A 44,705-nucleotide genomic window follows, 5' to 3' on the forward strand; every position below is an offset into this window, starting at 1 on the left:
AAACCTGTCGCTACCTGCGTTAAAAATTTCTGAGTTAGAACAACTAAATAACGAAATTTTTGCCTTGCTATCAACGAGGTTTCTTTGCCTCAAAATAGACTACTAAATTAAGCGAATTGGTATGATTTTATTATTTCTGATGCTATGCATGAATAAAGGTAAGCAAGAAAGCTTGCTTACCTTTATAGGGCGTGTTTAGATTTAACTAAATTTGTTTTGGCAATTTAGTCGAAGTAAGGGCAGTAATAACTATAAATAATAGTGAGATAGCTAAACAGGCTGCTAAGCCATAAAGCTGAAACACTAAGCCTGACAACACAGTACCAATCAAGCGTCCCATGGCATTGGCCATATAATAAAACCCGACATCAAGTGATACGCCATCGGCATCAGCCATGCTAACAATTAAGTAGCTGTGCAAAGATGAGTTAATCGCGAAGACCACGCCGAACAACATCAGTCCGCCTATCAGCATTGGTTTTACTGCCCAGTCAAAACCAATGGCAAGAGCAATGGCTAAGGTGACTACCGCAAGCAAGGATGCCCACTTAACTGTTTCTGCGCTTGGTGATGTTTGCTTATTAAGCTTAATGATTTTAGGTGCAAAAGATTGCACTATTCCATAACCAATGATCCACGCAGCTATAAAAGCCCCCACGGTCCAATGATCCCAGCCAAAGGCTTGTGATAAAAACACCGGAAGTGCAACTACAAACCAAACATCACGCGCACCAAACAAGAACAATCTTGCTGCTGACAAAATGTTGATTGAACTGCTTTTTGAAAATATCTCGTTAAACTTAGGTTTGTTTTTGGCTTTGCCTAAATCATTTTTAAGTGCATAAAGACTAAAACACCACACCACCAGCAAAGTAGCAGCCATGGTTAGCATTGCGCCTTTAAACGACATTAATGTGAGAAGTAAACCACCTAAAAAGAAGCCCACACCTTTTAAGGCGTTTTTAGAGCCCGTAAGTATCGCCACCCATTTAAACAAGGTGCCTTCTTGGCCACTGGCAACCAGCATTTTAATTGAGCTTTTAGCACTCATTTTATTGAGATCTTTGGCAATGCCCGACAGCGCTTGCGCCAGCATCACATAGGCAACACTTAGCCATTCAGGGGGGACTGCCAACATGAACAAGGCTGCAACCTGTATGGCAAGGCCAATATTCATGGTTTTGTTTAAACCAAGCCTTGCGCCTAAATAGCCGCCCACTAAGTTAGTGACAACACCAAAAATCTCATAAAACAAAAACAGCATGGCAATACTCAAAGGCGAGTAGCCAAGCGCATGAAAATGCAGTACCACCAACATTCTCAATGCGCCATCTGTAAGCGTAAATGCCCAGTAATTCCCAGTGACAATTAAGTACTGCTTTATATCAGCGGGAAGATTAGCCAAACGCGTCATTGCTTTTAACCTTGTAGTGATCGCGCAACTTTACGGGCAAGTTCGGCGGTGCGGTTTGCATAACCCCATTCGTTATCGTACCAAACATACAGCTTAACTTGTGTCTCGTTGACAACCATGGTTGATAGCGCATCAACAATGCTTGAGCGTGGATCAGTTTTGTAATCGATAGAAACAAGTGGCTTTTCTTCATAGCCCAAAATACCTTTTAGCTGGCCCTCTGCGGCTTCTTGCATCCACTGGTTAATTTGCTCAGCAGTAGTGGGCTTTTCAACTTCAAACACACAGTCTGTGATTGATGCATTGGCTAACGGCACACGAACCGCGTGGCCATTTAATTTACCTTTAAGTTCAGGGAAAATATGTGTAATCGCTGTTGCAGAGCCGGTTGTAGTTGGAATTAAGCTCATGCCACATGCGCGAGCACGTCGTAAGTCTTTATGCGGCGCATCTAAGATAGTTTGCGTATTAGTAATATCGTGAATAGTGGTCATTGAACCATGTTTGATACCAATTTTTTCTTGCAATACTTTAACCACAGGCGCTAAACAGTTGGTAGTGCACGATGCGGCAGTCACAATATCGTGTTGGTTTACGTCGTATAAATCGTCGTTTACACCCATCACTATATTCAGCACACCGTCTTCTTTTACAGGGGCAGTGACAACGACTTTCTTCACACCTTGGTCAAGATATGCCTGAAGTAGTGACTTTTCTTTCATCACACCAGAGGCTTCAATAACGATATCGCAACCAGACCAATCAGTGTCTGCAATCGCTTTATTTTGTGTAACGTTAATCATCTGACCATCGATGATCACAGCGTTGTCGTTACTTTCAACCTCATGAGGCCAAATACCGTGCACCGAATCATACTTTAGTAAGTGAGCCAATGTAGCTGCGTCACCCGCTGGGTCATTAATTTGCACAAACTCAGCGTCGTCCCATGTAAACGCTGCTCTTAGCGATAAACGACCCATACGGCCAAAACCATTAATGCCTACTTTAATTGCCATTGTTAAGCTCCTACTTTTTAAAATTGTCTAACTTGTTTTACCGGGTTTGCCGACAGTTAACAGCAAACCGTTTTGTTTAATTGCAACAGCGCGTCACACGAGTTGGGCGATCATCGCCCATCGCATTTAGCCTTGCTAACTCGTTTTCTATAAAATTAGGTTCGTTTACCACGGTCGAGGTAATTGTTTGTTTCATCCACATTGGTAAGGTCGGGTTTAAAGAGTAAAACACCCACTGCTGGTGCTTTCTATCCGACAAAATGCCCTGTTTTTTAAGTTGCGCTAAATGCCTTGAAACCTTTGGCTGGCTCTGCTCATTAAGTGCCGTCATTAGTTCGCATACGCAAACCTCTTGCTCAACGGCGATTAGTAATAAGCTTTTTAAACGAATATCATCTGCAAGCGCTTTATAAAATGTGGTTGGCGAAATCGATGCTGGTTTTTCTTTGTTATGGGATTGCACAAACTGTTTGATTCGCTCATTGAGCTCTTGCAAGGTTTTTTCAAAGGCGTGGGGTTCAGGACGCGTTTTAGGATCGATAAAATCCCATGCAAGGCAATGGCTGCCATCGACGCGATTGGCGCATTCTTTGGCAGCGTCATCACATAAAGTTATGACGTAATCCAAATGGAGGTTAGTTACATCGTTTAAGTGCTTTGAGTGTAAGTCATCGGTTTTTAAACCAAAATGCTCAATCGCCGCAAGCGTACGAGGGTCTACCGCATTAGGTTCAGTACCCGCACTAAACACCTCAAACTCACCTTTACCGTGATGTTTAAGCAACGCCTCAGCCATAATTGAACGGGCTGAATTTTCTGTACATAAAAAGAGAACTTTCACGACTCACTCCATAACAATTTGGTTATATAATATTTTTGTTATATGAAGTGCGCAAGTCATTTCTCTTCTATAATGACTTAGCTTGAATTGAACTAAAGAAAGGATCTGGCGCATATGTGCGCCAGTTTAGATTTTGGCGTGTTTAGAGTGCTGATTTTGCTTGTAAAATTAAATAGCCACTCATTACTTTTTCAAGCTGGGCGTAGTCTTTTTGCTGAGTAACAGCCCCTGCTACCACCACCTGCGTTGTTGGTTCATACATCACCAAAGTGCCCCAAAAGCCACCATGTTGATAAACCAAGGTGCCGTTATAGTCTTTGGCAAATACACCTAAACGATAAGGGCTATCTGCAGGTAAGCCTGTATCCGAGAGCATGAGTGTAAGTGTTTCTGGGTGTTTAAAGACCTTACCTGAAAATAAAGCCTGATAAAATTTAGCCATACCGATTGGGCTGGCAACAAGCCCACCGCCACCATATAAATCGACTGTTGGGCTCCAATTAAACGTGTCGGTGCCATGCAAGTATTGATGTACGCGTCGAGACTCATCCACAGCAACCGTATCACCCCGTTCCCAGATCACATTTTCAATCTGGTTTTTATCGAAACTTAAATATTGGCGAACCGCTTCAGGTAGCGGTAAATCTGTCACTCTTTCAATAATGTGGCCGAGTAACACATACCCGGTATCTGAATATGAAAAACGCTCACCAGGTTTACCTACTGGGTCGCCCCACTCTACACACCCTTTAATTTGCTCACGCATCGTTATATCTTGCTGCGGGTTTGCCATTATGCCAGCTAAATACTGATCGCTTTGGGCGTGATCGTATAACCCTGCCGTGTGACTCAGCACTTGTTTAAGCGTCATTTTATCAAGGGCATAGCCATCGCTTTCAAGAAGCGCAAAAAAGTCGTCAGAAATTAACTTATCAAGCGTTGTATCAAGGTTTAATTTACCTTCTTCATGCAAACGAAGCACCATTGCCGCAGTGAAGGTTTTGGTCACACTGGCAATTCTAAATAAACTATTTGGATTAATAACTTGCGGCGCATTTTCTTTACTTTGCTTTGCCGTTGAAAAAGCATGTCCATCATCAACAATCACATGAAGTGCAAAACCTGTAAGGGGTGTTTGTTGATTTGCACTGAGAATTTGGCCCATTAAAGCATGGTGAGTCTCGAGAGATTTTGTTGGCTCAGCAGTCACTGGCAAAGCCATTAGTGATAGAGCAACAAATAAAGAGCTTAGTATTTTTTTACTTGTTTGAGAGCACCGACGATCCATAGCATGTTCCTTAAAAAAGAGTCCTTAAATAGCGCCTACAGCTTTCGAAAAAGGCAGTTAAGCAGCCTAAAAACTGCTTAACTGACATTAACAAACGACTTTCGTGTTGTCGAATTAATAAGTTAATACTATTTAGCGAGCATATTCACAGCCATAATTAGCAACAGCCCAGCAAATATTTTTTTAATAGTAGAGACGGGTAAATGATGCGTTGCTTTTGCACCTAATGGCGCGGTAAACCACGAAGTACACACAATGCCAAACAAGGCAGGCAAATAAACAAAACCAGCAAAGCCCTCTTTTAATGTAAAGTACTGACTGCCCGAGCTGATGTAACCCACTGAGCCAAATAGCGCAATGACAATACCGCAGGCCGAAGCACAGCCAATGGCTTTTTTCATATCAACCGAGAAAAACGTCAGTAACGGCACAAGGACCGCACCACCGCCAATACCTATCATGGCAGATAGACCACCCGTGATGGTTGTATAAAGTGTCAAAAGGCCTTTATTAGGTAGCGAGCATAATGTTTGGCTGTCATTTTTACTGCTGAAAATCATTTTTAATGCAATAAGCACCACACTCAGAGCGAATACAATTCGCACCACATTTGCAGGCAATAGCGAAGCCAAAAAGCCACTGATAAGAGCGCCTAGTGCAACCCCTGTCATAACCCACGGAGCCAATTGCCAAGGCACATTACCATTTTTATGGTGAGCGATAGCTGATGACGTTGAAGTAAAAAGAATTGAGGCAAGCGATGTAGCAATCGCCACCAGCACAACTTGCTCAGCAGGTAACACCTGAAAGTGCAGCAAGATCATGCTTAAAATAGGCACAATGACTAGGCCTCCACCAATCCCTAAGAGCCCCGCTAAAAAGCCCACCCCGCTACCAAGTATGGCGCAAGCAATAATAAGCACGATTAATTCATTCATTGTATTTGTCTGTGTTGTTGGTTTAGGGAGACGAGTATAACAACAATAAAGTACGGGGTTGCTCTCAAAAGTAGGGTTAAGTAGTGAATATTACTCACGTTTTATATGAAATTACTGCAACTCCAACAAACCAATTTAGAAATCCAGACGTCTGAATTAGCTTTGAAGCATTTTTTCACTATCCCTTCCTAAATGTTTTACTAAAACAGCAAATATTCATGAATCTGCCTCATGTTTTACCTGAAATAAAAACGTTTTTCTTCATGGTGATGACCACGTATAAATTTATTACCGCTGCAGAGCAACCTAAGGTTAATGACCTAGCGATTTAAGGAAGGTGAGCAGCAATCATTTATTTCAGGACTTTTGGATACATTGCCATGAACAACGATTTCAGATTTACAATTAAAAGCATTTGCCTCGACGAGAATTATCATCCGTCAAATAGCACACGACTTACCACAAACTTTGCAAACCTAGCTCGCGGTGAAAGTCGCCAACAGAATTTACGTAACGCATTAAAAATGATTGATAGTCGCTTTAATGCGCTAGCAAACTGGGATAACCCGCAAGGCAATCGCTACTCAGTAGAGCTTGAGATCATCTCTGTTGATTTAGAAATTGCACAAAGCGCAGAGGCATTCCCGTCAATTGAAGTGCTAAAAACTAATATCATTGATCACCAAATTAATGAACGTATCGAAGGTATTGTTGGTAATAACTTTTCATCTTACGTGCGCGATTATGATTTTAGTGTACTGCTGCTTGATCATAACAAAGCGAAAAACGAATTTAGCATTCCCGAAAACTTTGGTGACTTACACGGTAAACTCTTTAAATACTTTATTGACTCAGAGACTTACAAACAGCACTTTAAAAAACCACCGGTTATTTGTTTAAGCGTGTCTGACAACAAAACGTACCATCGCACAGAAAACCAACACCCAATTTTAGGTGCTGAGTACCAACCAAATGAGTCGTCATTAACCGAGCAATACTTTAAAAAAATGGGCTTGCAGGTACGCTATTTTATGCCACCAAACACTGTTGCTCCGCTGGCGTTTTATTTCTTTGGTGACTTGCTGAACGATTACACCAACTTAGAGTTGATCAGCACGATTAGCACCATGGAAACATTCCAGAAAATCTACCGTCCAGAAATTTATAACGCCAATGCCGTGGCGGGTAGTTGCTATCAACCAAATTTAAGAAACGCCGATCACTCGATCACGCAAATTGTCTACGACCGTGAAGAGCGCAGCCAACTTGCGATTGCACAAGGTAAATTTACTGAGCAGCACTTTATTAAGCCTTATCAATCAGTACTTGAGAAATGGTCTGCCAACTACGCGATTTAAAGAGAGTAAAAATGAGAAAGTTATTACCCACATCGACAGCTGGCAGCTTACCAAAACCTGCTTGGCTTGCTGAGCCTGAAACCTTATGGTCGCCTTGGAAATTGCAAGGCGCAGAGCTTATCGACGGCAAACAAGACGCGCTGCGTGTTGCCTTACAAGAGCAACAACAAGCTGGCGTTGATATCGTGAGCGACGGCGAGCAAACTCGCCAACACTTTGTAACGACCTTTATCGAACACTTAAATGGCGTTGATTTTGAAAACCGTAAAACAGTGACCATTCGTAATCGCTACGAAGCCAGTGTACCAAGTGTAATTGGCCCGGTATCACGCAGTAAACCGGTGTTTGTTGAAGATGCTAAGTTTTTACGTTCGCAGACCAAGCAACCTATAAAATGGGCGCTGCCAGGCCCTATGACCATGATTGACACCTTGTATGACGCCCACTATCAAAGCCGTGAACAACTAGCATGGGAATTTGCCAAAATCCTCAATCAAGAAGCGAAAGAGCTCGAAGCTGCGGGTGTTGATATTATTCAATTTGATGAGCCTGCGTTTAATGTGTTCTTCGATGATGTTAATGACTGGGGCATAAAGTGCCTAGAAAGAGCAATCGAAGGCTTAAAGTGCGAAACCGCCGTGCACATTTGCTACGGCTATGGCATTAAAGCCAACACTGATTGGAAACAAACACTGGGCAATGAATGGCGTCAATACGAAGAAGTATTCCCGAAACTTCAAAAGTCGAATATCGATATTATTTCACTTGAGTGCCACAACTCTCGCGTGCCTATTGAACTATTAGCACTCATACGCGGCAAAAAAGTGATGGTTGGTGCCATTGATGTAGCAAGCAATGAAATCGAAACCCCTGATGAAGTGGCACAGACATTACGCGAAGCCCTGAAATATGTTGATGCCGACAAGCTTTACCCATGTACAAACTGCGGTATGGCTCCCCTCCCTCGCCACATAGCAAGCGCCAAGCTTAGTGCGCTAAGTAAAGGCGCAGAGATTGTGAGGGGAGAGGTTTTAGGGGCTAGGATTTAGGCTCTGGGCTCTGGGCTCTAGGCTCTAGGCTCTAGGCTCTAGGCTTTAGGAGTAGTTAGCGAGTTATTAGGGGAAAGGGGAAAGTTGCGAGGATCGAGATTCGAGGTTCGAGTTACGAGGTTCGAGATGCGAGGGTCGAGATGCGAGGATCGAGATGCGAGGATCGAGATGCGAGGATCGAGGTGCGCGTCTACCTCACCCCTAGTCGCCATAAATGACGACCTTGTAGGTCAGGCTTTAGTCCGTCAGATTTTATATTTGGTATGGACCTGATTGTGTAGTAGTGATTTCACATCGCGTTTTTACCTCGCCCATCGTATCTCGTATTTCGTTTCTCGTATTTCGTTTCTCGTATTTCGCCCATCGTATCTCGCCTCTCGTATTTCGTTTCTAGTTTCTCGTATTTCGTTTCTCGTAATATTTATCAATGCCACAGCATAAAGCCGCTGCTACAACGTAGGCGTGAAACTTGTTTCGCGCATTCTATCCTCTAACGACTATTAACTAACTACTTCCCCTCCCCCTAATGCTTTTAAACCAACCCGTTCAGAAAGAGTTAATCCAAAAGCTGCAAAATTGAATTGGCTAGATTAATTATTTTTTGCTAGATTTCAGTTGTACCCAATGGATGGGCAAAAATTGAGGGATTAATATGAACGAATTTGATATTTTCATCAGAAATATTGTCTTGGATTGTATTCGTGAGCAAGGCACCTGTAGCGACATTTGCGAAGAAGACGAGCAATTAACTTTCTATGTCGACATTGAAAACCACGACAATGTGATATCGCATAAACAGTTTAAAGTAACCTACCCAATTAGTTATTCGATTCAGTCAGCACTTAAACATGAAATTGATTTACTGAGATATTTAGACTCTGGTGAAATAAGAACGCCCTTTACAACGGATATTGTCGAAGTACTTAAATCTGAGTTACAAGCCTTTATGTTCAGCAACAAACCCCGTGGCGAATACCATATTTGCTAATTCTTGATTTATAGCCTGATGCAAAACAATCAGGCTATAACTTAACTAACTCACCATTATAAATACGGTAGCGTAAAGTGGTTTTCTTGCTAGGGCAGCAACGAGGATCACTTTCATCATATGTACGTATTTGTATGGCAAGCTCTTCGCCAATCTTTTTCGTACTATCTACTACGCCGTTAAAAGAAATAGACGACAACTCGCTATAACCATCACCCCGAACCTTAATTAGAGTCAACTTCTCTAACCAAACATTGCCTGTTTGATAAATCCAAAATATAGAGACTCTGCCATCACTATGCTCATAAAAACGCTTTAATTGGCCAATTTCATTATCAGAGACTAACTCTAGGACGTGGTCTTTATATTGGCTCTGAATAAACGCATCAACTTGCTGCTGTATTTGCTGTTCGGCAGCATTTCCTGTCAGAGATATAAAAAGTGTTATTAATCCAAAACTTTTCAACACAAAACTATGGGTCTTTGATTTGTTATTTTCAGACAACCCCATTGTTTACTCCATTGATAAATGTTTGTTGAAAAACTTGGTTTAATTAGTTTGATAATAAAAACTTGTCTTGGAGAGCGGTTTGATTATGTCGTACTCTAGGCCAAAAGCATTTCTATCACCGCTTTTAGGTATAGTGTATTTCTCTAAAAGGACTACTCCCCAATGATTATCGCTAAGGCCACCAAAGATCACATTGACGCTGTCATACTCATCTTTTGTAATAGCTGCAACCTTATACTCAACCATTAAATCTCTGAGTTCTTGTGTATCAGCTGATAGCTCCATCAAGTTTGGCTCTGCATCAGGGCTTAAAATTTTATAATCGGCAGAGGGTACAAACCCAGCATATTTTGATGGTGTATAGCTTATTAATTGGGTGGGAGAATAAAAAGTATTGTTAACACGGTACACGTGCGGCGCAGATTGCTGTACAAGTTTTAAAGTTTGGCTATTTTTAAATGCCAAAATCTCTGCCTCCGATACATCTAAAAATGACCGAATTAACTTAAGTCTTTGTTCAGTACACTTTTCTTTTTTACAAATAACTAAATTTGGAAGTTTTGTTCCAACTTGCTCTTTAACATTTAAAAACTGGCTACCAAGCACACCTAAGTTAAAGTTAGTGAACGCTTGCTTATCTTTGTCATTTGTAAATTTAGTTGCATGAATATCAAAGATGCTAAACGGATAAAAAGAGGGTAAGTAGGCAAGCTCTAAATCGGTTTGCGGCATCATTTCATCCATGTGCTTTAATACCGCGCGATACTCTTTATCTATTTCATCATTAAAATAGTCTGGTCTTTCAGCCAGTGCTGTAACAGAAAATAAAAAAGCACTGCAAAGTAATATTTTGTTTAACATGAAAAATACATCCTTTTAATTAAAACTATTTAAAGTAACCATACCATTTTAGGTACGCAATTCCATTACTTTGTGTTGAGCTAATTTCAAACCCCAAAAGCAACCAAGCATAGCTTAAAGCATTAAATTATTTATATTTTTTCAACGTAAAATCTTATAAACAATAATTTCATTATGCTAAGCTAGCTGCAATTATAAGAAAATATCATTGATTGGTATCAGAGTAGCTGTATGGAGTAATGCTCAAATGATAAGGATATTGTGCTTGTTGCTATTTTTTGCAACCAATGTGGCTGCAAAGGATGTTCAGAGTGAAATCAGCCGTGCTCTTCACGGTTATACAACATATTCTGAATCTGTCGAAATTTTAGCTAGATTAGAAAAGCAAATGCCTTATGAAAATGCGCTAGATGATGCGCAAGTGATGGCGTTTAAATGTTGGTTTTCCAATCCTTCAACTCCTAACGGGATTAGTGAATATAAACAGTTTCTAGAAACAGCCAAACCAGTCATTCATCAAGCAAATAATTTAAACTTAATACAGGAACTTGCTGTCTGTGAAGCAAGTCAAGAGTATACGCAAGGTAACTACCAGAAAGCTCTCGAACACTTAAAACCAATAATTAACATACCGTCATTAGACGAAATAACCTCTTCAAAAAAACTCTCAATTATTGCTCTGGCCCACATAGTACTTAACCGTATTCAGTTAGCTAAAGGCAACTATCAAGAGGCATTCGACTCTGCTAAAACTGCTTATCAGTTATTTGAAAAAGCAGGTAATGACTACGAAAAAGCCCTCGCATTAAAAGAAATTGCCGATATTCATATAGCTTTGTACAACTATGAACTTGCAATTGAACAACTGAAGCGAGCCAAATTAGCGTTAACGAAATTCAATGAGCAAGAGCAGTACAAAGTAGCGGATCAACTCGCGTATGCCTATGAAGAAAAAGGCGACTTAATAAAGGCTATTGAGCTATACGAGTCGATTAAAAAAGATGTTCGCCGTTTCGAAAGCGACAACGGATATGCTTACATATTAATTAAACTTACAGAACTCAATATAAAACTTAATAGTTTATCTCAGGCTGAGTCATATCTAACGGAGTTGAACACGCTCTCGGTTACTGACAGCTGGATTTTGACTCTTTACAACTTCACTAAATCAGAATGGTACTTGGCTACAGCTCAGTTGCAAGCTGCCCTTTCATCTCATGAGAAGATAACCGCCGGGCAACAACAATCTTGGCCCGAGAGCTTAAAGGAGCGTTATTTAAATTTAACCTCTCAGCTTGCAGCTGCAACAGGAGATACTTCCTTACAAATAGCATCTCAACAACAATTAATCGCTTTAATTAAAGATAAACAACAAGCTATCGCAAATAACACTCTTATTTCTGCCAGATTAAACTTTAATTATGAACAGCAGATCCTTGAGATTTCTCGTTTAGAGCTTGAGTCAAAGCTACAACAAAAACTTTTAGCTGTAGCCGAAGATAAGTCTTTTTGGCAAGGCTTAACTGTGATGATAACTTGCGTGTGTTTACTCTTATTCGCCGTTTATACATTCAAACAAGTTCGCCAGAAAAAGTACTTTGAAATACTCGCTTTAAAAGATGAACTAACAGGCATAGCGAATCGAAGAGCTATATTAAATTTAAAACGAAGCGTCATGCTGCAAAACAAACTAAATCAACAAGTCAGCTCATTAATTTCTATCGATATCGATCATTTTAAAGCGGTCAATGATCAATATGGTCACGATATTGGTGATGAATTAATCATTTCCATAACCAATACGATTGTGCAAACAGTCCGTTGTTCTGATCGGGTAGGTCGTGTCGGCGGCGAAGAGTTTTTAATTGTGCTTGAGAATCAATCTTTAGAGCATGCAAAAGATATTGCCGAGCGTATTAGGCTTTCTGTTGCCGAAAAGGAACACACATCATTGTCTATAAGCGCAACGATAAGTTTAGGTGTTATAGAAATTGCACCAAATGAAACATCTGAACAGGCAGCCAAAAGAGTCGACTTACACCTTTATGAAGCAAAAAGAGGAGGGCGAAATGCTGTTTATTCTTAGTTTTAAGAAGGAGTTCAACAACAATCAAAAAAGACAGACTAATATCCGACCAAACGAATCAAACATTCAACTTTTCTCTGTTTCTGAAATAAATAATCCGCAATATGACAATAGTCATAATTCTGTCATCTAACTGATCAATAATTGACGCTAATTTAATCAGTTAACGTAATGAAGAAGTAATGGACAGTGCCTTGGTGCAACTTTCGTTTGCACTCCCCTCTAGTGAAGATCCTTTATGTGCTGCGCTTGCGCATACTATGGAATATGAACAATTGCATTTTGCGGCTAATGAGCAAAAGCGTGTTGTATTTTGTTGTGTGCTGCCAGATGATGCCCATGAAGGTGATGTGATCTCTATCAGTGCAACGCGCCCTGATGCACGTGAGTCTGCGTATTTTACTGCACACACTTTAACGCAACACGATCTAGAGCAGCACGTTATTATGCTTACCTTAGAAAACGTTACTCACAGTGGTGAATTTGTATTGCAATTAATGCTACACGGCATGCATGCAACTCTTAAAGACAGCGCCCAATTTGATGTCAGCATTGCAGCAAGCACATCACCAGAGCTATTAACTTCTGAGCAAGCTAAAAACCATGGCTTACGCCATTACATCAGTAATATTGGCGCAAGCTTTTTAGCTTTTTTTTAGTCAGCAAAGCTAATTTTACCCATGGTAATATCGGGGATCCCTTGCTCGGTATTACCAAAGCGTTGTTGCCCGCCCGACAAACATTCGTTCGCTAAAATAGCAAATAACACGGCTTCTTTTGCATCTGGATTTATCCCCAACGAATCGGTGTTATTTATCACAGAAAGCGCTGGGCAATTAGCCAAAATAATGTCCATTAATAATGGGTTATGAACTCCACCACCACTGGCGTATACAGCCACATCGGTCAAGCCTTCGCTGCATTGGTTAATTGCTTTAGCAATCATTACCCCTGAAAACTGCACTAAAGTTGCCATCACATCAAAGTGCGATAAGTTCTGCGTATTCGAGCGTGCTTGTGCTGCGGCTAAATAGTCTAGATTAAACACTTCTGGCCCGGTGGTTTTTGGAAAACCTAAAGCAAAAAACGCATCATCACATAGCGCTGCGAGTAAATCTTCACTTACCGTGCCTTTTGCTGCAATAGTGGCATCTTTATCATAATGAAGTGGAGCAAAATAACGCTGTATATAGGCATCCATAATGGTATTACCTGGGCCTATATCAGAGCTAAAAACCGCTCGTGCATCTGCAGATTTAGGTAAGTAGGTTAAGTTTGCAATGCCGCCCATATTTAGCAATATACGGTTTTCGCTGGTACTTGTGAAATACAAGTAGTCACCATATACCGCAAGCGGTGCACCTTCGCCACCCGCTGCAATGTGCTTTTGTCTAAAATCAGCGATGGTCGTAATACCTGCAGTCACCGCTAAATGATCGCTGTCACCAATTTGTAGTGTTGCATTGCCATATTCTGCACGCTTGTGTTGGTTTTTAGGGCAGTGATAAATAGTTTGTCCGTGGCTGGCAATCACATCAACAAGTTCTTTTGCTACTCCCCAGCTGGCTAACGTTTTGGCAACCATTTCACCATGTAATTGACCAATCCAAGGATTGAGTAAAGTGACTTCTTCAAGATCACATTCGCGTTTGGCGAACACTCGTTTCACACGCATTTTATAATCATCGTCGTAGTCTACCGTCGTAAACTTTAATACTTCTACATGAGTATCCATGCCCTGCCCTGATACTTCGCATAGCGCGATATCAAGACCATCTAATGAGGTGCCACTCATTAGACCAATTATTAATTTTCTTTCTTTTTTTGCGCTTAAATACAGTTTTTCAATATGTTGATGCATAAATAAATCACTTAAAATCAGCTTATTAGATGTAAATAAGCGGGTTGACGAATTGGAATAGTTTATATTTTAAAATAATAGATTTAAAGAATAATTATTGCAAAGACTTTTAAATTGCTTTAAAACTGTACCGGTGAGCTCCCCAAAAGGAGAACACACAAGCATCATAACAAAAAGTATGACTCATTAAATTAACTAAATGGTCTAGGTCAGACACCAACCTGCGTTGATTTAAATGATAAAACGCAAGGGAATCACCATGAAAGCAAATACATCAACAGGGCATCGCTCACTATTGCTGCTCTCTCCTTTAGCTCTCGCTGTAAGTTCAGTAATTAGTTATGCCCACGCAGAAGAAAGCACTGAAGCAAAAAAACCTGAAGTGATCACCGTAACGGGTTCACGTATTCAACGTACCGAGCTGGTCTCAAGTAGTCCAGTGGTGAGCGTTGATGAAGCACAAATTCACCTAGACCGTGCAGTGAACGTTGAAGATATTACCGCAAAACTGCCACAAGCTGCGGCGGGTGCCAACAGCACAGGTGCCACAGTCGGTGACTCATTTGGCTCATCAACGATTGATTTACGCGGCCTTGGCCAAAACCGTACATTGGTACTTATTGACGGCACTCGCGCGGTACCATTTAGTTTTCGTAACTCGGTTGACGTGAATACTATTCCTGCCGGTTTAATTAAACGTGTTGATGTATTAACAGGTGGTGCAGCAGCAGTTTACGGCGCCGATGCGGTAGCCGGTGTTGTTAACTTTGTTTTAGACGATGATTTTACTGGCGCTGAATTCTCAACCAGTTACGAAAGTGCCGACGGTGGTAACGAAAAGCTTAACTTTGAAGCAATTTTTGGTGGTGACATCGCAGATGGTCGCGGCCATGTAACAGGCTATATTGGTTACACCGAACGAAAAGAGCTGTTAGCTGGCGAGCGTGACTATGCGCTTGAAAACTCAACAGCAATGATCAACAGCGGTGGTTATTATACTGACGTTGCCTCAGGCAACAGTATCGGTATTGCTGATTCTGGTGCTGTAACAAGTGAGCGTCAAACAACTGATTTCACAGCTGACCGTTATTTAACTCAACCGATGGACCGTTTTTCTGCGGGCTTATTATTTGACGTTGATGTGAGCGACAGTGCCATTGCCTATGGCCGCGCAATGTATTCTAAAGTGACCGTAAATGGTGCGGGTGCCAGTGGCCAAACACCGATTTTTGTTAACGAACAAGTGACCCTCACGCAAGACAACGCCTATATTCCTGATGAACTACGTGACCAACTCACGTTTGATAGCGAAGGCAATGCCCTTGTTAATGTTGAACGTAACCTGGGTTTAGGTGTGCAACACACCGAAGCTGTGCGTGATTCAATGCAATTTCAACTGGGTTTAAAAGGTGATATTACTGACTACTTACGTTATGACGTATATGGCCAGTACGGCAAAACGGATGAAGTGGCCACCATTTACAACAACGCATACCGCAATGATAACAGCGGTAATAGTCGCTTTGCTGCCCTTGCAAATTCAGTGGATATTTTTGATCCCAACCTTGATTTCAGCGACTTTAGCGATCCGCTGCTTTATACCACTCGCGACCGTACTCAAAGTGTGATCTCAGCAACGCTATCGGGTGATTCTGGGTTCTTATTTGAATTACCAGCCGGTGCTATCGATTTTGCAATCGGTTATGAATACCGTAAAGAAACCGGTAAACAAACACCGGGCGATGCATTTAGAAACGGCACCAGCTTTGCGTCTATCAGCGCATTTGATATGGACGCAAGCTTTAGCTCTGAAGAGTTCTACGCTGAAATTTTAGTACCTATCTTAGTTGATAAACCTTTTGCTGAAGAGCTTAGCTTTGAAGGTGCCTACCGTATTTCTGATTACTCAAATACCGAAGCAGAAGACACTTACAAACTAGGTATCAACTGGGCAATAAACAGCGACATTCGTATTCGCGCCAACCGCTTAACCGCGTTTAGAGCACCTAACTTAGGTGAGTTTGCCAGCCCAATCACAGCGCTATCGTTATCGTTATTTGACCAAAATAGCGACCAGTTTGTGCCACGACTAGCAGGGCGTTATAACGGCGATCCATGTTTACTGGGCACCGGTGATGCGACTCAATGTGCTGCGTTTGGTGCGCCACCTGTTGGCACCGAGTTTGATTCAAGTACCGCAGAGTACACCTATGGTGGTAACCCGAATATTAAACCTGAGCAAGCTGAATCAGATACATTAGGCATTGTTTATACACCTAGCTATTTAGAAGGCTTTGATTTATCACTCGATTACTACAGTATTCGTGTAACAGATGCGGTAAGCCAAATTCAACCAGGTGCTGCACTGCAAAGCTGTTATGTTGATGACCCGAATCCGAATAACCCATTGTGTGGTGCGGTACTTCGCGATCCAAACACTGGCTTTATTAGTACAGCCATCGTTAATGACTTTAACTTAGCCGCGATTGAGCAAGAAGGTATCGACGTTGCAGCAAATTATGTCATTGATGCACCTGAGCAAATGGGTGGTCGTTTTAGATTCTCGTACCAAGGTAACTTTGTTACTAAACAAACCCGTCAAAACAACAGTACGGTGGCTGAAATTGACTGTAAGGGAACTTATGGCAGCGCCTGTTCGGGTGACTTTGCGAGTATCCTGCAAGCTGATTACAAACACCGCGCAAGCATTGATTGGCAGTTAGATAACATGAACTTCCAACTTGGCTGGCGCAGAATCGGTGAAGTAGAGTATGCTGTCGACCGTTCAGAAACAATCTCAGCACAAAATTACTTAGATTTTGCCGCTGCATGGCAAGTTAATGAGGAACTTGCTGTTAACTTTGGTGTCGATAACTTATTAGACCGTGAACCACCAACACCTGAAGTAGGCGCAAACCACTTTAACACAGTAAGTGATTATAGTGTGATTGGCCGCTCAGTCGGTGTTTCACTGAGATATGCCCCAAGCTTCTAATTAATCCTACTGTTTTAGCTACACAGGATTGATCCCCTCAAGCGCACCCTGCCCGGTGCGCTTTTTTATCGCCAGAATAATTTGAGCTAAATCACTAAGACGATAATTTATACAAACTTTGTATAAAAATCGTTCCCAGAACCTTACATTTACGCTACTTTATTCTTTGTGAAATCGTGTTTCTTATTCACTTTTCCTCACCGAAGCATATAAAAGGAGTTAATAATGAAAAAAGCGTTACTCAGTTTAACTGTGTTGGCTGCGTCTCAAACCGCCCTAGCAAATGCAATACCGGACAAACTCGCCGAGGATGCATTCATCTATGCATACTCAATTGATGAAGCATATAAATTTTTTTATGAAACCGCTGTTGAAACAGACACCCCACTTAATCGCTTTCAAAATATTCGCCATATAGCAGATGATACTTATACCGCACACGTAACTATCAATAACGATACCTTACATCTAATGGGATGGTTAGATGTAGCCGCAGAACCTGTGATTGTAAGTATTCCAGATATGGATAAAGGACGTTACTGGATTTTACACACAATGGACATGGGCCATTACACCACGTCAATGATCGGCTCACGATTACGTGGTAATGAAGGTGGCAGTTTTATGTTTGCTTCTCGATCTTGGCAAGGTGATGTTCCAGCAAGTGTTGATGAAGTTATTCGTGTTGATTCAAATCTTTTAAAACTAATGGGCCGTATCATGGCCGTTGGCAAAGAAGATGAGAAAACCGCATTAAATTACATGGATAAGTGGAATATTCGCACGCTTTCAGCATATTTAGGTGTAGCAGGGCCAAAAGCGAAAGAGCGCAGCTATCCAAACCCTGAAAACACCAATTGGGTGCAACGAGTTAACTACGTGTTATGTGATGGAGACATGGCAACCGCTGACAAAAAATGGCTAGATAAATATAAAGTTATCGGTCTTGAAGCTTGTAAAGATGACTTTAGTAAAGCCCAACTAGCCGCCGCTAAAAAAGGCAAAGAGCTAGGCATGGCTCACCTTGTTAAACTCGCCCCTGAAATGACCAATGCAGGAAAACTACTTGGTACTCGTGAGCAACTTAGCGATGGAGAGCGTGATTTATTCGCGGAAGGCACCTACTTAGGTCAATGGGGTTTACCACCTGATGAGTCAGTATACTTAAAAGCTGAAACAGGTAGCGACGGTAAAAACATCAATGGCGCTAACGGCAAAGAATACATTATGCGTTTTAAAGCACCTGATGTAAGTCAATTTTGGTCGTTTACAGTTTATGGTTCTGATAACCGTTTAATGGCTCACAATGAGATTAATCGTCATAGCCGTGGAGATCGCACACTTACACCTGATGCTGACGGCATGTACACGATAAAGCTGAGTGCAAAAGGTAAGGAAAGTGACTCAAACTGGTTACCGATCCCTGAAAAAGATGCTTATATCATTATGCGCTTATACGGGCCTAGCAAAGAGGTTCAAGAAGGTAGTTATGACTTCCCAACATTAAAGGTCACTAACTAGATAGTTATTTTGCTGGCCTTGTAATATTGTAATCAAGGTCAGCACCTTCAATTTTAGTGATCAATTACAGAGTTTAGGACAGATAACATGCCATTTAACGAGCAAGAGCGCAGTGCGCTTTTAGCACTCAAAGGTGTCGGACCAACGGTGATAAAACGGTTTGAAGAAATTGGTATTGAATCGTTTGAGGAGTTAGCCGGGTTTGATGCCAACACCATTGCTGAGCGAGTCGCGTCGATGTTGCATTCAAGTTGTTGGCAAAATAGTCCGCAAGCAAAAGCGGCTATCACCGCCGCGATTGCGCGAGCAAAACAAGGCTAAAGCTCAATGACTTCTATTGCACCGCGCTTTTGCATGGTGACATACACTTTGTTTTGCGTTTCGTTGAAAGCCAAATTCGTTGGATGCTGGCCTTTTAATTGATAGCTATTTAAGAGCTTGCCGTTAGGTGATACTTCAAGCACTTTCCCTGCGCCGTAACGTGTAATAAACACATGCCCTTGATTATTAACGCGCATGCCATCTAAGCCATGATCTGTAAACTTAATAAAAGCTTTCTTATTACTAATGTTTAAGTTCTCATCTAAGTCATATTGCCAAACAACTCGCTGCACACTCTCGTTCACATAGAGCTTGGTGTTGTCGTTATTAACCGCCACTCCATTGGTAGTCCCCATGTTTTTTTCGAGTAAATGGGTGCTGCCATCTGCATTGATACGCCATAGCTGACCCGTTTCGTTCGCCCAGTTAGGATCACTTGCAAACAGCGCCCCACTTTTGGTGATAGCAATGTCATTGGGCTGATTCATTTTACTATTATGGGCGAACACTTCTGCTTTATTGCTGCCAGCAGGTACTTTTAAAATATTGTGGTTAACATAATCGGCAATAAACAAATTACCTTGTGAGTCAAACTGTAGGCCATTGCCAACGCTGTCATCGGGTAAGCGCACAAATAACGATGTTTTGCCCATGTTATCAACGCGGCCAATGGTTCCTTGCTGGGCATAGTTCACCGCGTATAAGGCACCGTTATACATGGTTGGCCCTTCAACGCCTTGAGTGAAAACGTTATCTTTAACAAAGTCTTGGCTATCAACTGCAAAGCTTAACGGTGAGCTTAAAAGTAGTGTTATTGCCAGTGGCTTAAGTTGTTTCATCGGTCTTCCTTTTACTCATTTAAACTCGTGTATACCGCTAAAATCGGGTATTCGTTTTCACCAAAAGATAAGGTCAAAGAACGCTTTTCGCCATCATCTAACTTAATACCTTCGTCAAAGCTCTGAGGATGCACACGACGCCCATCGGCAAATAGCGCCATAATATGGTCAGCCTGAAGAATTCGCGATCCCGATGCTTTGTTTTCAATCGTCACAACCGCTAAACGGCGACCGCTTTCACTGCTCATTAATACACTATGGACAATGCTAAATTGACTTTGCTTAGGGTAGCGCTTGGCATCATTCTCAAATGAAAAAGCACTGCCAGAGAGCATGACCGGATCCACTGATAATACATCAGTATTAGCTTGCAAAGAGGTTACAAAAACCGCTGCAATCAATAGAAAAACACGCTTCATATCAATCCTTTTGATAAGCTTAAACTAGATTTAGCATACACCGTTCCTAAACGACTGCCAATAAAGCGAAGCGGCATAAATCGTTATTAAAGGTGATTAAAAGTAACATTTGCTAGTATCCATTCTCATTCTTTGCTATCAATAACAAAACCATAAAAACAACCATTTTAGGTACAGATGCAATTGTGATTTCACTTCGCGACTTTCAACAACAAGATGCTGAACAATTAATTTCAATTTTAAACGACACAAACGTCACTCAGTTTCTTTCAAATAAAATCCCGAGTCCATATACCGCAAGCGACGCAAACTGGTGGATCACTGAAGGCAGTAGGAGCGAGCTTATAAAAGCAATCACGTTGGATGATCAATTGATTGGGTGCGTGAGCGTGCTCCCTGGTGAATTTGAATTTAATCGCTCAGCCGAGTTAGGTTACTGGTTGGCAAAAGAGTATTGGCAACAAGGGATCACTGCAAAGGCAGCGACTATGCTACTCGAAACGGTATTTACTAAAACGAATATCGTCAGAGTGTTTGCGTATGTGTGTGAGGATAACCCCGCCTCAATAAAGTTATTACAAAAGCTAGGTTTCAAGCAAGATGCCATTTTAAAAAACGCGATGTTCAAGCAACAGCAATTCTTTAATGCACATCTTTTTTCATTGATAAAACCTCACAATAGAAACTAAAGGACGAGTATGAGTAAAGCGTTAAAAATACTTTGGCATAGCGGTGCTGCTATTTTTTGGGGGTTTAGCACCCTAGCGTTACTTATTTGGGGTATTTCAGCTATCACACCAAATTGGTGTGGTGATGAGCAATATGAAGTGTTCTTATCACCAGATAAAGACAAACAAGCCGTGGTTTCAGTCATAAACTGTGGTGCCACAACAAACTTTGAAACACTGATATCTATCAGTCACGTAGCGCAACCAGACGAGAAAACTATCTTGCTATCACTAGACGGACACCCAAGTAACACCAGCTACAAAGTTACCTGGACATCGAATAACGACATTGAGCTTACTGATTTTGAATTTGCAAAGTTATTATCGTTTCATAGTCGAAACACTGTTGGCGATATAGCTCAGTCTCACATTCACCCTAAAAATTAAGCAAATTAATATGCTTAAATCAACCTAACAAATGAATGCCCCATTAAGTAACTTTTAAAGTTATCTAAAATAAAGTAAGCTAACCACTTCTGTAACACTTAAAGTTACCTAATGAGTTTTTATTATGCAACAACACGAAGTCACCGCCTTATTTGATCAACAAGCAGCTAATTACGATTCACAATGGCAAAACATGGCGCCTATTAGCCAAGCCTTGTATTTTATGATGTCGCCTTTATTCAGCAAACTGCTAAGCAATGCGCATATTCTCTGCGTTGGAGCGGGTACCGGAAATGAAATTTTGCATTTAGCACAGGCATTTCCCGCATTTCGCTTCACCGCTGTTGAACCCTCGACTGAAATGATCAAAGTATGCAAACACAATTTAACGCAAGCAGGGGTTGCACATCGCTGCCAGTTTCATAATGGCTATGTAGATTCACTCAAAAACTTGATGCCCTTTGATGCAGCGACAGCCGTGTTAGTGTCGCAGTTTATTGTGGATGAACCTAAACGAGTGGCATTTTTTGCTGATATTCACAAACGTTTAAAACCAGGCGGGTTACTTGTCAGCGCAGACTTAAGTGCCAATCAAAGTGCCAGCACTTACCCAGAGCAGCTTAGTCACTGGTTAAGTGTGATGTCATCAGCCGCAGTCAGCCCTGAACAAATTGAAAGAGTAAAACTAGCTTATGAAAATGACGTTGCTTTAAAAGAGACTCACGTCATTGAAAACATCATTACCGGTCAGGTTTTACGGGCGTTTACCCTTTTTATCAAGCAGGCCTAATAAAAGCATTCACCGGTGTTAAAGCGTTGTTTAAGCCACAGACACTCGATTGCGGCCTGACTTTTTAGCTTGATACATAGCTTGGTCGGCCCTCTCGATCGCTGCTTCGATATCATCATCGGCATTTATTAGCGTAACACCAAAAGAGCCAGTTACATTAATGTGTTTACCTTTGCCAATTTCAATTTTTAAAACTTCAACGCCAGCTCTTAATCGCTCAGAAAGTGATTTGGCACCTTCTAGCTCTGTTTGCGGTAAGCAGACTAAAAACTCTTCGCCGCCATAGCGATACAATTGGTCGTACTCTCTTAGATGAGATTTAATGCATTTAACAAGGGCTATTAATACCTTATCACCTGCAGCATGACCAAACTCATCATTCACTTGCTTAAAGTGATCAAGGTCGATCATTATCAGTGCGCAGCTCAGCGATTTACGTTTGCAAAGCTCATGCTCTTTTTGCAGGTTTTCAACTAAATTTGTTCGGTTCGATGCACCGGTTAAAGGGTCTCGGGTGTGCAGCAGTTCAGAGAATTCATCAATAAGGGTTTCAAATAATTCATGCAAGCTATCTAAATCGGCATGAAACTGGTCCAATAAATTAGCCGGAATAACAGACTTAGACTCTTTTAACGATAACAGGACCGTGGCACCTTGATGCTTTTTTTTATGTGCACAAGCGATTTCTGAAAAATATGGATGAAGGTTTAGGGTCTGCTCGGGAAGCTTATTAAACCATTGCCCAAAGCGACAGAGGTTATGAGCATTATCTGCTAAGTCTTGTTCATTTGCGGGAGTATCTGCAATTAAGCATCTTAATACATTTTTATACCATGACTGATGCCACTCTATAGCTTGCTCAATTTCTGCAATCACGTCTTCAAGCTGGGTATTCGACAGTGAACTAATGCCTTGCCCAGTGTTTTGATGCATAGCCAATGAAAGATTTCCGCTTTATTATTTTATTTCCCAAAACAGTACCTAAGGTCTGTGACAAACACAACTTAAAGCGTTGTTAAGCGATAGTTTATTCAACTAAGCGGTAACCTACGGCAGGCTCGGTTAAGATATGTTTAGGACTCGCCGCATTTTGTTCAAGCTTTTGTCTTAACTGACCAATATGTACACGAACATATTCAGGGCGATTAATATACTGCTCGCCCCACACCTCAGATAAAATGGCGTTATGCGTTAACACCTTGTCTTTTTGCTGAAATAACAACAGCAAAATAGCGTACTCTTTTTTAGTTAGTTTAACTTCTTCAGCACCTTTACGGACCACGTGCTTATGCGGGTCGATGTGAATATCGCCACATTGCAACGTTAGGCTTGGTGTTGTTTGTGTGCGCAGAAGCACCCGAATACGCGCTAATAATTCGTTTGCGCTGAATGGTTTAGTTAGGTAATCGTTGGCGCCGTTATCAAGGGCGGTGACTTTTTCTGTTTCGCCATCCCGTGCAGAAAGTACTAATACCGGGAGCAGACTCCACTGCCTAAACTCCACCAGCCAATCTTGCCCATCCATATCGAGTAAGCCTAAATCAAGCAGCACTAAATCAAACTGCTGCTGGCTTAAAAGTGCAAACGCATCAAGCCCTTTGGCGCACACACTGACTTCATGTTCACTGGCTTTTAATAGTGTTTTTAAAAAACTTTGCAGAGGCGGTGAGTCCTCTAAAACCAAAATATTAGCCACGACTGTTACTCCAAATTAATTTAGCTGTTGCCTGCTTTGTCTGCTCATTGAGGGTTAATTCAAAGCGCCCCTGATGACATTTAGCAACCACATCGCAGATCACACTCCCTAAGCCAACGCCTTCATCTTGACTTGTCTCGTGCTTATTAGCAAAAGGGTTAGTTAACACAATTTGGTATTCGTCTTGTGTTTCAATAAATTGCATGTTCGCCGAACCATTTCCGTAACGGGCTGCGTTTTCGAGCATATTGGCAAAGGCAATTTCCAGTAGGGTTTCATCGCCAAAACAGATGCTTTGTTGCTGAGCTTCGATATGCAGTTTAAAGTTTTGTAGTTGTTGCTGACGGCGTGATTTAGCTTCGCTGATTAAGGTCAAAATGGGTAGTTTTTGCCATTTAATATTCTCAGCTAACTTATTCACTTTACTGAGCTCCATGACTTTATCAAAGTGCTGGTTAAGAATTTTACTTTGCTCATAAATATTAGCAGCTTGCTCTTTGATAACCTCAGAGCTTAGTTGGATATCATCATCAGCCAACATGCTTGATGCGCCCATAATGGTCGCTAATGGCGTGCGTAAGTCATGGGATAAACTGCGCAATAAGGTGTTTTTTGACCTCTCTAGCTCCGCCTGTACTTTTATCGCCGCAGATTGCTCGCGTAGTAAAGTTTTTTCTTGAACCTGATACAGTAAAGAGCACGCTGTATTCGCCAAAGCCTGTTGCTCTGCATTAAGTGATTTGGCAAACGCGATGCCGCCAAATTCCGCTTGTTGTTCATTTAAATAAATAAACTGCTTAGACGCTGTTAGCTGCCAGTCACATGCAACCTTTAAATGCGCGGCCATGGTTGTTAAAAACAGCTGCTTTTGCTCCTCAAGGCTATCGAGATCATTAAGCTTTTTTGCTAACTCATACAATAAGCGACTATTACTTGCATGGGCTTGCACATCGCGAACCTTGGTATTGAGCTCTCCGGCAAGGTGGCTTATCACTAAACCTACAATCAACATCACCAAAAAGGTGACCACATATTCAATATTTTCGATGTGAAAAGTAAAGTAAGGCACCACATAAAACCAGTCCATGCAGGCAACACTCACCAAGGTGGTAAGCGCTGCAACACGACGATTACTGCGCACCGCAACCCATGTCACCCACAGTAGCTGTAGCATCGCAATATCGGTGGTTGTAAACAGTTCTCGAAACGGAAATATCGCAAGCACCACCACAAGTGGCATCAACACACTTAAAAATGCGGCTTTTAAATACTGTATTTTGAATACTGACTGCATCATCTTTTCACTTATTGTTTGTCCCTATTAGATTAAAGGGTTTTCAATTTTGTCACTATAAAGTTTTTATAAAGTTTTTTTATCTCGGCATAAAATCTTTATAAAGCTTTCAACCTCTCTAAAGACTTCTGTTTTTTTGCCATTAGCATTTAGCGCGTACCCACAACAGCGAGAAAGACAATGGCTCAGTTTGCAGTAATCGGATTAGGACGTTTTGGCGTAACCGCCTGTTTAGAACTTTCAAAACAAGGTCATACAGTGTGTGCTGCCGATATTAGCGAAAGCACCGTTAATCATTATGCCGACCAACTCAGTTTTACCGTGGTGGTTGATGCCAGTGATGAAACACAATTAGCACGGCTCGATTTACCTAGTTGCCAAGCCGTATTGGTGGCCATAGGCGAGAATATTGAAGCCAGTATTTTATGTGTATTGCATTTAAAAAACTTAGGCGTAAAGCAAATTTGGGTAAAGGCCTGTACCAAAAGTCACCATCAAATACTAAGTAAACTCGGCGTTGACCGCATCATTCACCCTGAAGAAGAAATGGGCGTGAGGGTTGCACAAGCGCTTAACTACCCAATGGTTAATCAATATTTCCCGCTTAACCAATCCACATTTATTGTTGAACTAGGCATTGATCTGCAGCTTTCAGGTCGCAAAATTGGCTGGCTACTCAAAGAACGTAATAGCGATATTAAACCACTCACACTACGACGTGATGATTACTTCAATACAGAGCTGACTAACGATACCGAACTGCGCCACGGCGATAGTTTGGTGCTCCTGGGCTCTAAAACTTACTTAACTAAATTAGCAAAACGGTTTCGTGCATTATGATTAACTGGCAAGCCAATGTTTACCCTAAACAATTTAGCGGTGTAAAGTGCCGTAAGCGGCAAAAAATAAACCCACCTTTAGTGCTCACTATCGGCTTTATTGTGTTAATTATGCTCGGCACGGGCTTGCTTATGCTACCAATGGCAAGCACTCAACCGATCAGCTGGCTCGATGCATTATTTACGGCAACCTCTGCGGTTACAGTAACAGGGCTAGTGGTCATCGACACCGGTACTGATCTGACTGTATTTGGTCAAAGCGTGGTCATGTTGCTGATTCAAATAGGTGGCATTGGCTTTATGACCGTGGCGGTGATTTCAATTTTAAGTTTAGGAAAAACCCTAGGCTTACAGCAACGCTTACTCGCTAGCCGCGCTTTTGACACCAACGATTTAACCTCGGTGATCAAGGTCGCTAAGTATGTTTTAGTGTATTCATTAGTGATTGAGTCAGTGGCATTTTGCTTACTCTTTATTAGTTGGTTCGATGACTATGGCGCACTAAAAAGCGCCTATCACAGTCTGTTTTATACGATTTCGGCGTTCAATAATGCGGGCTTTGCGTTAAGTGGCGATAGCTTATCGGCATTCAAGGGCGATGTAACCGTAAACGTGGTGATCACCGCTTTGTTTATCATCGGCGGTTTAGGGTTTACCGTACTGATTGATATCTACAAACAAAAGCGCTGGTCATTACTATCAACTAATACCCGCCTGGTGTTAATTGCCACCTTAGTGCTCAACTGCATCACATTTATATTGATTTTTTTCTTTGAACACGCCAATCCCGCGACATTAGCGCCGCTATCAACGTCTGAGCAAATATTAACGGCTTGGTTTCAAGCGGTGACACCTCGTACCGCAGGGTTTAATACCCTACCGATTGATGATTTGAGTCAAGATTCAACGCTTTTGACTATGCTGTTGATGGTAATTGGCGGTGGCTCAGTCAGTACGGCGAGCGGCATAAAACTAGGCACCTTTGTGATCCTAATTTTAGCGATGCGAAGCTATTTAAAACAGCAAACCACGGTCACCGTGTTTAACCGTCAACTGAGCGACAAGCTGGTGATCAAGGCATTAAGCGTCATGATACTGTACTTATTTATCGCTTTTACCAGCATTATGATCATCACCAAGCTTGAACAAGGGTCGTTACTAGATATCACCTTTGAGGCAATTTCGGCACTTAGTACCGTAGGCCTTTCGCGAGGTATAACTGGGGATTTAAGTGCGCCTAGTCAGCTCATCATCATATTATTGATGTTGATAGGTCGGGTTGGGCCATTAACATTTGCTTATTGTTTTGCTCGCCAGCACAGCCAACCTTTGACCTACCCGACTACCAGTATTCAAATTGGTTAAGTGTACAGTTTTGACACTTTTAAGTGTTTAATACTGTAAACCTAAAGCCCTGCTACAACTGCTGTAGCAGGGCTTTAATGTCACTGTAACGTTGCTGTTCGCAAAAACCAAAACCTGAAAGCTGCCTGACTTTATTACGGGTAAATAAAGGCACGCTCATGCCCGCTAAAAAGCGGCATTGAGTATCGATGCTGACATCACTAATCCCTTTAGCGGCTAAGTGCTGTTTAAGCTCAGCAACTTTACTGGCAATCACATTTTGCTCAGGCATTTGATGCACTAATGAATAACTAAGCTTTACCTGCTGGCCTCTACACACTGAACAATGGCCACATTGCTGGGGTGCATGTTGATCATCAAAATAGCGAGCTAAGTTATAACTTAAGCAGCTATCTAGCTCAAAAAAGCGTACTAAAGTGGCGATACGTTTAATTTCGGCCTGTTCTTTTTCGATAAAATATTGGTGAAGTTGCGGTGCTAAATCAGCGTGGTTTATTACCGAATTATTCACCTCATACACTTGCGTAATACGTTTAGTTTCAAGGGCAATATGACCTTTTTCGGCCAAATAATCGAGCGCTGCAACCACGCGCTTTCTATCAACTTGAGTGGCACGGGTTAACGCATCAAAATTAAGTGTGCCCCAAATTTTCTTAAACTCAGTATGTTTGAATACCTGTTGTAAAAATGCTTGTCGGTCAGCATCAAACTGGCTAAGTAGCTCGTTTTGCTCCGTTAAAAACTTATATTTAAAATCGGCGTAATAGGCATATAACGGTGTAATAGCCCCTTGTATTTCTAACTGCACCAGTAAGGTTTTTAACGCTAAAGCACGAATATTACTTTCGCTCGATAAGCTGTACTCTTGCATTTCCCACTGGTTATTCGTTTGCTCGTTGCGAATGTTATTAATGACATAGTCAATCCCACTTTGCTCGGGAGTGTCGGCATAAACAAAGTTCTCAACGGTATTTAAGCCATCAAGGTTTGCTAGGGTAAAACAGTTTGACGGCGCACCATCTCGCCCTGCACGGCCAATCTCTTGGCTATAGTTTTCAATCGATTTTGGCAAATCATAGTGGATCACAAAACGAATATCAGACTTATCAACGCCCATCCCAAAAGCAATAGTTGCCACGACGATATTGATTTTACCCGCCATAAAATCATCTTGGATTTGCCAGCGTTTATCATCCTCAAGGCCTGCATGATAAGCCACCGCATTAAAGCCCGCTCTTGCCAAACCTTCGGCTACTTGCTCAGCGGTATGTTGTAAGGTGACATAAACAATCCCAGCACCTTGTTGGCTGGCTATAATACTGGCTAATTGCTGAGATTTTTCTTGGCTTGCAACACTGAGCACTGATAAATCGAGGTTGCTGCGGTAAAAGCCAGTTTGCACCACACATTCTGGGGCAATGGCAAATCGCTCGCACATATCACGCTTCACTTTTTTAGTGGCGGTGGCGGTAAGTAGCAATACCAGTGGAATATTAAGCTCTTCACGATAGCGCGGCAGTTTTAAATAATCAGGCCTAAAGTTGTGACCCCATTCAGATATACAGTGCGCTTCATCAACCACCAGCATCGAAATAGGCACTTGTTTAATAAATTCACGAAAGCGCTCATTCTTAAAACGCTCAACTGAGACCATTAAAATTTTCACCTTTCCTGCTCGCACATCACTCATTACCGTATGACTTTGCTCACTGGTTTGGCTTGAATCAAGGCTTGCCGCGTAAATACCCTTGCTATTTAAAAAGCTGATTTGATCTTTCATCAGTGCCAATAATGGCGAAACTACTAAGGTCAAATTAGGTAGGTGCATTGCAGTTAATTGATAGCACAAAGATTTACCCGAGCCAGTTGGAAAAATTGCCAACGACGATTGCTGATTTAATAACTGCTCAATGGTTTGTTGCTGACCTTGGCGAAACTCATTAAAGCCAAAGTATTGATTCAACGAAGTGTGTAGTGGTGTAGTCATCCTGATCCCTCACTTTCATTTCCCTTTTCAGGTAATGATAGGTCTCTTACTGCGAATTAGCCATGTTAACCTTTTTAACTCAATCTCCCAAGGCCATTGATATAACTAAGCGCACTATATTGTTCTTAACAGGTACTGACAAAATCAGTAAAAAGGCGCACAATGAGCACGTTGCCATGGGGTATTGATGGATGGACTTACAATACCTAAGCGCTTTTTCGCAAGAGTGTTTAGGTATTATACTTTTGAGGGCAACGTAATGATTAACCAACCTCCTAAAATCGTGATAATCGGTGGTGGCGCTGGTGGCTTAGAACTAGCAACACAATTAGGACACAAACTCGGGAAAAAACGCCAAGCAGAGATACTTTTAATCGATAAAAACCGCAGCCATATTTGGAAGCCGTTACTTCATGAAGTAGCGACGGGGTCGATTGATGCCGATTTAGACGGCGTTGTATACTCAGCTCATGCAGCAAAACATCATTATAATTTTCAACTCGGCAGCTTTTGCCACTTAGATCAAACCAACAAAACCATCACTTTAAGTGAGTTAAAAGACGAACTTGGCCACCGTATTTTACCTGAGCGCCAAGTCAGTTATGACTACCTCGTACTTGCTATAGGCAGTGTCAGTAACGACTTTAATACCCCAGGTGTTAACAAGCACTGTTTTTACCTTGATTCAAACCAACAAGCTGAGCGCTTTCAGCATGCTCTACTCGATAACTTCACCCGCTTACATCAAGATGACGACCCTCAGCACTCCTTAACCATTGCCATAGTGGGTGGTGGTGCAACCGGGGTTGAGCTGTCGGCAGAGCTTTATCATGTATCAGACATGCTGAAAATGTATGGCCTGAATAAAATGACCGCTAAACGCTTACACATTGATTTAATTGAAGCAGGGCCGCGAATTTTACCCGCGTTACCCGAGCGAATTGCAAACTCGGCTAAGCGTGAACTGGTTAAATTAGGGGTAACGGTGCGCGAAGGCACGCAAGTAAAAGAGGCCACAGAAAACAGCTTTATCACCAAAGACGATGAACATATCAAAGCCGATATTATGGTTTGGGCTGCGGGTGTAAAAGCCCCTGATTTCATTAAAGACATTGGTATTTTTGAACTTACCCGAAATAACCAAATTAAGGTGAACCAATATCTGCAAAGTAGCGTTAATGACGATATTTTTGTGATTGGTGATTGCTGTGCATTTACTCAAGAAGATGGCACACAAGTGCCACCCAGAGCGCAATCGGCTCATCAAATGGCGCAATGTGTTGAAAAAAACCTTATAGCCACACTCAAAGGCCAGCCTCTCAGTGCCTTTACCTACAGTGATCATGGCTCTTTAGTTAACTTGTCACGCTACAGCACAGTAGGCAGTTTAATGGGCAACCTAACCAGTAATAGCTTTTTTATAGAGGGTAAAATAGCGCGATTTATGTATATTTCGCTCTATCGTATGCATCAACGTGCCATCCATGGCAGTGCAAAAACCTTTGCACTGTGGATCAGCGAAAAAGTACTACGCGTTGTTAGGCCAAAAATGAAACTGCATTAAGCTACAGCATAAAGCCGGCAAATTAGTTGTTTGTCGGCTATTTGTGCACTTCGTCCCCAAGTCATTGACATCAAAATATAAAGCCATACACTTCAGGCAAAATAAATCCATGGATTGAATATGAAAAAAGGTATTTCACTAACCGTTTTTGCAGGGCTTTGTGCCTGTGGGACTTACCTGATATTAGATAAACCCACTCCCATCGAAGCGATAAGCAACAAAGTCTCGACATCTTCTGCTACTGTCGCTGAACAAAATAACGCTACGAGTTTATTTGAACCATTAAGCCTGCCAAATAGCAAAGCATCAGAGCTGGCTAAGCTCAAGCTAGCCAAACACCAGTGTAAGCAACAAAGTTTAAAAGCCACTCAAGCTGCAGCTGATCACAGTCAAATAGAGGCAGCGATTAAACAAGCATTAAAAGACGGCGACTCTCTTGAAGATATTTTAAGTTATTCAGAGCTTGTGAAAATATCTTACCGTTCATTTAATACCTTAGTTATTAACGCAATCAAAGAGAATGCAGAACAGCAATTTCAATATGCCTCATCTGTTAGCATACTAAAAAGCTGGCAAGGGCTTGAGGTCATTGATTATTTTGATGCAGATACAATCAATCAACTAACGGCAATTAATGGACCCCTTAGCCAAAATACAGGTTCAATGATGTTTAATGTTCCATTACCTGAGCAAGTAAACAAAACAGCATTGTACAAACTATTAGATAACAACGATGATTTTAATACCTATTTAAAAACACCATTTAAAATCGGTCCATCACGGCTCATTTCACCATCTATTTTGTTTCTTGCTAATGCTCATGCGCTTAGTTTGACTGAGTTTGAAAACGCAATATCCAGCAAAGAGTTTACTGTTAACGATATCGCTGTGGCTTTAAAAAGCAACTTACCTAATGATTATTTAACAGCACTGATCTCTCAAACAGCACAGCTAGGCGGCTCGCCTACAGCAATGAGTGATGACTTTATAGATGAACAACTGTATTTAAACCTTGCTGATGTGGCTGTGAGTGAATTTAACGTACCAATTTTAAAGTTGTTAAGTGAACGAGGTATTGAGCCCACTAATCAGCCAAATGTATTTACAGCGATGGATATAGCCATTGTAAACCTAAAGGGCAGCTCAAATAGCGAAGTACAGCCACTAGAGAGCAAACACTTAGAAACACTAAGTTATCTAAAAAATAAAGGTTATCGAGCTCACGGCGAGCTTGTGCGCGACACACCGAACGATAGGCTACTGATGCTTAAATCTTCATTTTTACCGAGTAGCCTTTTATTTGTTGGCGACCAAGTTGCTAATGATGCTTTTTCTCAGTTCAAAGATTTAAAGCTAATCCCAAATAACCAAGCATTTAAACGTAAAGAAAAAGATAACTCTGCAATATCAAAAGCACTCAGTGCCTATGAGAGACAAAAACAGCAAGCCAAAAAAATAACTCCTGAGTGTGAAACGATAGATCAGCGGATCAATTCACTAGAAGCGATAAAAACACGCTCTCAAGCACTCGAAGAATTAGAAACGCTCGAAGCGCAACAAGGCTTACTAACTCCCAATACGCTTCAAGAAATCGACCCTGTACAAGTTCATAATTGGCAATTCTTGCATTCAAATGAGTATAAATATCAAACCTCAACGCAGTATCAAGCCTTTAAAGAAGCAATTGTCGAAAAAGACTTTAGTACTGTTGCAACGATTACCCAAACAGCAAAACTCAGTACCCACCAGACAAATATGTTGCTTGCAGCAACAATAGAAAACGCTCAACAATTGACGTCTATTTGGCAAAACAGAGTCGCTCCAACTGCACCTGAAAATCTTTTTGTATTTACTAAGTTACCATTAGCACAATGGCAAACATTAGCCGATAGTGGCTTTGATTTTTCATTAAAAGACATGCAAAACAACGATATGTATTTTTATGCAAGCATGCATTCAAAAGAAGCAGTTAAGTTTTTAATGAGCCTTGCAGTTGCACATGATTTTTCTAAACCTGGGCTTGATATTCTCGACCAAGCACTGGAGCAAAGCTATAACACACAAACTCTTGCAGACTATATGCCAAGCGCATTAAAACTTGTTGACCAATATGAGCCTAACCACTTTCGTCGTGCCCAGCGTCTAAAAGTTTTTGTCCCCGATGTTTATGAAGAGCTTATTAAACTTGAGCCAAAACTTGCACCCAAAGATGGCACTGTAATGAATAACTATCAGTACAGCGCTTATTAAGCTCCTTAGCTATTTGAGCCGTAAATTAACCTACCTGTTTACAGCTCATCCGCGTATAATGCCCACTTTTTGTGGGGCGCAAAAATTGAATATTATTACTCTAAGCGTTTTATCGCTTGCAATGTCGACTGATGCTTTTGCAGCTTCAATCACCAAAGGCAGTACGCTTAAAAATCCTCGCGTTCTGAGTGCAATCAAGCTTGGTTTATTGTTTGGCTGTATCGAAGCTATCGCACCGATTGTTGGCTGGCTAATTGGCAGTGCCGGTGCAGATTACGTTGAAGCCTTTGATCACTGGATTGCCTTTGTGTTGTTAGTGGGTTTAGGCATTCATATGTTGCTAGAGAGTCGTAAAGAAGATGACGACGATGAAGAGGAACTTGCACCGAATACCAAGCGCTCTTTCATTGCCACATTACTAACCGCTGTTGGCACCAGTATCGATGCCATGACAGTTGGTATTAGCCTTGCTTTCATGAAAGTGAACATTTACTTAGCAGCCGCCATGATAGGCCTAGCAACCACAATTATGGTTACCATCGGCGCACTACTTGGTAACGTAATGAGTGGCTGGGTTGGAAAAAAGGCCGAAGCAATTGGCGGTGTTGCACTTATCTTTATCGGCTGTGGCATCCTGTACAGCCACACCATGGCTTAACCTAATAGCTTATCAAACTCTTCTTTGGGCATGGGCTTATGAAAATAGTACCCTTGCCCAAGCTCGCAGCCTAAATCGATTAAACTATTTAAATGCTGCTTTTCTTCAATACCTTCAGCCACTATTTGTAAATTCAAGGTATGCGCTAAACTGGTGATGGTTCTAACAATGTCCATACTTTGCGTATCAGTGAGCATATCTCTCACAAAAGATTGATCTATTTTGAGTACATCGACGGGGAAGAGTTTTAAATACGACAAACTTGAATAGCCCGTACCAAAGTCGTCTATGGCAATGGTTAACCCCAAGTCAGAGAGCTTATTAAGCATCATTTTTATTTCTTCAAAATCATGCATCAACGCACTTTCAGTTACTTCCAGCTCTAACAGTTCACTGGCAAGCCCCGCTTGTTCAATGGTATCAGCAACGAGATTACAAAAATTACCATCGGTAAACTGTTTTGCAGCAATATTCACGGCAACTTTTATATTATGGCCTTTATCAGCCCATTCTTTCGCAGCGATACAGCTTTGCTTAAGCACTGACTTACCTAGCGCATGAATCAAGCCTGTTTCTTCAGCAAGGGGTATAAAATCCAGTGGTGAAATAAGTTTATTGTCGTTATCTCTTAGTCGCACTAAGGCTTCTACACCAATGATTTTCCGGGTTGCGAGCGCTAGTTTCGGCTGATAAAACACCTCAATCTTATCTTGCTCAATAGCATGTCTTAAGAGCTTTTCAACGCTTTGACGCTGCTTAAATTGATACTCTAAGTCATCGGAGTAATAGCAAAAACGGTTACGTCCCTGCTCTTTCGCACGGTACATGGCTGCATCGGCATGAGTCATCATCTCTTCTGCTTGAGTAGAGTCCGCAGGGTTAACACTCACCCCCACACTGACTGATAAAATATACTCTTGGCTATCAATACGAAACGGCTCATTCATGGTGTTAATAATATCGCTGGCAATGGCATCGACCACAGTAGTACTCTGCACGTCAGGTAATAAAATCACAAATTCATCACCGCCAATTCGAGCTAACGTGGTATTCAAATCGATGAGTGATTCAAGCCGTTTAGCCACATGCTTAATAATTAAATCGCCTTGATGATGACCTAGGGTGTCGTTTAAATATTTAAAGTGGTCGATATCAATCAGCATTAAGGCCACTTTTTTCTTCATACTGCGAGCAACTTTACATGCATGGGTGACCCTGTCATGCAATAACACCCGATTAGGCAAATCCGTTAGTAAATCATGATTTGCTAAATGACTCATTTTCACGGCCATCGCGATTGATTCACTGACATCATGAAACACGATAATACCGCCGATGATGTTTCCTTCAATATCCCGTATTGGCGCAGCTGAATCTTCGACTCTATAAACTCGTCCATCAAGCCCGGTTAATTGACTATTTAACGCCATCGCCACAATGCGCTGCTCTTTTAAAGCAACAGAAATTGGATTGATAATTTTTTTGTTTGATGTGGCATCAGTGAGTTGCATTACCTCTTCAATATGGCGTCCTTTTGCTTCTTCAGCGTGCCAACCCGTTAATCGCTCAGCAATAGGGTTCATAAAGTTAATAATTGCATTATTATCTGTAGCTATTACGGCATCACCAATAGAATTAAGCATAACCCGTAAACGTTCTGACTCATTCGATAACAGTTTTTTTGTATGGGTAATTGAGGTGATGTCCGAAAGAGTAAGAATGACACCAACAACCTCTTGCTCTTTTATTCTTAAATTTATTTGCGCTCGAACATATTCAATTCTATTGCGAGGGCAGGGCAACTGAATATTTAAAACTTCTTGCTCTATGCCCTCAGTTAAGCAGCGGTGAAAAGCCTCATACAATTCATCTGGTAATACATCTTTAGCGGAACAACCAAGCATTTGCTCGCTGGTTTTTGAAAACCAATGGCAGGTTTCATCATTACTAAAGAGGTTTTCCTCAGTATTTGACCAGTAAGATATATACACAGGTACTTGCGCAACGAGTGTCGAAATATCATTTTTTGCAGCCAGTATTTGCGCCTCTTGGTGTTTAAGCTTTAACTGGTTTTGTACTCTTAGGCGACAAATGTTCAAATCAACGGGTTTATGAATAAGATCAATTCCGCCGCTTGCAAAACTCTGATATTCAAAAATTTGCTCATTATGCGAGGTGACAAAAATCACATGACTTTGTGCGGTTCTTGGGTTGTTTTTAAGCTTTTGACATACTTCAAAGCCATTCATACCAGGCATTTCAATGTCGAGCAAAATCACATCGGGCTGAAAGAAAGCAGCTTTCTCAATTGCTTGTGTGCCATTATCGCAACAAACAATCTCACCAAGGTCACTTAATGACTCGGCCATTATCATCAAACTAGTCGGCTCATCATCAACAACAAGCACTTTGCTGTGTGAATGATCATGATGAGAAAAAAGCATACCCATCGCCTCTGTAAATAGTACTTAAAAAAACTCTAGTCCTATCTCAGCAGACACGCCAACATAAAAAATAATTTTTTAATTCTTAAGTTGTAGAAAATCCCAAAATCCGGTCTATGCTTTATTCATCGCGTGGAGGGAATAGTTTGCAGCCGGTAGCTAGTAGCACAGATTTAAAGCTTAATGATTCTGTTATTTTGATTGTTGATGATGAACCAATTAATACAACCGTAATAGAAAGTTTGCTCGCGCCCTTCTATAAAACTCACACCACAGATTGCGGTGAAAACGTGCTGCACCTGTGCGAAACCCTTAAGCCAGATTTAATACTGCTTGATGTGATGCTTGGCTCTATGAGCGGCCTAGATGTTTGCAAGCTATTAAAAAAACACACCCAGTACAACGATATACCGGTGATTTTTATTACCGCTATTATGGATCAAGATGACCAAAATAGGTGCTGGCAAGCAGGCGCCGTCGATTTTGTCTCAAAACCGGTTTATGGCGTCACATTACTTAATCGCGTAAAAGCACATTTGACCTTAAAAAAACAAGCCGATTTACTCAAAAGTCTTTGTGAGCACGACAGCCTAACAGGTTTAAACAACCGACGATTTTTACAAAACACCCTTGATCAAAACATTCGTTTAGCCGTCAGAAACGATAAAGCCCTTTCGGTATTAATGCTCGATATTGATTACTTTAAACAGTACAACGACTCTCTTGGTCATCAACAAGGTGACGAATGCCTAAAACGTGTTGCTGATGAAATCAAAAAAAGTGTTAACCGCCCAACCGATACTACTATTCGTTATGGCGGTGAAGAATTTTTATGTGTATTGCCAGACACCGATATTCAAGGGGCACAATTTATTGCCCATAAGCTTTTGGCAAACATTCGTGAACTAAACATTGAACACCCACATGCAACCTCTGGAGTACTCTCTATTAGTATTGGTAGCGCAACATTTTCTGGGCATGAAGCCATCGACACTGACGAGCTAATTCGCTGTGCCGACAAAGCGCTCTATCAAGCCAAGCATCAAGGGAGAAACCGCTGTGTTTGCATACTTGCTGAACCCAGTTTTAGTTTTTAAGCTTAGTCAAACCTTACTACCGACTCACGTTTTCGGTATGGAGGGCTAAACCATGGATTACGAAGTATTACACCAGAAAAAAGCGACAACCTCTGAAGGACGCTTTTTAGTGCCATTAGCGATTGCTTTTATCGGCGCCATTATGTGCTCAGCAATCTTCTTTTTCGAGCTACAACTTCATAAAAATATTAATAACAATGTTGCTGAACGACTGAGAGAATCAAGCGCTACCGTAAATGTGCAGATACATGAGAGTATTAACAAATACAAAAACGATTTACAGTTTTTATACTCCACCCCACCCATAGCAGGGCTTGCAAGAGCCGCTGCGAACGATGGCAATGATCCGCTAGATAGCACCACCTCAAAGCAATGGAAAAAACGTTTAGAAACGATATTCGTTGCATTTTTACAATCCAACGCTGAGTTCGAGCAATTACGTATCATCAGTACGCAACAAGCAGGACAAGAACTGATCAGAGTAGACAGAGCTGCCGGTGGCATAGTTGTAAAAGCCGATAGTCAGTTACAGGATAAAAGTGGCCGTGACTATTATCAGCAAAGTTCGCAATTACCACAGGGTGATATGTATTTATCTGCAATAACACTCAACCGAGAATATGGAAAGCTCGACTATCCTTATAAACCTATGCTACGTATTGCCTTACCCATTTTTGATGAAAATATGCAGCGCTATGGGCTGATTATTGCAAACATTAACACCTCTCACCTATTTGCATCTCTTAATGCGATGGTACAAGCACCAAACTCATTGATCCTAACAGACAGCGAAGGCTACTTTTTAGTACACCCAAATGAAGACTTTCGCTTTAGTCGCGACTTAGCGCCAAACAAACGTTGGGACTCAGTGTATAAATCTGAACCCGCCTATCTAGAAAATATACTCAGCATTAGCTCTAACCTTGCAAGCGGGCAACAATACGAAGCATTAAGTAAACGCATTCCATTTACTGGAGATTTAGAAACCGGGTTTATAGATGCCCACATTATGCTACCTCACTCTGAAATTAATGCGATGGAGCGCGAGCAAAGGATCAGCACCTATGTTTTTTTGCTGGGTGTTTCTGCTTTTTTAGTGTTTGTGCTTGGATTTTTGCATCGAAATTTAAAGCGTAACCGCGAGCTTGCCGAGGCAAGAGCGGTGTCTTCAGCCATTATTAGCGGTTCAAAAGATGCCATTATTGCGGTCAGTGATATTGGTCTTGTGTCTAGTTGGAATAAAGCGGCCACTGACTTGTTTGGTTTTCAGAGGGAGCAAGTATTAGGGGCAGATATAAACAAGTTGAATCTATTTTCAAATATTAATATCAAAGAAATCTGCAGCTCCCTTAAAACCAATAGAAAACAACATGAAATTGAAGTCGACTATCAGTTAACCAATCAACAAACGACCCATTTAGCACTCGCTTTTTCAGCTATTTTTAATGATCATCATCAGCACAACGGCACAGCCATCCTCATTCGCGACACGACCGTAGAAAAAATTGCTAATGACAAAATTAAGCAAATTAATAACGAGCTCGAAATTAAAGTTGCACAAAGAACTGCCCAGCTAGAAAAAGCCAGCCAAGTTAAGAGCGCTTTTATATCCAATATCAGCCATGAAATGCGTACTCCCTTAAACGGCATTATCGGCACACTCAATTTAATTAAACGAGAGTCATTAAGTAACCAACAGCAACATTATTTAGAAATGACCGAGGTAAGCGTTAATAGCTTAAATGTACTCATTAATGACATTCTTGATTTATCAAAAATTGAGGCTGGCAAACTCGACTTAGACCAAAAAGCCTTTAACCCCATCAAGTTTTTTGAGAGCTTAAGTGGCAGTATGGCTGTTAAAGCCCAAGAGAAAAACCTTGAATTTATTTTAGATATTGCCGATGTTGAGTACAGCTCGATTGTTACTGACCCTCATCGCTACTCACAAGTGCTTACCAATTTAATAAATAACGCGATCAAATTTACTAAAACGGGCTTTATAAAATTTACCGCCGCGAGTAAGCGACTTAGCGATGGTAACGTTGAGCTATGCTGCACAATTCAAGATACCGGCATTGGTATTGCGCCTGAAAACCAAAATAAATTGTTTAGTGCTTTTACCCAAGCCGATAACAGTGTGGCCGCACAATATGGGGGCACTGGGCTTGGTTTATCGATATGTAAGCAACTAGCTAGTTTACTGAATGGACACATATCCTTTGAATCAACCGAAGGTAAAGGCAGTACCTTCACATTTACCATTCAATTAGACAGCCAAAATGTAGAAAAACGCCAACCAAGCAGTCGCTTAAAAGACAGCGTGTTTGCAGTGTCAGTCAAACAACCAGAGCTTGAACGAAGCCTAACAAAACTCATCTCTCACTGCGGTGGACAGCTCACGAATGTTGACCTAGAAAGCTTTGAAATTAACGATAACATGCCCTTTGATACGCTGATATTAGAGCCAGGCAACCCGTTACTCGCAAAACTTGATAGCTATAGTGAAAACACTTACGACCATAATCTGCCCTTTAAATTAGTAGTGCTTATAAACCCAACTGAGCCACCACCACAGGCTAAATACTGTGCCTTTACGCGGTTATCTAAACCTGTGCTTATCTCTGAGTTTTTACTCAAACTGGCTGATGAACGACTCATCCAAGAGCAGCAAGCTCAAGACACAACACCACTTCGTCGCGAGACTGATACACAAATTCACATAGATGTTGATATTGCTGGAGCAAAAGTGCTCATTGTTGATGATAATGATATTAATGCCGCAGTCGCCAAAGGCACGTTAATGAGCTTGGCACTGCGCTTTGAAATGGCATCGAATGGTAAGCAAGCCATTGAAATATTAGCAAATGCAGCAGATGACGACCCATTCAATTGTGTTTTGATGGATTGCCAAATGCCAATTTTAAATGGCTATGATGCTGCGGCACAAATACGTCAAGGGGCTGGTGGAGAGCACCATAGCGACATTCCTATTATCGCCATGACTGCCAATGCTATGCTTGGCGAGCGTAAAAAGTGCTTAAATGCAGGTATGAACGACTACATCACAAAACCAATCAGTGCCGATAAGCTCATCACCACTACAGCGAAATGGGTTGCATCAACGTACCCTAAACATCATACCGTACCAAAAACGATTGCTGTGCCTGAGGTAAATCAGTCGCCGGCTATAAATCAAGGAGAATTAATCGATGAAGAAAAACAGCATTGGAATCGCGAAGCAGCCCTTGGCCGCTTAATGAATAACGAAGTGCTATTAAATAAAGTAAGTAAGATGTTTTTAGAAAGCTCACATAAAAAAATAACGCTACTAACACAAGCAATCAAAGACAAAGACTACCATGCGATTGCAACCACCAGCCATGCTCTAAAAGGGACCTGTGGCGATGTGGGTGCAGCCAAATTGCACCAGCACTTTACTGAACTAGAGGTACTGGCCGCAAGTAAGGGCAATACGCTAAAAGATATTCAACTTAAGCTACTCGAAATCGAAAAAGACTACGAGATTTTGTTAGAAATTTTACAAAAGCATACCGTAGCCAGGGTCGGCTAATTTTATTGAGAGCAAATAAATGGGCTTTGAAAATCAAAGCCCATTTTTCATTAAAGCGCCGCATATTTGTCTTCTAATTTTCATAAAGTGGGAGTATGTTTATACAAACCACTAAAGGAATGACGCTATGACCGCTAAAACGCTGATTTTCAACTTTGATGGCACAGGCAGCGAACCTCGTGATGCTGAACAATTCAGCGCTGCACACTTCAAAGAAGACGCCAGTATTTCTAATATTCTTAAACTTCATTTATTGTTTGGCGGCGCACTCAATAGCGAACCCGAAACACCCTTTCCTACTCAACTTAGCTTTTATTATCAAGGCATAGGCACCCAAGGTAGCCGCTTTCGACGTTTATTCAATCAAGCCCTTGCACCAAGAGGTGATGATGTTGCCAGCATTCTAAATCGTGCTATGAGCGACTTTAAAAGCTATTACACAGTGGGTGATAAAATACTACTGACTGGTTTTAGCCGCGGTGCAGCTCTTGCAAGGCGCTTTGCCAAATGTTTAGAGCCACTTATTAGTGATGATGTTTACTTATGTGTATTTGATACCGTTGCATCAATTGGTTTTTCAAAAGTAACAAAAGCAACCCGCGGTGCTGAGCACGTTATTTTTGAAAACTACACACTAGCAAGCAATATAAAATCAGCCCTTCATTGCGTCGCACTTGATGAAAAGCGCCGTGCATTTGAACCCACACTTATTAATAGTGCACCGCATGTGCAAGAAGTATGGTTTGCGGGCGCCCATTCAGATGTGGGTGGTGGCTATTATCGTGATGGTTTAGCCGACATTTGCCTGCGCTATGCGATTGAGTGGCTGATAGAACAAACCGTTGCATTAAACTTACTTACCAGTGCGGATATCAATTACAACACCCTGCTCCCAGCAGAGCATCGAAACCTCATTGCCCAAGATGATGTAACCGTTACCCCAGATCCGCTGGCACTGAGTCATCAGCAAAACTATTTTTGGTTTAACCCGTTGTTTAAACTGGTAGATCGCGAATGCTGTGTACTGGTTGATAACGAACAAAGCACGCTCGCGCCAACCATTCATTACACAGTCGCAGAGCGCATTAATCGCTTAACAAGCTATCGCCCAGAGTCGTTAAAGAGCCTTCATTACGACGTACTTTATAATGACGAAACTCGCTTAAGCTTTAAGGGCTTAAGTCCGCATATTGCGCTTGATAAGCAAAATATGACGGTGCTGAGCATAGACGAAAGTAAAGATGTGTTTGTGTATGGCGCCGAAAAGTACAACCACACCGGCTTAATGTTAGAGCAAGGTGGTACTTACCGATTTACGCCTTATCCTGAGCAAACTTGGTATGACGACGGCATTAGTTGCGGCCCTGCCGGATGGCACCGTGACAATATCCAACTTGGGGTAAAAGAAATCCCAATGGCCGTGCTTGAACCGTTTAGACGTTTACCTCACGCACAATGGTTTGCGTTGATTGGCGCTATCGATAACAACGACGAGCATTTGTTTGAAATTGCTGAGGGTGCTGATATTCGTATTGCTAAATCAGGTGAGTTTTGCCCGTTTGCCAACGACCTAAACCGCTTTTATGGGGCGAATGCGGGGCGCATTAAACTGCGCGTGACTCGTTTAGGATGATTTAATGTTTAACATAGCGAGCGATGATCTCCGTTATCGCTTGCTGGTTGTTTAAAATTGCTGAGTTAATAGCGGCTCTGTCTTCTGCTAACAGGGTTGTTTCACTGAGCATAAAGTAAACACTGTCATTATTGACAATATACGGATGCAGCTCGATACCCTGCTGATTATTTTTTTGAATTAAATATAAACCAGCTAGTTCATCATCAACAAAAAAATCGACCCGCCTAGCAACTAGCATAGCGAGGCGCTGACGCAAAGATGACACAGTAACAAGCTGATCTTTGTATTTAGCGTCTTCTTTCAAATGGGTAAAATCAGAGCCAAAGTAACTACCGCTGTTAGTTAAAATAACTTGCTGGTGTTCAAGCAGCCCTTGTAAGTCTAAAGACTCTAAGCGGCCATGCGGGTACCAAAACAAGCGCATAACTTCATTACGGTAAGGCTCTGAAAAGAAACTAAAAGAGTCACGCTCTGTGCTATAGCTTGCCGCGGGTAGTAAATCAACTTTACCGTGCTTAAGCTCTGCAAAGCCCCGTTTAGATGAAGGCATAACAACGTATTTAGCGCAAAACCCTGCCTCTTTTAGCACTAAATTAACCACATCAATATCAATGCCGGTGAGCTTACCATTTTGCGTAAAAGCATAAGGTGCCCACTGCTGACTAATCCCCACTTTTAAGGTTTTATCGCAGCTAAAAGCCGAGTTACTCAATACAGCAACAACAAGTAAAAACAGCGCTTTTAACCCCATTAACCCACCTTAGTTTAAATACTTACAAATCATATTATTCAAGTATGGTTGATAATACCTGAAAGACCAATGTGTGAAATGAGAAACGGAAAGTTAGCAAGCCTCAAGGGGAAAGAGTAAAGTTAAGAGATACGAGATTCGAGGTGCGAGATACGAGGTAGCAGCGATTTTACATCGCGCCCTAGAACCCAAAACCTAGCGCCTAATGTTTCTCCCGTAGGACTGGCTTTAGCCGGGAAATGTTTTAAGTTAGCGAGCCTCAAGGGGAAAGAGTAAAGTTAAGAGATACGAGGTAGCAGCGATTTTACATCGCGTCCTAGAACCCAAAACCTAGCGCCTATGTTTTCCCCCGTAGGCGTGAAACTTGTTTCGCGCGTCTGAAAGCTGACCGCTCTCATTTATGTTTGATTCGGCACAAAAGTACCTCCTACAAGGCTTAAATCGCTGAGAAGAACACTCGACCTAACCAACCCCACAGCTCGACAGAAATCTAACATCTGACGTCTAACAATTAAAAGCCAGCTATTTTACATCGCGGTATGGCTACTTGTTTCGATTAGCTACAAACACAATTGTATGATAAAAAGGTACACCCAAAAAAGGACCATTCTCTTTTTCTTTTATGGGTTGTCTTAAATTTCTCAATTAATAAATAGGTTACAGATGTCATTTATTTCAAAGCTAGGCAAAGGCCTTAAAGGTGCTGTGAATGCAGTAAAATCAGACGAATACCAAGTAAACAACGTAAAAGCAAAATGCATTCATTGTGGGCATCATCACTTCGAGCTAGGTCAGGCGCAATTAAATACCGCAGGCATGACGTTTTTGAATTTAGATTGGGCGAATGACAGCGCATCCTTGTTATCGTGCAAAAAGTGCGGCTTCATCATGTGGTTCGCTGTTGAGCCAAAGAAAACAGTTTAATAGTTGGCGAGTTACAAGCATGTCGCAGCGATTTTACATCGCGTCCTAGAGCCTAAATCCCAGCGCCTATGTTTTCCCTCGTAGGACTGGCTTTAGCCGGGAAATGTCTTAAGTTAGCGAGTTTCAAGTGGAAAGAGTAAAGTTGCGAGGTACGAGGTACGAGATACGAGGTACGAGATATGAGGTACGAGATTCGAGGTGTGAGTCTATAGCAGTGATTTTACATCGCGTTTGATTGATTGGTTTATCTTTTAAATTAAAAGGTTTACATGGATTATGTTGGGTATCGCTCCGCTCGACCCAACCTACCCTAAAAATGTGCAGTTCAAATGCTGAGAAGAACACTCGACCTGACCAACCCCACAGATCGACTGACCGCTGAAAGCTGACAGCTTCTTTCCCCTTTCTAACTTTC

The 44,705-nt window shown here is 41.6% G+C and carries 36 protein-coding genes; 20 read left to right on the forward strand and 16 right to left on the reverse strand.

Features of this window, described 5'->3' with window-relative positions:
• Nucleotides 1-205 precede the first annotated feature (205 nt).
• From arsJ to CWC28_RS17950, 5 genes are all read right to left on the reverse strand, one after another.
• Nucleotides 206-1,414 carry an organoarsenical effux MFS transporter ArsJ gene (arsJ, locus tag CWC28_RS17930; protein WP_138625540.1) on the reverse strand — a complete coding sequence of 403 codons (1,209 nt, stop codon included), beginning with the start codon at nucleotides 1,412-1,414 and terminating at the stop codon, nucleotides 206-208.
• Nucleotides 1,415-1,419: 5 nt separating this feature from the next.
• On the reverse strand, nucleotides 1,420-2,430 hold the full coding sequence (locus CWC28_RS17935) for an ArsJ-associated glyceraldehyde-3-phosphate dehydrogenase (RefSeq protein WP_138625541.1): 1,011 nt from the start codon (nucleotides 2,428-2,430) through the stop codon (nucleotides 1,420-1,422).
• 76 nt (nucleotides 2,431-2,506) lie between these two features.
• Nucleotides 2,507-3,271, reverse strand: coding sequence for a metalloregulator ArsR/SmtB family transcription factor (locus CWC28_RS17940; protein WP_063704131.1), 765 nt, complete (start codon nucleotides 3,269-3,271; stop codon nucleotides 2,507-2,509).
• A 142-nt stretch (nucleotides 3,272-3,413) separates the two neighbouring features.
• Entirely contained in the window at nucleotides 3,414-4,559 is a 1,146-nt protein-coding gene (locus CWC28_RS17945) for a serine hydrolase domain-containing protein (RefSeq protein WP_138625542.1), read from the reverse strand.
• 128 nt (nucleotides 4,560-4,687) lie between these two features.
• Entirely contained in the window at nucleotides 4,688-5,497 is an 810-nt protein-coding gene (locus CWC28_RS17950; RefSeq protein ID WP_138625543.1) for a sulfite exporter TauE/SafE family protein, read from the reverse strand.
• 380 nt (nucleotides 5,498-5,877) lie between these two features.
• On the opposite strand from CWC28_RS17950, the gene CWC28_RS17955 reads away from it, so the two are divergent.
• The 3 genes from CWC28_RS17955 to CWC28_RS17965 all read left to right on the forward strand — a co-directional run bounded on the left by CWC28_RS17955 (nucleotide 5,878) and on the right by CWC28_RS17965 (nucleotide 8,892).
• Nucleotides 5,878-6,855, forward strand: a complete 978-nt coding sequence (locus CWC28_RS17955; RefSeq protein ID WP_138625544.1) for a DUF1852 domain-containing protein — start codon at nucleotides 5,878-5,880, stop codon at nucleotides 6,853-6,855.
• An 11-nt stretch (nucleotides 6,856-6,866) separates the two neighbouring features.
• Nucleotides 6,867-7,904 (forward strand): methionine synthase, encoded by a 1,038-nt coding sequence (locus CWC28_RS17960; RefSeq protein WP_138625545.1) that lies wholly within the window; start codon nucleotides 6,867-6,869, stop codon nucleotides 7,902-7,904.
• 652 nt (nucleotides 7,905-8,556) lie between these two features.
• The gene (locus CWC28_RS17965) at nucleotides 8,557-8,892 is read left to right on the forward strand and encodes a hypothetical protein (RefSeq protein ID WP_063704120.1); all 336 of its coding nucleotides are present in this window, start codon (nucleotides 8,557-8,559) and stop codon (nucleotides 8,890-8,892) included.
• Between the two features lie 34 nt (nucleotides 8,893-8,926).
• Here CWC28_RS17965 and CWC28_RS17970 read toward each other — a convergent pair whose 3' ends face one another.
• Together CWC28_RS17970 and CWC28_RS17975 are read right to left on the reverse strand one after the other, a co-directional pair.
• Nucleotides 8,927-9,403 carry a hypothetical protein gene (locus CWC28_RS17970; RefSeq protein WP_138625546.1) on the reverse strand — a complete coding sequence of 159 codons (477 nt, stop codon included), beginning with the start codon at nucleotides 9,401-9,403 and terminating at the stop codon, nucleotides 8,927-8,929.
• 39 nt (nucleotides 9,404-9,442) lie between these two features.
• Nucleotides 9,443-10,264, reverse strand: coding sequence for a hypothetical protein (locus CWC28_RS17975; protein WP_249324983.1), 822 nt, complete (start codon nucleotides 10,262-10,264; stop codon nucleotides 9,443-9,445).
• A gap of 208 nt (nucleotides 10,265-10,472) precedes the next feature.
• Here CWC28_RS17975 and CWC28_RS17980 point away from each other — a divergent pair, with 208 nt between their 5' ends.
• Together CWC28_RS17980 and CWC28_RS17985 are read left to right on the forward strand one after the other, a co-directional pair.
• On the forward strand, nucleotides 10,473-12,350 hold the full coding sequence (locus CWC28_RS17980; protein WP_138625547.1) for a GGDEF domain-containing protein: 1,878 nt from the start codon (nucleotides 10,473-10,475) through the stop codon (nucleotides 12,348-12,350).
• 182 nt (nucleotides 12,351-12,532) lie between these two features.
• Nucleotides 12,533-13,009: a hypothetical protein gene (locus CWC28_RS17985; protein ID WP_105181641.1), complete on the forward strand. Its 477-nt coding sequence runs from the start codon at nucleotides 12,533-12,535 to the stop codon at nucleotides 13,007-13,009.
• Here CWC28_RS17985 and CWC28_RS17990 read toward each other — a convergent pair.
• On the reverse strand, nucleotides 13,006-14,211 hold the full coding sequence (locus CWC28_RS17990; protein WP_063704066.1) for an anhydro-N-acetylmuramic acid kinase: 1,206 nt from the start codon (nucleotides 14,209-14,211) through the stop codon (nucleotides 13,006-13,008). The two genes, CWC28_RS17985 and CWC28_RS17990, sit on opposite strands and share 4 nt — an antisense overlap.
• Nucleotides 14,212-14,470: 259 nt before the next feature.
• Here CWC28_RS17990 and CWC28_RS17995 point away from each other — a divergent pair, with 259 nt between their 5' ends.
• The 3 genes from CWC28_RS17995 to CWC28_RS18005 all read left to right on the forward strand — a co-directional run bounded on the left by CWC28_RS17995 (nucleotide 14,471) and on the right by CWC28_RS18005 (nucleotide 19,048).
• The gene (locus CWC28_RS17995; protein WP_138625548.1) at nucleotides 14,471-17,206 is read left to right on the forward strand and encodes a TonB-dependent receptor domain-containing protein; all 2,736 of its coding nucleotides are present in this window, start codon (nucleotides 14,471-14,473) and stop codon (nucleotides 17,204-17,206) included.
• A 225-nt stretch (nucleotides 17,207-17,431) separates the two neighbouring features.
• Nucleotides 17,432-18,727: a DUF1254 domain-containing protein gene (locus CWC28_RS18000; protein ID WP_063704062.1), complete on the forward strand. Its 1,296-nt coding sequence runs from the start codon at nucleotides 17,432-17,434 to the stop codon at nucleotides 18,725-18,727.
• A gap of 87 nt (nucleotides 18,728-18,814) precedes the next feature.
• On the forward strand, nucleotides 18,815-19,048 hold the full coding sequence (locus tag CWC28_RS18005) for a helix-hairpin-helix domain-containing protein (RefSeq protein WP_063704060.1): 234 nt from the start codon (nucleotides 18,815-18,817) through the stop codon (nucleotides 19,046-19,048).
• Here the strand turns inward: CWC28_RS18005 and CWC28_RS18010 are convergent.
• Together CWC28_RS18010 and CWC28_RS18015 are read right to left on the reverse strand one after the other, a co-directional pair.
• Entirely contained in the window at nucleotides 19,045-19,887 is an 843-nt protein-coding gene (locus tag CWC28_RS18010; protein WP_063704058.1) for an SMP-30/gluconolactonase/LRE family protein, read from the reverse strand. The two genes, CWC28_RS18005 and CWC28_RS18010, sit on opposite strands and share 4 nt — an antisense overlap.
• Nucleotides 19,888-19,898: 11 nt before the next feature.
• The gene (locus CWC28_RS18015) at nucleotides 19,899-20,306 is read right to left on the reverse strand and encodes a hypothetical protein (RefSeq protein ID WP_063704056.1); all 408 of its coding nucleotides are present in this window, start codon (nucleotides 20,304-20,306) and stop codon (nucleotides 19,899-19,901) included.
• Between the two features lie 185 nt (nucleotides 20,307-20,491).
• On the opposite strand from CWC28_RS18015, the gene CWC28_RS18020 reads away from it, so the two are divergent.
• The 3 genes from CWC28_RS18020 to CWC28_RS18030 all read left to right on the forward strand — a co-directional run bounded on the left by CWC28_RS18020 (nucleotide 20,492) and on the right by CWC28_RS18030 (nucleotide 22,211).
• Nucleotides 20,492-20,995 carry a GNAT family N-acetyltransferase gene (locus tag CWC28_RS18020; RefSeq protein ID WP_063704054.1) on the forward strand — a complete coding sequence of 168 codons (504 nt, stop codon included), beginning with the start codon at nucleotides 20,492-20,494 and terminating at the stop codon, nucleotides 20,993-20,995.
• A 9-nt stretch (nucleotides 20,996-21,004) separates the two neighbouring features.
• Entirely contained in the window at nucleotides 21,005-21,421 is a 417-nt protein-coding gene (locus CWC28_RS18025; RefSeq protein WP_138625549.1) for a hypothetical protein, read from the forward strand.
• 124 nt (nucleotides 21,422-21,545) lie between these two features.
• The gene (locus CWC28_RS18030; protein ID WP_212746800.1) at nucleotides 21,546-22,211 is read left to right on the forward strand and encodes a class I SAM-dependent methyltransferase; all 666 of its coding nucleotides are present in this window, start codon (nucleotides 21,546-21,548) and stop codon (nucleotides 22,209-22,211) included.
• A gap of 30 nt (nucleotides 22,212-22,241) precedes the next feature.
• Here the strand turns inward: CWC28_RS18030 and CWC28_RS18035 are convergent, their stop codons facing one another.
• The 3 genes from CWC28_RS18035 to CWC28_RS18045 form a co-directional block, all read right to left on the reverse strand.
• Nucleotides 22,242-23,144: a diguanylate cyclase gene (locus CWC28_RS18035; protein WP_249324985.1), complete on the reverse strand. Its 903-nt coding sequence runs from the start codon at nucleotides 23,142-23,144 to the stop codon at nucleotides 22,242-22,244.
• A 94-nt stretch (nucleotides 23,145-23,238) separates the two neighbouring features.
• Nucleotides 23,239-23,907, reverse strand: a complete 669-nt coding sequence (locus CWC28_RS18040; protein ID WP_063704048.1) for a response regulator transcription factor — start codon at nucleotides 23,905-23,907, stop codon at nucleotides 23,239-23,241.
• Nucleotides 23,900-25,204, reverse strand: coding sequence for a DUF4118 domain-containing protein (locus tag CWC28_RS18045; protein WP_249324984.1), 1,305 nt, complete (start codon nucleotides 25,202-25,204; stop codon nucleotides 23,900-23,902). Before CWC28_RS18045 ends, CWC28_RS18040 begins: the two co-directional genes overlap by 8 nt.
• A gap of 177 nt (nucleotides 25,205-25,381) precedes the next feature.
• Here CWC28_RS18045 and CWC28_RS18050 point away from each other — a divergent pair, with 177 nt between their 5' ends.
• Entirely contained in the window at nucleotides 25,382-26,041 is a 660-nt protein-coding gene (locus CWC28_RS18050) for a potassium channel family protein (protein WP_054553462.1), read from the forward strand.
• Complete coding sequence (locus tag CWC28_RS18055; RefSeq protein WP_138625551.1) at nucleotides 26,038-27,405, forward strand: TrkH family potassium uptake protein; 1,368 nt, start codon at nucleotides 26,038-26,040, stop codon at nucleotides 27,403-27,405. Before CWC28_RS18050 ends, CWC28_RS18055 begins: the two co-directional genes overlap by 4 nt.
• Nucleotides 27,406-27,457: 52 nt before the next feature.
• Here CWC28_RS18055 and CWC28_RS18060 read toward each other — a convergent pair whose 3' ends face one another.
• Nucleotides 27,458-29,392 (reverse strand): RecQ family ATP-dependent DNA helicase, encoded by a 1,935-nt coding sequence (locus CWC28_RS18060; protein WP_138625552.1) that lies wholly within the window; start codon nucleotides 29,390-29,392, stop codon nucleotides 27,458-27,460.
• 259 nt (nucleotides 29,393-29,651) lie between these two features.
• Here CWC28_RS18060 and CWC28_RS18065 point away from each other — a divergent pair, with 259 nt between their 5' ends.
• The 3 genes from CWC28_RS18065 (at nucleotide 29,652) to CWC28_RS18075 (ending at nucleotide 33,864) form a co-directional block, all read left to right on the forward strand.
• Complete coding sequence (locus tag CWC28_RS18065; protein WP_063527669.1) at nucleotides 29,652-30,956, forward strand: NAD(P)/FAD-dependent oxidoreductase; 1,305 nt, start codon at nucleotides 29,652-29,654, stop codon at nucleotides 30,954-30,956.
• Nucleotides 30,957-31,076: 120 nt separating this feature from the next.
• Complete coding sequence (locus CWC28_RS18070) at nucleotides 31,077-33,206, forward strand: hypothetical protein (protein WP_138625553.1); 2,130 nt, start codon at nucleotides 31,077-31,079, stop codon at nucleotides 33,204-33,206.
• A gap of 85 nt (nucleotides 33,207-33,291) precedes the next feature.
• Complete coding sequence (locus CWC28_RS18075) at nucleotides 33,292-33,864, forward strand: manganese efflux pump MntP (RefSeq protein ID WP_119853239.1); 573 nt, start codon at nucleotides 33,292-33,294, stop codon at nucleotides 33,862-33,864.
• Here the strand turns inward: CWC28_RS18075 and CWC28_RS18080 are convergent.
• Nucleotides 33,861-36,308, reverse strand: a complete 2,448-nt coding sequence (locus CWC28_RS18080; protein ID WP_138625554.1) for an EAL domain-containing protein — start codon at nucleotides 36,306-36,308, stop codon at nucleotides 33,861-33,863. The two genes, CWC28_RS18075 and CWC28_RS18080, sit on opposite strands and share 4 nt — an antisense overlap.
• A 146-nt stretch (nucleotides 36,309-36,454) precedes the next feature.
• Here CWC28_RS18080 and CWC28_RS18085 point away from each other — a divergent pair, with 146 nt between their 5' ends.
• From CWC28_RS18085 to CWC28_RS18095, 3 genes are all read left to right on the forward strand, one after another.
• Entirely contained in the window at nucleotides 36,455-37,405 is a 951-nt protein-coding gene (locus CWC28_RS18085; protein WP_233999090.1) for a GGDEF domain-containing response regulator, read from the forward strand.
• A 52-nt stretch (nucleotides 37,406-37,457) separates the two neighbouring features.
• Complete coding sequence (locus CWC28_RS18090) at nucleotides 37,458-40,979, forward strand: ATP-binding protein (RefSeq protein ID WP_138625555.1); 3,522 nt, start codon at nucleotides 37,458-37,460, stop codon at nucleotides 40,977-40,979.
• Between the two features lie 127 nt (nucleotides 40,980-41,106).
• Entirely contained in the window at nucleotides 41,107-42,612 is a 1,506-nt protein-coding gene (locus CWC28_RS18095; protein WP_138625556.1) for a phospholipase effector Tle1 domain-containing protein, read from the forward strand.
• Between the two features lies 1 nt (nucleotide 42,613).
• Here CWC28_RS18095 and CWC28_RS18100 read toward each other — a convergent pair whose 3' ends face one another.
• Nucleotides 42,614-43,366, reverse strand: a complete 753-nt coding sequence (locus CWC28_RS18100; RefSeq protein WP_105173733.1) for a substrate-binding periplasmic protein — start codon at nucleotides 43,364-43,366, stop codon at nucleotides 42,614-42,616.
• Nucleotides 43,367-44,029: 663 nt separating this feature from the next.
• Between CWC28_RS18100 and CWC28_RS18105 the strand changes: the two genes are divergently transcribed.
• Nucleotides 44,030-44,290: a zinc ribbon domain-containing protein gene (locus CWC28_RS18105; protein WP_063704025.1), complete on the forward strand. Its 261-nt coding sequence runs from the start codon at nucleotides 44,030-44,032 to the stop codon at nucleotides 44,288-44,290.
• Nucleotides 44,291-44,705 lie beyond the last annotated feature (415 nt).

The sequence above is a fragment of the Pseudoalteromonas sp. S4492 genome (assembly GCF_005886115.1).
Taxonomy (GTDB): Bacteria; Pseudomonadota; Gammaproteobacteria; order Enterobacterales; family Alteromonadaceae; genus Pseudoalteromonas; species Pseudoalteromonas gelatinilytica.

Bases quoted from the DNA above. Each gene is read 5' to 3' on its own strand.
- CWC28_RS17990 (WP_063704066.1), bottom strand. From the start codon at position 14,211: ATGCATCAACATATTGAAAAACTGTATTTAAGCGCAAAAAAAGAAAGA.
- CWC28_RS18010 (WP_063704058.1), bottom strand. From the start codon at position 19,887: ATGAAACAACTTAAGCCACTGGCAATAACACTACTTTTAAGCTCACCG.
- CWC28_RS18005 (WP_063704060.1), top strand. From the start codon at position 18,815: ATGCCATTTAACGAGCAAGAGCGCAGTGCGCTTTTAGCACTCAAAGGT.
- CWC28_RS18055 (WP_138625551.1), top strand. From the start codon at position 26,038: ATGATTAACTGGCAAGCCAATGTTTACCCTAAACAATTTAGCGGTGTA.
- CWC28_RS17950 (WP_138625543.1), bottom strand. From the start codon at position 5,497: ATGAATGAATTAATCGTGCTTATTATTGCTTGCGCCATACTTGGTAGC.
- CWC28_RS18080 (WP_138625554.1), bottom strand. From the start codon at position 36,308: ATGCTTTTTTCTCATCATGATCATTCACACAGCAAAGTGCTTGTTGTT.
- CWC28_RS18100 (WP_105173733.1), bottom strand. From the start codon at position 43,366: ATGGGGTTAAAAGCGCTGTTTTTACTTGTTGTTGCTGTATTGAGTAAC.
- CWC28_RS17960 (WP_138625545.1), top strand. From the start codon at position 6,867: ATGAGAAAGTTATTACCCACATCGACAGCTGGCAGCTTACCAAAACCT.
- CWC28_RS18090 (WP_138625555.1), top strand. From the start codon at position 37,458: ATGGATTACGAAGTATTACACCAGAAAAAAGCGACAACCTCTGAAGGA.
- CWC28_RS18030 (WP_212746800.1), top strand. From the start codon at position 21,546: ATGCAACAACACGAAGTCACCGCCTTATTTGATCAACAAGCAGCTAAT.
- CWC28_RS17945 (WP_138625542.1), bottom strand. From the start codon at position 4,559: ATGGATCGTCGGTGCTCTCAAACAAGTAAAAAAATACTAAGCTCTTTA.
- CWC28_RS18015 (WP_063704056.1), bottom strand. From the start codon at position 20,306: ATGAAGCGTGTTTTTCTATTGATTGCAGCGGTTTTTGTAACCTCTTTG.
- CWC28_RS17985 (WP_105181641.1), top strand. From the start codon at position 12,533: ATGGACAGTGCCTTGGTGCAACTTTCGTTTGCACTCCCCTCTAGTGAA.
- CWC28_RS18095 (WP_138625556.1), top strand. From the start codon at position 41,107: ATGACCGCTAAAACGCTGATTTTCAACTTTGATGGCACAGGCAGCGAA.
- CWC28_RS18050 (WP_054553462.1), top strand. From the start codon at position 25,382: ATGGCTCAGTTTGCAGTAATCGGATTAGGACGTTTTGGCGTAACCGCC.
- CWC28_RS18045 (WP_249324984.1), bottom strand. From the start codon at position 25,204: ATGATGCAGTCAGTATTCAAAATACAGTATTTAAAAGCCGCATTTTTA.
- CWC28_RS18035 (WP_249324985.1), bottom strand. From the start codon at position 23,144: ATGCATCAAAACACTGGGCAAGGCATTAGTTCACTGTCGAATACCCAG.
- CWC28_RS17935 (WP_138625541.1), bottom strand. From the start codon at position 2,430: ATGGCAATTAAAGTAGGCATTAATGGTTTTGGCCGTATGGGTCGTTTA.
- CWC28_RS18105 (WP_063704025.1), top strand. From the start codon at position 44,030: ATGTCATTTATTTCAAAGCTAGGCAAAGGCCTTAAAGGTGCTGTGAAT.
- CWC28_RS18070 (WP_138625553.1), top strand. From the start codon at position 31,077: ATGAAAAAAGGTATTTCACTAACCGTTTTTGCAGGGCTTTGTGCCTGT.
- CWC28_RS18060 (WP_138625552.1), bottom strand. From the start codon at position 29,392: ATGACTACACCACTACACACTTCGTTGAATCAATACTTTGGCTTTAAT.
- CWC28_RS18025 (WP_138625549.1), top strand. From the start codon at position 21,005: ATGAGTAAAGCGTTAAAAATACTTTGGCATAGCGGTGCTGCTATTTTT.
- CWC28_RS17995 (WP_138625548.1), top strand. From the start codon at position 14,471: ATGAAAGCAAATACATCAACAGGGCATCGCTCACTATTGCTGCTCTCT.
- CWC28_RS18065 (WP_063527669.1), top strand. From the start codon at position 29,652: ATGATTAACCAACCTCCTAAAATCGTGATAATCGGTGGTGGCGCTGGT.
- CWC28_RS18000 (WP_063704062.1), top strand. From the start codon at position 17,432: ATGAAAAAAGCGTTACTCAGTTTAACTGTGTTGGCTGCGTCTCAAACC.
- CWC28_RS17955 (WP_138625544.1), top strand. From the start codon at position 5,878: ATGAACAACGATTTCAGATTTACAATTAAAAGCATTTGCCTCGACGAG.
- arsJ (WP_138625540.1), bottom strand. From the start codon at position 1,414: ATGACGCGTTTGGCTAATCTTCCCGCTGATATAAAGCAGTACTTAATT.
- CWC28_RS17965 (WP_063704120.1), top strand. From the start codon at position 8,557: ATGAACGAATTTGATATTTTCATCAGAAATATTGTCTTGGATTGTATT.
- CWC28_RS17970 (WP_138625546.1), bottom strand. From the start codon at position 9,403: ATGGGGTTGTCTGAAAATAACAAATCAAAGACCCATAGTTTTGTGTTG.
- CWC28_RS17975 (WP_249324983.1), bottom strand. From the start codon at position 10,264: ATGTTAAACAAAATATTACTTTGCAGTGCTTTTTTATTTTCTGTTACA.